Source organism: Pirellulales bacterium, from assembly GCA_035656635.1.
GTDB lineage: Bacteria > Planctomycetota > Planctomycetia > Pirellulales > JADZDJ01 > DATJYL01.
Genome location: DASRSD010000004.1, coordinates 1 through 42506, shown reverse-complemented (window position 1 = coordinate 42506; position 42506 = coordinate 1). Strand labels below are relative to the sequence as shown.

General features: G+C 57.3%; 20 protein-coding genes. 7 read left to right on the top strand and 13 right to left on the bottom strand.

Annotation, left to right across the window (positions count from 1 at the left end; all coding sequences use genetic code 11):
- Positions 1 to 2872, top strand: a 2872-nt coding sequence (locus VFE46_00305) for an Ig-like domain repeat protein (GenBank protein ID HZZ26415.1), incomplete at its 5' end; no start/stop codon positions are given.
- 265 nt (positions 2873 to 3137) lie between these two features.
- The gene (locus VFE46_00300; GenBank protein ID HZZ26414.1) at positions 3138 to 4823 is read left to right on the top strand and encodes a hypothetical protein; all 1686 of its coding nucleotides are present in this window, start codon (positions 3138 to 3140) and stop codon (positions 4821 to 4823) included.
- Between the two features lie 7 nt (positions 4824 to 4830).
- On the opposite strand, the gene VFE46_00295 is transcribed toward VFE46_00300, so the two are convergent.
- The 5 genes from VFE46_00295 to VFE46_00275 all read right to left on the bottom strand — a co-directional run bounded on the left by VFE46_00295 (position 4831) and on the right by VFE46_00275 (position 12043).
- The gene (locus VFE46_00295; GenBank protein ID HZZ26413.1) at positions 4831 to 6012 is read right to left on the bottom strand and encodes a hypothetical protein; all 1182 of its coding nucleotides are present in this window, start codon (positions 6010 to 6012) and stop codon (positions 4831 to 4833) included.
- A gap of 528 nt (positions 6013 to 6540) precedes the next feature.
- Positions 6541 to 8856, bottom strand: a complete 2316-nt coding sequence (locus tag VFE46_00290) for a caspase family protein (GenBank protein HZZ26412.1) — start codon at positions 8854 to 8856, stop codon at positions 6541 to 6543.
- Positions 8857 to 9100: 244 nt separating this feature from the next.
- A complete protein-coding gene (locus tag VFE46_00285; protein ID HZZ26411.1) occupies positions 9101 to 10126 on the bottom strand; it encodes a PEP-CTERM sorting domain-containing protein in 1026 nt (341 codons plus the stop codon).
- A gap of 28 nt (positions 10127 to 10154) precedes the next feature.
- Positions 10155 to 10655 carry a response regulator gene (locus VFE46_00280; protein HZZ26410.1) on the bottom strand — a complete coding sequence of 167 codons (501 nt, stop codon included), beginning with the start codon at positions 10653 to 10655 and terminating at the stop codon, positions 10155 to 10157.
- A gap of 353 nt (positions 10656 to 11008) precedes the next feature.
- A complete protein-coding gene (locus VFE46_00275) occupies positions 11009 to 12043 on the bottom strand; it encodes a sigma-54 dependent transcriptional regulator (protein ID HZZ26409.1) in 1035 nt (344 codons plus the stop codon).
- 483 nt (positions 12044 to 12526) lie between these two features.
- Between VFE46_00275 and VFE46_00270 the strand changes: the two genes are divergently transcribed.
- The 3 genes from VFE46_00270 (at position 12527) to VFE46_00260 (ending at position 18363) form a co-directional block, all read left to right on the top strand.
- Positions 12527 to 14437, top strand: coding sequence for a glucosamine-6-phosphate deaminase (locus VFE46_00270; GenBank protein ID HZZ26408.1), 1911 nt, complete (start codon positions 12527 to 12529; stop codon positions 14435 to 14437).
- 52 nt (positions 14438 to 14489) lie between these two features.
- Positions 14490 to 16289 carry a sodium:solute symporter family protein gene (locus VFE46_00265; GenBank protein ID HZZ26407.1) on the top strand — a complete coding sequence of 600 codons (1800 nt, stop codon included), beginning with the start codon at positions 14490 to 14492 and terminating at the stop codon, positions 16287 to 16289.
- A 289-nt stretch (positions 16290 to 16578) separates the two neighbouring features.
- The gene (locus VFE46_00260) at positions 16579 to 18363 is read left to right on the top strand and encodes a BBP7 family outer membrane beta-barrel protein (protein ID HZZ26406.1); all 1785 of its coding nucleotides are present in this window, start codon (positions 16579 to 16581) and stop codon (positions 18361 to 18363) included.
- 45 nt (positions 18364 to 18408) lie between these two features.
- On the opposite strand, the gene VFE46_00255 is transcribed toward VFE46_00260, so the two are convergent.
- The 5 genes from VFE46_00255 to VFE46_00235 all read right to left on the bottom strand — a co-directional run bounded on the left by VFE46_00255 (position 18409) and on the right by VFE46_00235 (position 36582).
- Positions 18409 to 27189, bottom strand: coding sequence for an Ig-like domain-containing protein (locus VFE46_00255; protein ID HZZ26405.1), 8781 nt, complete (start codon positions 27187 to 27189; stop codon positions 18409 to 18411).
- A gap of 381 nt (positions 27190 to 27570) precedes the next feature.
- Positions 27571 to 29184: a hypothetical protein gene (locus VFE46_00250; protein ID HZZ26404.1), complete on the bottom strand. Its 1614-nt coding sequence runs from the start codon at positions 29182 to 29184 to the stop codon at positions 27571 to 27573.
- A 293-nt stretch (positions 29185 to 29477) separates the two neighbouring features.
- A complete protein-coding gene (locus tag VFE46_00245; GenBank protein HZZ26403.1) occupies positions 29478 to 31364 on the bottom strand; it encodes a S8 family serine peptidase in 1887 nt (628 codons plus the stop codon).
- 229 nt (positions 31365 to 31593) lie between these two features.
- Positions 31594 to 33990, bottom strand: coding sequence for a hypothetical protein (locus tag VFE46_00240; protein HZZ26402.1), 2397 nt, complete (start codon positions 33988 to 33990; stop codon positions 31594 to 31596).
- Between the two features lie 219 nt (positions 33991 to 34209).
- Positions 34210 to 36582 carry an endonuclease gene (locus tag VFE46_00235; protein HZZ26401.1) on the bottom strand — a complete coding sequence of 791 codons (2373 nt, stop codon included), beginning with the start codon at positions 36580 to 36582 and terminating at the stop codon, positions 34210 to 34212.
- A gap of 342 nt (positions 36583 to 36924) precedes the next feature.
- Between VFE46_00235 and VFE46_00230 the strand changes: the two genes are divergently transcribed.
- Positions 36925 to 37986 carry a DUF4432 family protein gene (locus VFE46_00230; GenBank protein HZZ26400.1) on the top strand — a complete coding sequence of 354 codons (1062 nt, stop codon included), beginning with the start codon at positions 36925 to 36927 and terminating at the stop codon, positions 37984 to 37986.
- A gap of 93 nt (positions 37987 to 38079) precedes the next feature.
- On the opposite strand, the gene VFE46_00225 is transcribed toward VFE46_00230, so the two are convergent.
- From VFE46_00225 to VFE46_00215, 3 genes are all read right to left on the bottom strand, one after another.
- Complete coding sequence (locus tag VFE46_00225; protein ID HZZ26399.1) at positions 38080 to 39297, bottom strand: DUF1559 domain-containing protein; 1218 nt, start codon at positions 39295 to 39297, stop codon at positions 38080 to 38082.
- A gap of 390 nt (positions 39298 to 39687) precedes the next feature.
- Positions 39688 to 40902 carry a DUF1559 domain-containing protein gene (locus VFE46_00220; protein HZZ26398.1) on the bottom strand — a complete coding sequence of 405 codons (1215 nt, stop codon included), beginning with the start codon at positions 40900 to 40902 and terminating at the stop codon, positions 39688 to 39690.
- 568 nt (positions 40903 to 41470) lie between these two features.
- Positions 41471 to 41731: a hypothetical protein gene (locus VFE46_00215; GenBank protein HZZ26397.1), complete on the bottom strand. Its 261-nt coding sequence runs from the start codon at positions 41729 to 41731 to the stop codon at positions 41471 to 41473.
- A 119-nt stretch (positions 41732 to 41850) separates the two neighbouring features.
- On the opposite strand from VFE46_00215, the gene VFE46_00210 reads away from it, so the two are divergent.
- Positions 41851 to 42506 (top strand): calcium-binding protein (locus VFE46_00210; GenBank protein HZZ26396.1); only part of this gene is annotated, 656 nt, incomplete at its 3' end.

The following is a 42506-nucleotide window of genomic DNA, read 5'->3' as shown; positions in this document are numbered from 1 at the left end:
CCTGTTCAGTGAAAAATACACCTTGGCCAACGCCGCCCAAGGCCCGACGCCTTTGGTGTATGCCCTGACGATCAACGTCCAGGACCTGCCGGTGCGGGTCGCGCAGTTCTTAACCGAGCTGGCGTTCAAGCCGGAAGTGGTCGAAGGGCAGGAAATCGACGGCAGCGGCGAATTCGCCGACGGCGGCATCTCGTTAATTGGCGATGCCAACGGGCGAATCGCCTTCACCGTGGTCGCCAATCCGCTAGATACTCCAGCGGATCCCAGCTTGCCCAACACCACGCCTGGGGCGGCCACCGGCGAGATTCAATTGCGGTTCAAAGACGCCAATGGCAATCCCATCGCGCTGCCGGACGATCGCTACACGTTGACCATTAACGACACGGCGATTATCGACCCGGCGGGCAATATTTTGGACGGCGAAAGCGATGCGGCCGAGCCGCTCAATAATCCCAACTTCCCCACTGGCAATGGCCTGCCCGGCGGCAGCTTCACGGCCCGCTTCACGGTCGACAGCCGGCCGGAATTGGGGGACTATGCCGCGGCCCGGGTGTACATCGATGCCAACGGCAACTTTGTCTACGACCCGCAGAACACCGATTTCACGAATCGCGATCTAACGTTCACCATGCAGGTGGATCCGAACCTGGCGGGCATTGCCCAGTTGGGCGTACACGATTCGGTGTTTGTCGGCAAGTTTACCTCCAGCGATAATACTGCTCCGCCCACCGGCTACTTCTCCAAGCTAGCGGCCTACGGCATCGATCCGATTGCCGGCGCCGGCTTCCGCTTCTTGGTCGACACCGACGGCGATGGCCTGGCCGATGTATACCAACCGCAGGCCACCGGCTTTACGCTGTTGGATCAATTCGGCAATCCGGTGAAGTTCACCGGCAGCGGCGTGGCCATTGCCGGCGAATTCGACGGCAACGTCGATGATGGGGACGAAGTGGGCATCTTCGACGGCACTCACTTCTGGCTGAATACCAATACCAGCGATCACCAATTCTCGATCGGGCCCGGCGATACGGTCATCACCACCAGCCTCCGCGGCTTCCCGATTGTGGGCGACTTCAACGGCGACGGCACGGTCGATGTGGGAACCTGGCAGACCGACAACTTCCAGTTCAACTTCGGCGATAGCGGCACCGGCCAATTCGGCACGCCGGTGACGTTCACGGGCAATGTCGACAACACGTTTACCTTCGGCTTCCCCGGCGTCGGTGAAATCCCCTTGGCCGCCGATATGGACGGCGACGGCATTACCGATGTCGGATTGTGGGTGCCCGGCCATGCCGGCACGGTGCCGCAAGACACGGCCGAAGAATTCTTCCTGATGTCGCACGACTTTAACCCGGTGACGGGCCTGCCCAACCAGACGGGGCTGAGCGATCCGGATGCCGCCTTCGCGCTGTTGGATCATCCCTTCAGCCCGACTCCGTTGGGGGTTGATTTGTATTCCAACTTGCTGGATGAGTTCGCCACGCCGATTGTGGGCAACTTCGATCCGCCGTTGGCCCCCAATTCCGCGGCCGCAGCCACCGATCAAACGGCGCCCACTAGCGCGGTGAAGGCGCTGACGGCCACGCAATCGTCGACTTCGTTCACGGTCAATTGGTCGGGGCAAGATAACAGCGGCGGCAGCGGCATTGCCAGCTTTGATGTGTACGTCTCGGACAACGGCGGCCAATTTACTCTGTGGCAGTCAGATACCACCAACACCTCGGCCATGTTCAGCGGCGTCAATGGCCATTCCTACCGCTTCTTGAGCGTGGCCAGCGACAATGCCGGCAACACGCAGGCTACGCCGACCGCCGCCCAGGCCAGCACCAAGATCAACGTGCAGGTGACCACGACCACCACCGTGGCCTCCTCGGCCAAGACCATGGTTCCCGGTCAAAGCGTCACCTTCACGGCCACGGTGGGCGCCGTGGGCACCGGCAACCCCACGCCGACGGGCAGCGTGACCTTCAAAGATGGCAAAACCACGCTGGCAACCGTCACGCTGCAAAACGGCGTGGCCAGCTATACGCCGGCCAACTTCGTGGCCTTGGGGAGCCATTCCATTACGGCCAGTTACAACGCCACCGGGCCGAACGTGGCCAGCGTCTCCACCACCTGGGTGGAAAGCGTGGTGGCCGCGGCCTTGGAACCCGATCTGCAGGTGGCCGGCGCTACGGCGCTGTATGTCGGCGGCACCACGGGCAACGACACCATTATCTTCACCCCGACCAACGGCACCGGCGGCGTCAATGTGACGATCAGCAACACGTCGACCAAGAACAAGGCCACCTCGCTGGGCACGTTCACGCCGACCGGCCACCTCGTGGCCTACGGCCTGGCCGGCAACGACACGATTACTTTGACCTCGGCCAAGATCAAGAACGTGACCTACACGATTGGCGCCTCGGCCACGTTGTTCGGCGGCGACGGGAACGATACCCTCACCGGCGGCAACGGCAATGACGTTCTCTCCGGCGGCACGGGCAACGATACCCTCATCGGCGGGTTCGGCAACGACGTGCTGATCGGCGGCACCGGAACCGACAAGCTCTACGGCGGACTGAACGGCAAGACCACCAGCACCAGCGATGGCAACCTGCTGATTGGCGATTCGACCAGTTACGATGCCAGCGAAGCGGCCCTGTGGACCATTTTGCAAGAATGGAACGCGCCGCAAAGTTACGCCAACCGGATTGCCAGCTTGCGCAATGCCGGCGCCAACCCGTTGGGCGTGGCCTTGAACACCCACACGATTGTCAACGACAACGCCGTGGACCAACTCTTCGCCGCCGCCGGCAGCGACTGGTTCTGGAATCTCTCCAACAAAGACAAACTCTCCGGCCTCCGCAGCGGCATCCAAGTCGGATAAGCCACCCCCGCCCCAAAAACCGCACCCAATACCCGGCGAGCCGAGTTACCCCCCGTAATTCCGCTCGCTTGGTTTGCTATATGGGCCACGCTGCGCCATTTTTACCCTATTTCTCGGCGTTTTTAGTCCGTGTTTGGTTTCAGCAAGCCTCGTGATTGTTTGCCACGGGCAGATTAAGCTAAATTAATAGGAAGCCGTTTCGAGTCGGGCTTCATCCGTCTACTGCCGAACTTAATCAGTCAGCACGAAAATCGGAGAATCGATCATGCTGAATTCGCGACCGTTTTATGCTCTTGCCTTGGTTTTAGGTTTGTTCATTAGCACTGCTTTTGGCGCTGGAGGCGGGAGCGGAAGCAGCGGTGGTGGAGGCGACAGTAGCGGCGGTGCAAGCAGCGGGGCGAGCGGGGGCGCAAGCGTTCCCAGCTCTGGCGGCAGTTGGAAAGGCGCCATCGTGATGCCCCTGAATGCGCAAATACAAATCCAAGACGATAATGGCGCGTCGGTAAGCATGTACAACATCGGGTGGCCCGCACGGGTGCAGCGGACCAAGGGCCGATTCTTATGGATTCAGGATGAAGGCGGTTACAGCCGCAACCAAGCCGGTGGCTGGATTTACGCCGATGATGCCGTAAAGCTGGACGATGCACAGGAGTATTACAGCAATCAACTGCAACGCGCAGAAACCGCGTGGTTGTATTGGATGCGTGGCATCAGTTGGGAAGCGAAAAACGAGCCCGGCATTGCGCTGCTGGATTATCGTAATGCACTTGATGTCGCACCGCAAACAAGAATTGACGATATCCATATTCGGCTGGGTCGCTTATACGCTCAGCAACAATTATTGGGCGGGCACGGCAAGTACGAGGCTTCCGCAAAACAGAGCGCCTGGGAAAAGGAATTCAATTCCGCGAAAGCCCTCAATCCGCAGCGGCCACAGTTATATTACGAATGGGGCCTGGCACTGAGCCAAGCCTGTGCTTGCGCCCAAGCAACAACACACACCGCCCAACATGGCGGCGCGCGAGAAAGCAAAGCGGCGTCGCAAGCGTTCTCGGCGCCCGAAAAGGCGTTGCTATTTCGTAAAACAGCCACGGGGGAAGCAATTCCCAAAGGCACGCCGGCCCCGGCAGGCGGCACAGAGGTCGATTTAGCATTACAGCAGCTGGAAAAGGCGGCCGAATACAGCCCTCATTGGTGGCGTGTTCCCTTAGCCCGAGCGGAAGTTCTGTTTAATCAATGCGATGAAGAATCACCCCTGGGTGAACGAGCGGTGATTGATCATACCGATGCGAACTTTTTCACGCAAATGTTGACGCACTGCAAACGGAAAGATGGATCGGCGGACAACATCGCGCTGGCCAACAATTTACCACCGGACATGATTAGTCGCGGTGACGAACCGTCCGCCGAAGATCGTCGCAGCAGCGGCACTGCAAATGCCCCGAGGATCATTCCCGTTTACATGCACGGCGTATTAGCGGAAGCCATGGACGACTACAATCGGGCGATCCGATTGAACCCGAACGCGATTGACGCCTACCGCGATCGGGCCGAAATTTTGCGGCTTGTTCAATCCTTGGATGCCGCGAAAGAATCGGCAACCACGGCCTGCAAGCTGTGCAATTATCGTCAGGCGGGAAGCCTGCGCACGTTGGCCCAAATCAACTTCGATTTGAAGCAATATCAGCCGGCTGCAAGCTATGCCTGGCGCGCCGCGGAATTAGCAGGTGGCGACGACGAACAGCAACGGTATTTCCAGTTGTGGAACAAATGTTGTAAGCAATGCCGCGGAGACGAAAAGACGATTGCCGCGGCGGCTGCGCCCCCGCTTGATGACGTGGCCTCGCGCGGCGATGGAAGCGAGGATGATTCCGAAGCCTCGAAGAAGCCCGTCAGAATTGAGCCGCCGCCAGGATTTTTATCCCGCACCAGCAGCGCATTTCCTGAGTAACTTCCGCTCATTGAGCCGGCACGGCTAGCGGGGGCGGATTCGATAAATTCAACTGCTGCTGAAATTGCAGAATTCCGCCGTAAGGCGATACCGGAGCAGCCCCGGCGGGCCCAAATTGCTCCTTCAGCCCGCCATTTTTTAGCTGCTGATCGAGGAAGTAGAGTTTTTGCCGGGCATCTTCGATTTCGTCATTCAGATTTTTTCGCTTCTCGGAATCCTTGGGATCGACCGTCTCCAGCATGGCGGTGAGACGGCGAATTCGGTCTTGGAGTTGCTGCTCCAGTTCCACTTCCTGGGCCGGTGGAAGATTCAATAAGCCTTCCGGTCGTTCGTTAATGCCAATGGTCGCCTTGATGGTTGCGACTCCGTCTTTTTGCGAAGTGGGCAGTCCCAGTGCATCGACGTAATACGTGACGTCTTTCGTGAGCCGCCCGGGAGGATCGTGGAGTGCATAATCAAGGATCGCCAGCGTCAGCTTGGTGAGCTCGTCGCGTCCTTCGGGACCAACCCACACATACACGTGACAATAATGACCGACGGGAATGCAGCAGCAATCCTTTGGAATTTCTTTTTCGCAACCAACGTGCAACCAGCAGGGCCCCTTCAGGCATTCCGAGGTGATGATGCCGCTGTTGCTTTGGCTGATTTTTCCTTCCGGGTCGCCAGTATAAAACGTGTTAAACCGCGCCTGGCAATCAGGGCAATTCCGCGGTGCAGGACCGTATCCGCAATTGCCGACCGCGGTTTGATAAGCACACCGCATGAGCTCCAATTTCCGTGGATCGTTCACGGGAATCATGGTAAACGAATCTTGGCATTGCCGCTGCGCCGTAGCGGAAAGGCCCAACGTGCTGAGCATAAAACTCAAGAAAAACGGCGGCCGGGTGAAGCGGCCGGTGGCGGCACTGAATTGCAGCCCCTGAGTAATAGGCCGGCCAAAGCTGGGCGTAATTCCACTGCCGGCCTGATCAGTTACGCTTGCTCCGCCCTGTAGCGGGTACGAGAAATACGGCATCGAATTGTAGTCGTACACAAACAGCGCTAGGTTATCGAGCACTTCTTGCTGCTGGATGTCCCCCACGGTCGCGGCTTCATGAACCGAATTCTTCCGCAATTGCACGTGCGTGCATCCCGCGCTTACTGCGAGCAAGCAAACCATGGCGAGGAACCAAGCGCGTTTGGCAAGCATGGGCAATCCGTTCTAGCAAAGCCAAGCTCAAACAGTCTGGTTTCAGTCGCAGACATTCCCAATCGGGCAATCCGCCGACGTCCTAGCGAAGCATCGCAGGGGAAAAGCGACAAGTTCTAAAGAGCATCTACCGGCGCCGTCATATTGGCGCAATGCTGCTCACATCCGTGCGTACTAAAGAACTCGCAAATCCGTTGCGATAATATGGACAATCGGTCCGGGGTGTCCCCACCTGGAGGGTTACTCATCTTGCTCATCCCATTGCTACGACCGACAGCACCCGCACCGCCCCAGCGCCGGGTGCTTATGCCTCGGGACCCCATAAAAGTCTCGCAGCCGCGATCCAATGCACTAGAAAACGCGCTCCAATCATAAAACCTTACTGCATCGCCCTGATGATGAAGAAGCCGCCGTGCCATGGCCTGAAAAACTTGACCGATTATAACGGGACCGCAGTTTTGTTCGGTCAAGCGGTGTTGCTGCGCCTGGCAAATGAAAGGATCGATCGTCATCGCCAGCGGCTTACTGCTATTTTTCGGCTCCCACGCGCCAGGATTGCAGCGACAGTTGGGTGTCAATGATATCGTCTACCGGCGCTCCGCCACGAGTTCCGTTTTCGTACATGGCGTTCTTTAACAATTTGCCCAGGGGAGATTCCAGGCTCGCCGCTTCGGGATCATCAGCGCCGCGCATTAATGGCAACGTGGATTGCTCTAAAAAGCTGAAATCGGGCGCCTGATTCCCGGCCTGCCTGGGAACCGCAATTAAAACGACATGCTCGTTCCCTACCGGATCGGCGGTAATACGCCAAACTTTGGTCTGCTGCGTGCCTTCCTTTTTGGTGAGCAAGTTGTCCGTTCCCGAGCCGGCGCGAGGAAAGATGGCTTTAATGCCAAAGCCAGCGTCAATATATAAAAGCGTCGCTGCCATATCGGACTGACCATGATTCGTCATCCGCCAACGAATGAGATCGTTTGGCAGTAGGGTGAGCGGTTCCTTTGCCAGATCGATTTCCGTCCCAGGATCAGTTTTGCTTTTGCAGCGCAAAATCTTTAATTCCACGTTGGGGTGTGAGGGATCATCATCCTGTCCGGCGCCTCGCAGCTTATCCGTTTGCTGCGCCGCAGTCAGCGTGAGCAGGTTTTGGGCCCTGGCAATTTCTTCTAGCATATGCACAATCTCGGCGGTTGGCTGTCCCTGGATGCTAAACAGGGCTGCTTCCGGCGGCGGCGTTCCACCAATCTCCGCTGCATCTTTCGATAGCAGCACTAACTTTCCGTCGCGCATTTGCACCACCCACTGTGCCAGGTGCATGTCATCAACGAACTCTAATAAACCCTCTTTGGCTAAAGCCGCTTTTAAATCGGCGCTAAGTTGCTGCAGATTTCCCGAGGCAGCGTCAACGCCCAGCTTCAACCGCTGGGAACCGTAATCGGTCCAGACGACTTCAAACCGGCCATGAGCCGGCAATTTAGCTTGGCGCGGTTCCGACATGCCGGAGTATGCTGCCAATTTGACGTCAGATTCTAACAACTCGCAATGTTTGACTTTGGCGTAACCCAGCAGCTCCTTCTCGTTCGACGGAGCCGTTGTTGATTCGATCGACGGATAAAGGGCCACCACGGTCCCCGGGGTTAGGCCTTGAACCGAACCTTCGTTAAGAACGAATCCATCCGTTCCATCTTTTCGCCAACGCATGGCTGAGCGGCCAGGCCAGCGCTGCAGCCCTAATACTTCGCAGTCCTTAGCCAGGCCTTCGACAACCGGCGTGGGGCCAGCCGTCCGGCCCCATTGCGGATAGCGTTGCCGAACCAGTTCCGCGAGCTCGCCGTAGGTAATTTTCCGCGCGGTATGGCTCAAAATATCCACAATGGCATACGTCAATAAGCCTTGGTATTTCGCCTCTTTCGGATCAGCAGCGCGGTAGGGCATGCGCATTTCTAATTCCGACTCGTCGCGCTGGGCCGCATAAATTCCGGCATAATTGGGCGACTGCCGCTCGTCGTGAAGTTGGGGATCGAACGCGAACCCCACATCCACTGCGCCTCCTCCGCGCGTATGGTCGCCATTGCCTGGCATTTTTTCGGCAGCCTGATGGGCGGGCTGACGCGCTAGCGCCGTTTTTGCCGCATCTTGAAGATCGGCTTCAGGAATTCCCAATTCGTCGGTTGAAATGCTGCGCGCAATTTCAGGCGAGTCGCCGCGCATGGTCCAGCCAGAACAGCATGCGTCCAGAATAACCCACAAGCGAGCCTTTTTCTGCAGCGTAATCTGTTTGCCCCAGTCGCGCAGCTCGTAATCGGCAATCGACCGATCGACGCACCATTTTTTGCCATTCCACTTGCCGCAATCGCAGGGAAGGAACATTTGGTCTAAGCCATCCGGCTTCGCATAGATTGGGTCGGGGTTCTTATGCTCCGGTTGCTGGCCACCATGACCTGCCAGCAGAATCACCACCTGGTCGCCTTCTTGGGCGGTTGCAATTAAATTTTGTATTTCGCGCTCAATATTTGTGCGCGTAGGTCGAAAGTCATCTCCCTGCGCGGTTGCGTCCGCTTCAGACAAAACCTTAATCGCGGTGGGTGGCAGTTTGAAATGATCGAGATCGGGCGAGCTGTGGCGCAGTAAATCCGTCAGAAAGTCACGCATCAATTCCACATCGTTCGCCGGACCGCGCAGACTTTTATTCGCAGGCAAGTTGTCATATTTTGTGCATCCCACCAAAAGCGCATGAAAGTGTGCCGGATCAAGCGTGGAGGTTGCCGGCGGCTGCGCTCCTTTTACGAACGAGCAAAATGCGAGCAAGCCTCCCAGCGTTCCTGCGATCATGGATGAATTTTTCATGGAGAATATTCGCCGTCAAAGAATTGCTTCCCATCGCTTGCCGAAACCGATCCCCCCTACAGGTTTTAATATGACACCGATCATACGGCGACACAAGGAACTGGATTCGGCGAATAACTTGCCGTTTCGATAGCACGTGGCAAATGCCGGAATGCATGCATTTCGACAGCCCAGGAAACAAAAAAGCCGCTCTTTCAAAGACTGAAAGAGCGGCCCTTTGCTAACCGTGAATTCTCAGACCGGCTCAAGCGCCCTGCAGCCCGCGGCGGCGGCGTTGCCGCAATTTGACGCCCAAGCCAATTCCACCCAATCCCAACAGTGCAATCGTGCTGGGTTCTGGCACGGTGGTGTACAGTTCGAACGCCAAATCCTCGGAGTTGTTTTCGATGCCGGTCGGGCCATCGTTCGAGGTGGCGCCAGGAACCTGAACATAATTCAGCGGATTGTTCGTGGTTTCGGAATTGATGCCAAACACACCCGCTGTATTCAACCCGTAATCGATTCGGCCGGTGACGGCGTCGTCCTGAAAGTGCCAAACGGGGGTGGGACCGGCGGAGGTTATTACGGTACCTTCAATGTTTTCGCCAGGCGAGGGAACTGTCGAGGCAAAATTGTCCGTAATTCCCCAATCGCGATTGTGCCAGCCCCATTTCAATCCACCTTGGGTTGCCGGATCAACCAAGGCTACGATTTTCAACCAATACACCGTGTCTTTTACTTCGTTAAACGGTAATGCAAGTTCGGCATTGTATTGATAGATGTGCTCGTTCACATTGCCGTTAATGAGCTGTTCGGTAAAGGTGCCGGAAGCTGGCGATAGCGCCCCAGGAGTTACCTCTTCCGTGAGGAGCGGTGTACCGGGTTGACTGAACGGTTGTACCGCAGTGCCACCGGGAACGTCAGATTCGAATGAAATCAAAAATTTCTGCACGCTCTGGGGCGGAGCTGTCAGATTTGAGTTATTAAGATACGAACCCCACCAGCGAATATGGACCACCGACGTGCTGACTTTGTCGGAAAAATCGTCGGCCGCAAAGGGACCCACATAGTCGTTGCTGCCCGGCGCGGTAAGCAAGGCTTCGCTGGGCTCATCATGGCCAGGAAACAGTTGGCCAACCGGTGCTCCGGCATAAGCAGGCGCTCCATTGTTCAATGGCAATTGCTGAAACTTCAAAACTTCGCCCGTCAGCGGGTCGGCAAACGATCGGCCACACAGCACGACGCCTAGCGCCGCCACAACCAATGCAACGCGGGAGTGAAGCAATTTCATGACACGTCTCCTTGAAAAAAGGTGATAACTAGTGCGTTTGTCCGCCCCATGGAATATCCGCGGTGGAACTAACGCGGCGAGGATGTGACAGTGAATCGACACCGGAAGGCAAAACGACGATGGGCTCGGCCGTGACAAGCGGCGCAGGCTGATCGACAAGGAAATCTAAAAATGCGCCGAATTCGACAGTGTGGTTTGGGCCCTTGCACAGATATAGCGCTGCTCCGCAGCAGCAAGCTTGGCGCTCATCGTCGTCATCGTAAGTGTCGGAGACGATGAACACCCTGGCCGTGGGAATCCGGTCGCGAAGCATTTCGAATAAATCAAAGCCCGATATGTCCGGCAGGCGTGTGTTCACCAAGTACAGGTCAACCGGCTTGGAAGGTGTCAGTCGCAGCACGGCCGTGGCACTGGTTAACAAATGCACCTGCCAACCGTGTTTGGTGGCTAACTGCGTCAGCTCTTGATAATCGTGGGGCCTGGCATCGGCCACAACAATTTGCGAATGAAAGCGTAAAGACAAAGTCATAAAATTCTCCCGTTCAAGAAACGTGGCACATGCGCCGGCCCTGAACGATTGCGAGTTGGCTGGCCTAATGCAGTCGGCGTGCCGCAGAGAATTTCGGCGCGTTCCATTCGCGCCAAACGCTAACGCCCTCTAGCACTTAAAAATTTTGCAGCGCAAGCTAAAACGACAGCGCGCGTTGTTTCGGCATATCGAACGCTCGGAACAAATTGCTGCGCACTAGAGCAACTCGCTACGGTGCGCGACATTTTTAATTGCTGCAAAGCGCAGCAATAAAAACTGCAACATTCGCGCGGCGCACGCACGGAGGTCATTCCTTTTTCCCCACAAGAAACTGCTCACAGCGAAAATTGCCCTTAACCGGGCGGAGCAGTGCCTGGCTTGCCAGGGCGGCCGCGGCGGCCAGATGCTAAAACACCGTACCGCTTTAACTTGCGCGCCAGGCTGGCCCGATTGATTTTGAGCATTTTTGCCGCCTGGCTTTGATTGTAAAACACGTGCTGCAGCGTGGCTTCAATGTGTTGGCGCTCAATGTCCGCTAAGCTCGGCCAGTCGGAGGCTGAACCATCGAACGAACCATTCGGCGGTCCATCCTGTTCGCCCGGTTCACACGGCGGCACCGTCAAGAATTTCGCAGAAATATCTTGAGCAACGGCTGCCATGCCGATTTCTTCCCCCGGCGCAAAAATGGCCGCGCGCTCCAGCACATTTTGCAGTTCGCGCACATTGCCGGGCCAGGAATATGCTTGCAATGCCGCCAGCGCTTCCGGCGAAATCCATTTCTTGGGAAAACCGTGCTCGATGCTCAACCGGTTTAGAAAATGCGCCGCCAGGGCGGGAATATCTTCCGGGCGTTCATTCAGACTGATGGTTTCGAACGAAACCACGTTCAATCGGTAATACAAATCGAGCCGAAAGCGGCCCGCATGCACTTCCGATAACAGGTTCCGATTGGTCGCGGCAATAATCCGCACGTCGATGGGAACCGGCTCGTCGCTGCCCAGCGGCACCACCACGCGCTCCTGAATGGTGCGCAGCAGCTTGGCTTGCATTTCGGGGCTGAGCTCGCCAATTTCGTCGAGCAACAGCGTGCCGCCATCGGCCACGCGGAAGCAACCTAGTCGTGGATGGTCTGCGCCAGTGAACGCCCCTTTCACATGGCCAAACAAATGGCTGGCGAACAGCTCGCCGGTGAGTGAGGTGCAATCGACGGGAATGAACGGACCGATAGCGCGGGAGCTCTGCTCATGAATCGCACGTGCAATTAATTCTTTGCCTGTTCCACTTGGACCCGTGATAAGCACGTTTGAAGAGAACGCTGCAACTTGCAGAATCTTTTTTCTCAGCAAACGCGTCCAAGTTGCCTCGCCAATCAGTGGAGGCACACTCACGCTAGGCTCCTCTGAGGATGTCAGAAAAGCCTCTTCCCTTGGCGATGATGCTATCGCAAGTTTATCACGAACGGCCGATCAATCCTAGAAATTAGTTAGATTTTAATGCAGAATTTATTAGTTCGGTGTACGCTCTTTGATACTGCAACAAATCGCGAATGACTTTGAACGCAACCGATAGAACGGATAGTGTACGCATTTACATTGTCCTGTAAAACCTGTCGCCGCGAATGTTTCCATTACGGACGGAATGCGTACATCTCACTTGTTTCAGCTCTGCTTGCCACGAGTGATTACGACCGGCTAGAATGGCGGCACCTAAAATGCCGGTGGTGTCAGGGCCTCTGGCGGTTCCTTTCCGTCCTCCATTCCCATGGCTGTGCCCTGGCCATTTCGAGAGCTGCTGTGAGCTTAGGTTTTGAAAAAGCTAAGACCGTAACGCCGAACGATTCGCGCCCGCTGGGGTCGAACTTCGCCCCCGGAGTGGAGCGTATTCCGGTCGACGTTTATTCTCACTCCGCAGAAGCCAGCCGCGCTGTTGCACAAGAAATTGCCGCTTTAATTCGTGCCCGCGCCGCCGAAGGCAAGCACTGTATGTTAGGGCTGGCAACGGGCAACACTCCGGTCGGTATTTACAACGAGCTGGTGCGCTTGCATCGCGAAGAAGGGTTGTCGCTGTGCAACGTCATCACCTTCAATCTGGACGAATACTATCCCATGCAACCGCACGAGCTGCAAAGCTATGCGCGCTTCATGCGAGAACATTTATTCGACCTGGTCGATATTGATGTGCGCAATTGCCATGTGCCGGATGGCGGCATTCCCATCGAGCAAGTTCCCGATTATTGCCGTTGGTATGAAGAGGAAATCGTGAAAGCAGGGGGAATCGACATTCAGCTTCTCGGCGTCGGGCGGACCGGGCACATCGGCTTTAACGAGCCCGGCTCCGGCGCTAGTAGCCGGAGCAGGTTGATCACGCTGGATCGGGTTACGCGAATCGATGCCGCCAGCGATTTTTTTGGACAAGAACACGTGCCGCGCCGCGCGCTGACGATGGGCGTGGGGACCATTTTAGCTGCGCGCAGCGTGATCATGCTGGCGTTCGGCGAGCATAAATCGCAAATTATCGCGAGGGCTGTTGAGGGAGAAGTGAGCTCGTCCATCGTTGCCAGCTTTTTGCAACAGCACTCCAGCGCTCGCGTAGTGCTTGATGAGGCGGCCGCCGCCGAGCTCACCCGTTGCAAGTCGCCGTGGCGCTTGGGTGTGGTGGAATGGGACGCGGCCCTGGTGCGTAAGGCGACCATTTGGCTGGCGCGTAAGCTCGAAAAGCCAATCCTCAAGTTGACCGACGAAGATTACAACCAGGAAGGCCTGCAGGATTTGCTGGCCGATCGCGGGCCATCGTACAACATCAACGTAAAAGTGTTTCGCGATTTGCAGGCCACCATCACGGGTTGGCCCGGCGGCAAGCCGGCTCATGCCAAACAACCCGGCGATCGTCCGCAATTGCACGACAACATTTTTCCGAAGCGAATTTTGGTGTTTTCTCCGCATCCGGACGACGACGTCATTTCGATGGGGGGCACGCTCATTCGCTTAGTCGAGCAGGGGCACGAGGTGCACGTCGCTTACCAAACCTCCGGCAACATTGCCGTGTTCGACGACGACGCCATCCGTTACGCGGAATTTATGGCCGAATTGAATCGGCATTTTGAGGTTTCGGACCAGCGCACGGCCGAACTGGAAACGCATATCGAAGAATTCTTGCGCCAGAAAAAGCCGGGGCAAATCGACAGCGCGGAAGTGCAAACCATCAAATCGCTCATTCGCCGCAGCGAAGCTCGCGCCGCCGCCCGGTGCTGCGGCCTAGTGCCCGAGCGGCTTTACTTTCTCGACATGCCGTTTTATGAAACGGGCCGCGTGAAGAAGAAACCGCTGGGCGAGCAAGATTTTCAATTGACGGTCGACTTATTACGGCGCGTGCGGCCACACCAAGTGTATGCCGCCGGCGACTTGTCCGATCCGCACGGCACACACCGCATGTGCTTGAACGCCGTGCTTACGGCCTGCCAACGCTGTCAGGCCGACGATTGGTACGCCGACTGCGATGTCTGGCTGTATCGCGGCGCTTGGCATGAATGGGGACCCCACGAAATTGAAATGGCGGTGCCGCTGAGCCCGGCGGAAGTCGATCGTAAGCGAACCGCCATTTTTAAGCATGAATCGCAAAAAGATCGAGCGCTATTTCCAGGCCCAGATATGCGCGAGTTCTGGAAACGGGCGGAAGATCGAAACCGCGATACCGCCCAACTGTACGATCGACTAGGCTTGGCCGAGTACGAGGCGATCGAGGGCTTTGTCCGTTGGTCGGGAAAAAATCAGCTGCTGTGGTAGCCCGGCGTGCGTTTTGGCGTTCACCTTGTAGGGTTTCCAACCCAGCGGAAGCATGAATCTTACTCTGCTCGATTGGACCGTGATTGCAGCGTACTTTGCATTCAACTTGGGCATTGCGCTGTACTACGCCAAACGAGCCAAAGGCAGCACTAGCGAATTCTTTTTGTCGGGCCGCGATGTGCCCTGGTGGCTGGCCGGCACTTCGATGGTGGCCACCACGTTTGCCGCCGATACGCCCCTGGCTGTGACAGGCTTAGTGGCAAAAAACGGCATTGCCGGCAATTGGTTGTGGTGGAATTTTGTCATGAGCGGCATGCTGACCGTGTTCTTTTACGCGCGGCTATGGCGGCGCGCCGGCGTGATGACCGACATCGAGTTTGCCGAGCTGCGCTATTCCGGCAAGCCGGCCGCATTTTTGCGCGGGTTTCGGGCGTTGTACTTGGGATTGCCGATTAATTGCATCGTGTTGGGTTGGGTCAATTTGGCGATGTTGAAAATTCTGCGCGGCACGCTGGAGGTCGATGATAAAACTGCTCTCTATATTCTGATCGGCATGCTGGCGTTCACGGCGTTTTACACGACCATTTCCGGTCTGTGGGGCGTGTTGGTGACCGATCTGTTTCAGTTTGTGTTGAAAATGGGAATGGTCATTTTGCTGGCGGTATTGGCCGTGAAGGCAGTGGGGGGCATGGACGCGCTGAAAACTAAAATTGCTGAGCTGGACGCTCGGCAAGCGCTCACCGGCAGTCGATTGTCGTTTTTGCCGCCGCTCGACTCCCTGTGGATGCCCACCGTTACCCTGGGCGTGTATTTGGCGGTGAATTGGTGGGCCACATGGTATCCAGGCGCGGAACCGGGTGGCGGCGGTTATGTGGCTCAACGAATTTTCTCCGCCAAAAACGAACGGCACGGAGTTCTAGCCACGCTGTGGTTTAATGTGGCCCATTATGCGTTGCGGCCGTGGCCGTGGATTTTGACTGCGCTGGCATCGCTGGTGTTGTACCCCGAATTAAAAGACAAAGAATCGGGCTACATCAAAACGCTCATGGACCCGGTGATTTTTCCGACGTGGCTGCGCGGGTTTATGATTGCCGCTTTTGCCGCCGCCTACATGTCGACCATTGGCACGCAGCTCAATTGGGGCGCCTCGTATGTGATCAACGATTTTTATCGCCGATTCGTCCGTCGCACGGCCGGCGAACGGCATTACGTGGTCGCGTCGCAAATCGTGACGGTGATGCTAATGTTGATTTCTTTGGGCGTGACGTTCAGCCTGGGCTCGATTAGCGGCGCTTGGAAGCTGCTATTGGTTACAGGTGCCGGCACCGGCTTGGTGCTGCTCTTGCGTTGGTTCTGGTGGCGAGTTAACGCCTGGTCGGAAGTTTCTGCAATGGCCGTAGCGGCGGCCGTTTCGTTGTTCCTGCAACTGAGCGGACCGCGGTGGGATAGTGATGATCCACAACAATTCGCATTTTTGATGTTAGCCACCGTGGGCATTACCACCGCGGCATGGTTGCTGGTAACGCTGCTGACGCCGCCGGAGCCGCGCGAAAAATTGATTGCCTTTTATCGTCGTGTGCGGCCAGCCGGACCAGGCTGGAAGACAATTGCCAAGCTCGCCGACGACAGCGCCGAAGGTCCTACAGAAAGTCTCGCCTTGCAATTCGTAAATTGGTTTTTCGGCTGCGTGTTGATTTACGCCAGCCTGTTCGGGCTGGGCGAAATCATTTTCAAAGAGTGGATTGCCGGCGGCGTGTATTTGCTTTTTGCGGTAATTGCCGCGGCCGTCATTTCCCGAAATCTGTCGCGTGCCGATTGGCAGCCAGGCGCCAGCAAAGAGCGCCTATCTTAATCCTTTGAAATCTGGCGTATGAGGTTCGGCACTGTTCGCGATTCCCATGCAGTCGGGCAATTCCTTAAGCGCCAAGCTCATCAACAACGCCTGCTAGCAGCGACGCATCGCGCAAATCTGCTGCCAGCAATCGGTGTCCTCCAGAAAGTTCAATTTTGGGATTATAGGCAATTCAAGCTTTCTATTCCGATTAGAAAAACTTTAGGGCCTGGCAAAGTTTGCCGATAAGTAGCTCGAAAGACCCGGGAGTTCGTGGTTTCGGGCCAGGGCAATGCAGGAGATCCAATCCATGTGGTTTCGTCGGCCAAAATTTGAAATTGATCAGTGTGCTGAAATCAGCCGCTGGGCACTGACGGCTGCCGCAATGCTCGCGGCATCGATCACCGCGCTGCCAAACTCGTGGGCCCAAACGCAATCGAATCCTGTTGGCCCGGCATACCAGCAACTGCCAAACTTCAATCCCAACGGCAACTCGAATTTCGCCGGCAATGCAAACGCCACCACAAATTCCAGCAGCACGCCAAGTACGACAACCCAAAACCGACTGCCAGCCTACCAACAAGTGCCAGGCAGCGCGTCCGGAATGCCGCCGCACCAACAGCAACCGCAGCGTGCGGCTTATCCTGCACAATACTACGCACCCCCGGCTCAAGCAGCCAACCGCGCTGGGCCATACTACAACGCGCCGCCCAATAACCGCTCAACCATCAACAATGGCATTAACCGAGCCAGCTACACGCCGAATTATCGCGTGGCCGCCGCCGAGCAAGTAAACGCCGCGCCGGCTGTCTCTGCGCAATCGATGCCTGCGCCGGGTGCGCGTGTGGAATCGATGCCGGTCCCACACGAAAATGGAAACTTTTATCCGGGCGGTTCGGGCGAGTATTCAAACAGCGGCCTACCGGTGCCGGAAGGATATGGTTCGCCGGCAGATTGGCCCAGCCCAGGTTGCAACGATTGTGATTCCGGTTGTTGCGGCGATTATTGCTGCGGGCAGAATCACGGTTGCAGCTTCGATTTTAGTGGCGGGTATTTGCTGTGGTGGGCCAAAGGAGATCACACGCCGCCGCTGGTCACGACCAGTCCGCCGGGAACAGATCGCACCGCCGCCGGCGTGCTCGGCCAAGATGGCACCAGCATTTTGTTTGGCAACACCAGCTTCAACAACGAAGCGCGGTCGGGTTTCTACGGCACGGCAGATTACTGGCTTTCGTGCGATCGCTGCGTGGGAATTGAAGCTTCGTATTTGTGGCTAAACCAGCATACCGAGGGTTTTCACGCCTCCAGCGATGGCGATCCAATTTTGGCCCGTCCGTTTTTCAATACCACCACGGGCGCGCAAGATTCCGGGCTAATTGCCTTTCCTAACATTCAAACGGGGTCGATCGACGTGACCGACGTTACCGGCTTACAAGGCGGTGAGTTGCTGATGCGCGCCAATTGGCTGCAAAATTGCCAACAGCGAATTGATTTTCTGGTTGGATACCGATTTTTGCAGCTTCGCGATTCACTTCGGGCGGTTGAAGCAGATACGTCGATCGATCCCAACGGCATTGTGCCGGTGGGAACCACACTCGATCTGCTCGATAATTTCGGAACTCTAAACACCTTCAACGGCGCCGATTTGGGAATTGCCGCGCAATGGCAGCACTGCCGCTACTCCTTGAACTTGCTTATGAAGTTGGGGTTGGGCAACACGCAATCGAAAGTGGCCATCAGCGGCTCGACAACCATCACCGAACCGACCCAAACCCCTGTGACCAATTCCGGCGGCTTCCTGGCGCTGGGCTCGAACATTGGACAGTTTGAGCGCAACAGCTTTACGATGGTGCCGGAAATTGGCGCGACGCTGGCCTACGATTTCTCCTGCCACTTGCGATTCACGGCCGGCTATACGTTGCTCTTCTGGAGCGGCGTGGCGCGGCCCGGCGATCAAATCGACACCAACCTGAACTCTGCGCTGTTTCCGGTTCCGACTCCGCCGACGACGATTTCCCCGCCGCCGGAGTTCCGCTTCATCACCGCAGATTACTGGGCGCAAGGCCTCAATTTGGGCGCCGAATATCGGTTTTAATTTCCGCCGCTGCGATTTTGCTATCGCGTAATTTAAGGGCGCAATTTAAGAAGCGAGCCAGTTGTCTTCTGTTTCCAGAGCACTATCAACGAGCGCCCCGCTTTGCTCGCTGGAGGTGCTGCCGCTACCGCCGGTTGACGACGGCGTCACCTGAGATTGCAGCGCTAACGATGGCAATGCCAAGTCCGAGCTCACCGCCGTGCTTGATGCCGGCTGGATGGTTAATGAGGTTGTGGCAACATTGCTGCTGTTGAGCGGATCGGAAACGACGAACGTAATGTTTCTTTCCACCGGGCTTGGCGTCGCGGAGGTGTCGTTATACTTCACTGTCCGCAGCACCGCTTGATAATCGGCTGCCGATGCGGCGCCCGAAAGCGTCAACGTGTTGGTAGCGCTATTGTAGCTGGCGGTAATATCAGGGTTGGAGCCCAAGACCGTCGGGTCGGCCGAAAGGGCTTCGTTGGCGCCGTCTTGCGGGTTCGTGATCGTCACCGTCAACAAATCTAAGCCTGCGCCATCGGAATGCGTGATCGTCGCCGCCGTGGTGTTGGCAATGGGCACCGCGCTGCCCCCGGCCGTGAACGAGGTCGAAAAGTTGGTTCCCGCACTGCCATTCAGGCTGATCGCCGGCGAAGTAAAAAATTGGTTGACAAGCGCGGAGGTAATGGGAGTGGAAGCCAGGAACAGCCGCTTGGAAACATCGCTGATAATTACGCCGCGTTCGCTGAAATTGTATTCCGTGCCATTTTGATCGGCCTGCACGTTGATGCCGGTGATTTTATCGGTGCCGGGAGTGCCCCCCAAGCTGCCGGCGGTTTCCACGCCATCAATAAACTGCGTGGGGGGCGTCTCCAAAATTTGGTAAGTGCCCTCGGCCAAATTGCTGAAGCCATAGGAGCCGTCGGCGCCGGAAAGCGTCGTGCCAACTGTTTGGAACGTGCCGTCAGTTTGCTGCATTTGCAGAGTCAACGTAATATCGCCAATTCCCACGCGGGGAGCGCCGGAAGACAAAATTCGCTGCCCATCGTTTGCCGCATCGAGATAGACGAAGCCAGCGAGTGAGGAGTTTGCCACCGTGATGGTTAAATTCGGTGTTTCAGAACTTGAACTGCTCCCCGGATTGCCGGCATTATCGGTAACCGTAGCGACCACAAAATACGTGCCCACCGGCAACGACGAACCCGGAGGAACCGTTGCCGTCCACGAGGTGGCGGTCGCCGTGCCGGTAATCGTCAACGGCGAGAAGCCAGAACCCGCCGCTCCCGTAATGACCACCGTAACGGAGTTTTGAATTCCGCTGCTGGGCGCAGGATCGCTAATCGTACCGGTCAACGTCGGCGTAGAATCGCCGGTGGTAAGTGGATTAACTGTCACGACAGGCGCTTGGGTGTCGACGGTCAGTCCGCCGGTCGCCGTGGTCTGGCCGGAATTGCCTGCTGCGTCTGTGGCAGTGGCCGTGATGTCGTACTTGCCGTCGGCCACCGTGGCCGGAGTCACAGACCAGGTGGTACCCGTTATCGTGGCGTGCAATGTTTGGCCGGCAACTAAGACCGTCACATCCGTGATGCCGCTGGACGGCGATGCATCGGTCACCGTGCCGGTGATCATCGGCGTGTTGTCGTTGGTGACAATCGGAGTGCCCGTAATTGTCACCGTTGGGTTTGCTGTATCGACGGTCAGGGCCGCAGCGGCGACAGCCTGCCCGTTGTTCCCGGCCTTATCGGTAGCGGTGGCCGTGATGTCGAAAGTGCCATTGGTCAGCGCGGCGGCAGTCACCGACCAGGTGTTGCCGGTGATGGTGGCCTGCAGCGTTTGGCCGCCCACGACGACCGTTACGCCGGCGATGCCGCTAGAGGGGGAAGCGTCATTCACCGTGCCGCTAATCGTTGGCGTGCCGTCGTTCGTGACAATCGGAGTGCCTGTAATTGTCACCGTCGGATTTACCGTATCGACGGTCAAGCCGGCCGTGGCGGTCGTTTGCCCGCTGTTGCCTGCGTTATCGACGGCGGTGGCCACAATATCATAAGTGCCGTCGACGATAGTGGTGAGCGTCGCTGACCAGGTGCTGCCCGTAATGGTAGCCTGCAGCGTTTGGCCGCCAACGACCACCGTTACGCTGGCGATGCCGCTGGAAGGTGAAGCGTCGGTCACCGTGCCCATAATCGTCGGCGTGTTGTCGTTCGTGATGATCGGCACGCCCGTTACCGTGACCGTGGGGTTGACCGTATCGATGATTAAGCCGCCGGTGACGGTCGCTGTGCCGCTGTTCCCGGCATCGTCGGTGGCAGTGGCCGTAACATCATAGGTTCCATCAGCCGGTTTGGGCACGAACGCGGTCCAGGTGCTGCCCACGACATGGGCACTTACCGTCTGGTTATTCACGGTGACGGTTACGCCGCTGATTCCGCTCGAGGGGGAAGCATCGGTCACTGTGCCTGTAATCGTGGCTGTGCTGAGGTTCGTAACAATGGGCGTACCGCTGATGGTGACCGCCGGATTGACTGTGTCGATTTGGACATCTTTCGGACCCAACGAATCGATTCCAGTACCCGGCGTCGACAGCGTGAGCGTGGCGTCGTTATGGGCCGAGTCTTGAATGGTTCCGCCATTGAGGGAAAGCGCGGCCGTGGAATTATAATCGAGGTCGCTGGTATTCTGTCCCGCAGTCACGGTGTAAACGAAAGTCAGCGTGCTGGTGCCGGTGCCGCTGGCGTAATTCACGATCGCGCCGTCATTCAGCGTTAACTGCGGCGTGCCGGTGACATTCACGTTTTCGCTGAATGTGACGGTAATAGTTACTTGTTTTCCCGCATTGAAAGCCGAATTGGTTGCGGCTGTAGTGGCGACCGCAGTGACCGTTGGCAGATTCGTATCGACGGTTAAACCATTGGCGATGACCGCGGTTGAGCCCGTGTTTTCGGCGTTATCGGCAATCGTGGCTTGCAAATCGTAAGTGCCGTCGCCCAGTGCGGTGAGGGTTGCACTCCACGTGGTCCCGGAAACAACGGCGGCAATGGTTTGCAACGGCGTTGAGCTTCCGTGATTAAAAACAAAGAGCGTCACGTTGGCGATGCCGCTGGAAGGCGACGCGTCATTCACGGTTCCCGTGATGATCGGCGTGTTGGTGTTGGACAAAATTGGCGTGCTGTCAATGGTGACTGTCGGATTGACCGTGTCGATATCAATGTCTTTGGGACCCAACAAATCAGTGCCGGTTCCGGGAGTGGCCAGTGCGAGATTGGCGTTGTTATGGGCCGCGTCTTGAACGGCTCCGCCGTTGGGGGAAAGCGCCGTCGTGGAACTGTAGTCGAGGTCGCTTGTATTCTGTCCGGCCGCCACGGTGTAGCTGAAGGTCAGCGTGCTGGTGCCGCTGCCGCTGGTGTAATTCGCTACGGCTCCATCATTTAGGGTCAGCTGCGGCGCGCCAGCGACGGTCACGTTTTCGCTGAATGTGACGGTAATAATCACTTGCTTTCCAGCATTGAAAGCCGAATTGGCCACGGCAGTGGTGGCGACCGACGTAATGGTCGGCGCGGTGGTATCGACCGTTAAAATGCTTTGGCCGGTAAAGGAATCGGTGTTGCCGGCGTTATCCGTGACGGTAGCAACAACTGTATAAGTACCGTCGGCCAGCGTGGTGGCGGTGGCCGACCAGACTCCGCTAATGCTGTGCGCATCGTCCCCGAAAGCAACCGTGCCATTGTTAACCGAGGCAGTAACCGATTCCAAAAAATTTCCAAGCGAATCGAAGATGGCTACCGCCACATCATGAATACTGCTGCTGGGAGCCGCGTCGGAGAAAGTTCCCACGATGATGGGAGTGCTGCTGTTGGTCAATAGCGGCGAATTAGTAATTGCGATTGCAGGATCCACGCTATCGATGGTTAATAAACCAACATCGCTTGTGCCCGTTTTATTGGCGCTATCGGTCGCCGAGGCCGTTACATGGTAAAACCCATCGGCTAGTGAGGTCGGCACCACCACACTCCACGCAGTGCCAGAAATGTTGGCCGTAAGTTGCTGGGTAAATCCGGCATTCGCCGTTCCCGCGCCTGTGATGGTTACTATGACGTTGGGAATGGTCACGCCGCTAACCGGCTCGATTACCGTACCGCTGAGGGTGGGCGTCGTGTCGTTGGTGACCACCGGCGAATCGACAGTCACCTCCGGCACTTTGGTGTCTACCGTCAATGCGGAATTTCCGTTGGTCGATGTGCCTGCATTGTTCGCGTTGTCAGTAACGGTGGCCGTGATGGTGTAAACGCCATCGGGCAAGGTGACGCCGGAAGGAAGTGACGCGGTCCATGATGTGGCCGTGGCTACTCCGGAAATATTCAGCGGCACGAAGCTGGTATCTGACACGCCGGTAATGATCACCGTCATCGCACTCTTGATGCCGCTTGAGGGAGACGGATCGTTGATGGTGCCCGTCAGAGCTGGCGTTGAAATGCCGCTGTTGAGCAGATCGACGCTTACTGTCGGAGCGACCGTATCGACCGTCAGCGAACCGGTGCTTTGCGAACTGTTGTTTCCGGCAGCGTCGGAGGCTGTGGCAGTTACGGTATACGTGCCGTCCGGCAGGCTCGTGGGCACATTCACCGACCACGTGCCGCCGGATACATTGGCCGTAGGTGTTTGGCCTCCCACCACCACGCTGACACTCAAATTGCCACTGGAAGGCGTCGGATCGCTGACCGTGCCGGTGAGTGTCGGCGTGTTGTCGTTGGTGACGACCGGCGAATCGACCGTTGCCGTGGGGTTGACAGTATCGATGTCCACATTCTTTGGACCCAATTGATCGACGCCGGTATCGGGGGCCGAAAGTGCCAAGTTCGCGCTGTTGCCGGCAGCGTCTTGAATGGCGCCCCCATTGAGCGCCAGCGCCGTGATGGAAGCGTAATCCAAATCGGCCGTGTTTTGGCCCGCTGCCACAGTGTACGTGAAAGTTAACGTGCTGGTGCCGCTGCCGCTGGCGTAATTCACCACCGCGCCGTCATTGAGCGTTAATTGGGGCGTGCCGGTCACATTTACCACTTCGCTAAACGTCACGCTGATGGTAACTAACTTGCCGGCATTGAACGCCGAGTTGGACGTGGCGGTGGTATCGACGGATGTTATTGTGGGCGGGGTGGTATCGATGTTCAGGCCGCCAGTGAAGACCTGCGTCGAACCGCTGTTGGTGGCGTTGTCGACAGCGGTTGCCTGCACACTGTAGGCACCATCGGCCAGCGATGGCGGCAAAGTGGCGCTCCACGTGTTCCCCGTCACAGTAGCGTTAAAGGTTTGCGTGCCGACCGTCACGGTCACAGCGCTAATTCCGCTGGAGGGAGCAGCATCGTTCACGGTGCCGGTGAGGGTGCGATTGCTGCCGCCCAACGAAATTTTATCGCCCGGGTTTACCAGTCCGTCCACCGTGACCGTCGGAGCAACGATGTCGACAATCAGAGTGCCGATGGCCTGGTTGCTCGAATTTCCTGCATCGTCCAGCGCCACAACCTGCACCGTGTAAGTGCCATCGGCCAATGCCGCAGTGGGGATGGCCGAATAATTCGGACCGTTGGAAGTTGGCGACAGCACGGCGGTTAATGTTTGGACCGTCACATTGGTGGAGTCGACAATGCTGACCGTTACCAGTCCATTTCCATCGGAGACGATTTGTCCGGGCGCTCGAAAGCCGCTGCTGGTTGTTCCCGGATCGCTCACCGTGCCGGTGATGGTGGGCGTGGAATGATTTGTAATTTGCGGCGTGACGACCGTAACCACCGGCGCTAGGGTGTCGATGACCAATAAAGCGGTCGTGGAAATTTGCGATGGAGACGAAGTGGCCGTCAGCATGTAATAGCCGTCGGCCAACGAGTTTCCCACGGGCACGTCGATCGACCAATTATTCCCCTGCACGTCGGCATTTAGCGTGAAATCGACATTGGTGTCGGTGATTCCGGAAATTTCCACCGACACTTGGCTGGCGCCTTGTTCGTTCACCGTGCCGACAATATGCGGGGTGTGAGAAGAACGATAAATCGTGGACGACGACATAGTATTCACCGCAATGTTGGCGGCAAATAATCCATCAGCAGTCGTTCCTAGCCCGGGCAGTGTTAACGTGGCCGGATTAGCCGACGAATCTTGAATCGTGCCGCCATTAAGCGCCAGCGCCGTGGCGGAGGCATAATCCAAATGCGCGGTGTTCTCTCCCGTGGCCACGGTGTAATTGAAGGTTAGCGTATTGGTGCCGCTGCCGCTGGCGTAATTCACCACCGCCCCGTCGTTGAGCGTCAACTGCGGCGTGCCAGTAACGCTGACCGCCGTGCTAAACGCCACGGTAATGGGAATGACCCGAGTTGCGCCATACAGACCGGCCGGCGCCGACGTTGAAACTTGAGTGACAATTGGACCCACGGTGGCCGCAATCACGATATTTTTTGTCGCCAAGCCGTCCGTGCCGGTGGCCGGAAGCGTGAGCACGGCGTTGTTCGTCGCCGTATCGGTAATGCTGCCGCCGTTGAGGCCCAAAGCGGAAGTCGAAAGGTAATCCAAATCGGCAGTGCTCTGGCCGGCGGCTACAAGGTAAGTAAACGTCAATGTGCTGCCGCCGCTGCCGCTGGTGTAACTGGCAACTGCTCCACTGCCGGCATTCAATGTTAATTGCGGAACACCGGTGACGGTCACTGGCTCGTTAAATGTCACGGTAATTGGAATCGAATCGCCCGCTGGATGCGTTGAAGCAGCTAAGGTGGTCGTCGAGACGCTGGAAACGGTCGGGCTACTCGTGTCGATCACGATACCGACCTGCGCTAAACCATCCGTGCCGGTCGCCGGAAGCGTGAGTGTGGCATTATTCGACGAGGCATCTTTGATCGTGCCGCCGTTCAAGCTTAACGCCGAGGTGGAGTTGTAATCCAAATCGGAAGTGTTCTGGCCGGCTGCTACCGTGTAGTTAAAGGTTAACGTGCTGCCGCCGCTGCCGCTGCTGTAATTCACCACTGCTGCGTCATTCAGCGTCAACTGCGGCGTGCCGGTCACATTCACCGGTTCAGAGAAAGTAATGGTGACGGGAATGCTTGCGCCCACGCCATACTTCCCAGCCACAGCCGTTGTCGATACGCTGGTAATTGCCGGGCTGGTCGTATTGATAACCAGGTGAGTTTGCGCCAGGCCGTCGGTATTGGTTGCAGGAAGCGTGAGCACGGCATTGTTTGCCACGGCATCTTTGATGGAGCCGCTGTTGAGGCTTAAGGCCGATGTGGAAGTGTAATCCAAATCCGCAGTGCTTTGGCCGGCGGCCACAAGGTAAGTAAACGTCAATGTGCTGCCGCCGCTGCCGCTGGTGTAACTGGCCACCGCGCCGCCGCCGGCATTCAGCGCCAATTGCGGCGTGCCAGTCACCAAGACCGGTTCGCTGAACGTTACCGTCACGGGAATACTCGCGCCAACGCCGTAGGTTCCGGCAAGGGCAGTTGTTGATACGCTGGAAATCGAAGGGTTGGTCGTGTCAACAAGAATGCCGTCCAGAGCTAAACCATCCGTCCCGGTCGCCGGAAGTGAGAGGATAGCGCTATTCGCCGCGGAGTCTTTGATCGTGCCTCCGTTGAGGCTCAAGGCGGAGATCGAAGCGTAATCCAAGTCGGTCGTGTTCTGACCCGCGGCGACGGTGTAGTTAAACGTCAACGTGCTGCCACCGCTGCCGCTGGAATAATTGACCACTGCGCCATCGTTCAACGTTAATTGCGGCGTGCCGGTAACGGTGACCGGCTCGTTAAACTTCACCGTGATGGGAATAATTGCCGCCACGCCATAGCTTCCCGCCGCGGCAGTGGTGGCCACGCTGGAAACCGTGGGGCCGGCGGTATCGATTACCAGGTTATCTTGCGCCAAACCGTCCGAGCCGGTCGCCGGCAACGTGAGAATGGCGTTATTCGTCGACGCATCCTTGATGCTGCCGCCGTTCAGGCTCAAGGCCGAAGTGGAGTTGTAATCCAAATCGGAAGCGTTCTGGCCTGCCGCGACCGTGTAGTTAAACGTTAACGTGCTAGTGCCGCTGCCGCTGCTGTAATTCACTACCGCTGTGTCATTCAGCGTTAATTGCGGCGTGCCGGTCACGGTGACCGGGGTTGTGAACGTCACGGTGATGGGAATCGACGCTCCCACGCTATACGTTCCGCTGGCTTTGGTGGAGGAAACCGCCGTCACTTGCGGTCCGGCAGGATTCACGGTAATGCTTCCGCCGGCAAAGCTAATATCGCTTAAGGGCACCGCTACTCCGGCGGAGCCCAGGCCAAACATCGTAAATTGCTTGGTCTGAACAGAAGACAACGTGGGCGTTAGCGTTAGCCCTCCGGAACCGCTGGCATGAATGGGCACGACAAACAACAAATCGCTGGCGGCCGGCTGCGCTGGCGGAACGTCCGTGGTGCTGTCGCCGCCCACATCGGTCAGCGAGCCGGCAGCCGCGGTTCCCGAAGCATTCCCACCGTTAAAATCAGCCCCATGCGTAATCGCCCCGTTCACCGAAATCAAACTGGAATTGAAGCTCAGATCGAGCCAACCCTCTTCCACGCCGGCCGGACTGCTGCGGACATCTTGGACAAAAGCTTTGAGCAAGTAATCCTGCCCCGCCGTCAGCGAGGAAACTTGCTGTGTGCCGCCGCTATTGAAATACTGAAACTGAACGGCAACCGTGGTCAGTAACGCGCGCGATTCCAAATACTCAAACCACGGTCGATGCCAGGCCTTTCGCCGGCGCTGGCCCTGCCGAACTCGTGGGCGGCTGCGGTTCCTCCTGGAAGGCACAAAATACGTTCTGCCCAAGCGGCGCGAAATAGCCATACGCTGGTCCCCGTATTGACTCAGATTGCTGTCTGGTGAAATGGTCTAAGGTGTAACTTCAAGCAGCGCGGGCATTGCCGGCGTCAAGCTTCGTAAAGCTGGAATGACCCATTGGCTGGCCGGATCAAATGCCTCGCAGGTCCGTGGCGCTGGTCGCTAGCGGATATCTTCGTTTTCACTCTTCAAGTGCGCTGGAAGTGAAAACTTGGACAGGCCTGTGGATTAAAACAGGCTGGTCTCGATTTTAACTCACATCCAGCTTAATTGGGAGCAATTTGTTTGAAAAGCAGCCGGCAATAAGAACAGGGCCATACCGCCGCCTTCCGCCTTAGCGGAACGGTTGAAGATTAACCCCAATTGCTCATTAAACGACCGGAATGGCTATGGTCCAATCGCAATCGAGCTGGTGACAAAATCGCCCTGAATCATCAAAGGCACGCCGGCCTGGTTCGACAAAAAGTCGACCCCGCCGATGCCAATAATGCTGGAAATTCCCGTCAACTCGTTCGGCAACACCATGGTTCCAGCCAGGGTCAAGTTATTCGAGCCGTTGCCGAAAATGATGCTGAACGTCTGCTGAATGGTGTCGCTGGTCAGCGTCACGTTGTTGCCCCCCGCGCTGCCTAGCGCGGTCCCAAATATCAACCCGGCCATCGTGGAGTTCGAAATCGTGACGAAATTAACTCCCGGCGTGGGCGTTAAGCCGGCGCCGACGAAATTCACCACTCCGCCCAGCGTCGTGCCAGTCATCGTAAAGTTATTTAGCCCAGCATTTTCACCCAAGACGGTCAATGCATCTCCTAGGGTCGCAAACCCGGGGACCGGATTTGTGCCAAGGCGAGTGCCAATTGTACCACCGGTAATGGTCGTCAAACTCCCGGCGCTGGCTCCCGTAGCAGCACCATCATTGACGAACACTCCCCAGGGAATGTTGGAAGCGCCGCTGATGGTCACTGCCGCAAAGCCGGCCGCGGCGCCTGGTGCGGTATTGTTGTTAATTACTAGCGCCCCGCCCGCAGCTGCGGTATTTGTCAACTGTGCGCCAATGGTACTGCTGGTCACCGATACGGAGGTTGTCCCGCCCAAATCAGTCACTGTCACTCCACCGTAAACCGTTGAGCCAATGAATTTGACGATGTCCTGTGTCGGGGGAATGGTCAGCGGGTGCGCTTGGCCAGTAACTATGACACTGCCATAAATTGTCGCATTGCCCGTGAATACGGTCGAGCTTCCTCTGGTTGTGGCTCCCGCCGTTCCGTTTAATATCTCAAGCACTGGCGGCAAAGCCGGAGCAGGCACCGGTGGGGGAAGGGGGGTGGGAAACAGCGCGGCGCCAATCGATACGCTCCCTGTCGTCATGAAAATATTATTGGCGTTGGGATTTGTCACCAGCAAGCCGCCATCCAAGGCCGTTTTCGAGGCGGTGCCATCGATCGTCGTCATGGTATTGCCGCCGACGCCACCCGTGTTGTTAACGGTGGTCAAGCCGAGAACGTGAGTGCTTAAAACCGACAATACTTGCGTCGCACCAGTTGGCGCCATGTTTGTCGTCAGCGTGTCAAGCAAAACGTTGTTAATGGTATTCGTCTCGGTGCCCGCTGCGTTAAGAATGTTAATGGTCGGCACCTCCCAAAGTGGGCTAGGAGGCGCGGCCGGCGGATTATCGCCAAATTCAAACGATTTGGTTGCGCCTGCGCCGAGACGAACAACAATGCCCCCCGTTGCTCCTGTTTCTGTGAGCGTCGCAGTGCTCGGCGTTCCGCCATCGGTGAGGAGAGTTCCTCCGACGCTGGCGACAAAAAAAGTGCCCGGCGTGCTGCCATAATTCACCTGCACCTGGTTGTTGGCCGTGTCGCCGATCAATACCAACTGGCCGGCGCCATTGACCGCTACCGTCACAATTCCATCCAACACCCGGCGCGGTTCCAGCGATTCAAATCGCAATCTGCGCAAGTTACTATCATTGAATTTTTTTCTTCGGTGTTTGCTGATCATGATGTTGATTCTCCCAGAGCTTGTGTACCATCGAACTTGTGGATGAGAGTCTTAGGCAAACGACCAGCGCGGCTCCGTCAACAGCCGCCAGCGCGTCACCGAGAACAGCTCGTACTTGCCTCTTCCACTGCGCAGAATTGCACCGCCAGACCAAATGTGTCGCTGATTATAATGGGGGGGACGCCGAATGCAAGCAAATTTCGCGATTTTTTGAAATCTCAGTTGCAGCCTCCTCCCTTAGTAGGGCAACCGACGGGCAGGCGAAATCTACGTCTTTGCAAGAGACATCCGCTTCAAACACGCCGACGGTATTTCCCTCGCTGGGCCAAGCAGGCGACGAAGCAGCCGAAAGCCAACAGCAGCGAGCTCGGTTCCGGCACGGGAGAGAATTCGTCCCACGCCAGACCGTAAGTTTCGTCTTGAGGCGTGCCAAAAATCTGATCCAGATACAACACCCGGAGGCCGTACTGGCCGTCGGCAGGCAAGTCGAAGTGCAATTCCTCCGAGGTGTTATAGGCGCTTTCCGAAGAAGCCAGCAAATTGGTGAACGTGCTGTTCCAAATTTGCAAATCCAGGTTGGCCTGGCCGTCGTCGGTTCCCACCTCGTTCACGTCGTCTACGCTCCGGTCGCGGAACCAGGTCAGCGTGACATCTAAATACGTGCCGCCTTGCAGCGGATTGGTAATAGCGTAATCGTTATGGTTGCCCAGCGTCAGGGCACCCAAATCCCAACCCACTTTAGCCACATTGCCGCCGCCGGTGCCGGGCACGTCGTGCGTGCCATTGGGATCGATGTACTGCAAAAAGGCACGCGATAAGTTGATTTGCCCCGCCCCTTGCGCCCAATCGAGCGATTGCGTGGTAATTACGCGGCCCAATTGCGGATCAAAATGCTGGCCGTTGTCCCAGCCGGGCAATTTATCGGCCGAGTTCATCAGCACCGCTTTCATCACCCGCGCATCTTGCGAAGTGGAAGGGAACGAATTGACGATGATTCCGTTGTACGTGTATCCGCCAGCAATCTGGATGGCCAGGCTGTTCATCAGGGCCACGCCGCCACTGACAATGGGCGCGGCGAAGCTGGTGCCGGCCAGCGGATAGTTGTACAAATTGTTCGCCAGATTGGGCGGATCGGGATTGGGAAGCGTCGGCCCGTTGCCCCCGCTTTGTCCGCCGTAATAAGCCGCAAAAATTGAGGTGCCCGGCGCGACAATATCCACCGCCGCCCGCACCCCGGGAATGGTTCCGTGCACCGGGTCGGCATAATCTTCCGGGCCGCGACCGCTGAAATCGGCCACTTGGGTGAAATCGGAAAGCGTTAAATTATTTTGCGTTGCGCCGACCGAAATTGTGTTGTAGCCCGAGGCCGGCCCGGTCACGCTGTTGGCGGGCGTAGGCGGATTGGGAAAATTGCCGGCCGCCACCACGATGGTAGTGTTCGGAAATTTGCGGGCAACCGCGTCAATCAGCTTGGTGATGTCGTCGGTTCCCGTCGGATCTTCAAATCCCCAACTGCTGTTGATGACATTGGCCGTGCCACTAAATCCTACCGATAGCCCCGGCAGGCTTAGGATGGGGGATTGCGCACTAATCGCCGGATTCACCGCCGTATTGGTGTTGGTGAATCGGTTGTACGTGGTGTAGATGGCCGCTTGCGAAGTTTCGAAGCTGGTGGAATAGCTGGGAATGCTGTTGTCCGGATTCGGCGCGGGAGCATCCCACTGCGTGGCAATGGCGCCCGAGGCCAGAAATGTGGCCGGGGCCATGCCAAATTCGCTGATGAAGTTATTTCCCTGCGAAACCCACTCGTTGTAATTCAGCCCCCCCAGCACCGAGCCCACCCACGTGGCATGCCGATCCACTTCACCCAGCGCGCCCTGCCCGGTGTATTCGTACGTGGAAAGGCTCAGGTCTTCATGCCCGTTGGGACCACCCCAAATGGCGCCGGCTTCGATGTTTGCACTGATGGTATATTCGCCAAAAATGCCGGCCATGTAGAAGGCCTGGGCCCCGACAATGTCGTTGACAAAGCCGGGCGTGTTGACGCCATCGAACGTAGCGACGGCATTTTTCGACGGCTGATTGGTTCCGCCCAAATCGTAGATTTCAGCCTGCGCCAATTTCCAATGGCCTGCGCAAAGCGCCCCCAGCGCGCAGGCGAACCGCACGGTTATTTTCATGAGCTGCCGAGTCGAGTTGCTTAATGCTGTGAGGGTGCCTAACGCCTGCGCTCAATCTCTGTTCACAGCCAGCAAACCATGCGCCCATGCATGATGAGTGTTTATCTTACTTAGAATTGCAGAGGGTGCAACCGATCGCCCCAAGAACGGCCCGCGAGCGTGATTTTTCCAACAAAAACGCCCAGGAGCGAAAAACTCCTGGGCGGAAATTAGCTCGTCGGAAATTCTTTTATCGCGGAACAGCCGGCGTCGGAGTGCCGGCCGGCGGAATCGTGTTGGAACCGGCAGGGGCGGTGGGCCGTGCGGCAACGCGCTCGGTCGGTGTTTGGCCGTCGCCGTAGAACAAGGTGGTCTCTTCGGAGGCCAGCTTGGCGCCCATCGATGGGCAATTCACTTCGGCACGGAACACATGGTTGCCCGGCTGATCGGCACGGGCGGTAATTTTCAGCACAACTTCCGATCCCGCGGAAATTGAGGCAATGGGCTGGAACACCACTTGGCCCGACGAAAGTTCGTGCTGCCCGCCTTGCGCCTTGATGGGCTCGATGCCGCTGGAGAAGAAGCCGGCCACGTCGACGTTTTCGGCGGCCTTGCTCCCGCGGTTGCGGATATGCACTTCGTACACCATTTCTTCGCCCACGGCCAACGGACCCGGCGGATCGTTCACTTCCAATTTTAGATCGGCCAAAGCTTCCACGTTGGTGGCCGTGGCGGCGTTGTCATACAAATCGTTGGAGGCGGTGCTCAGCACTTGCATCCGGTTGACGCCAGGGTTCGACAGCAAGCAGGAGAATTGCAATTCCTGCTCGGCGCCGGCGCGCAGGCTGGGCAAGTTCCAAGCCACCTTGTTTTCCGCTTCGATAAACTGCCCGCCCGGGCTCGACAAGTATTTGGCTCCCGGCGGCAAGACGGCCGCCACCATAATGTTTTCGCTGGTGGCGTTGCCGGGGTTAGACACCACGACATTGTAATTCGCAGGCGTGCCGGCGAATTTAACTTCCGGTCCGTTGACAGCGGCTTTTAAGCTGGCGCGGCGAACAAGCACATCCTCCGCCACCTCGGCCCGCAAATTTCCATCGGCAATGGCCGTAGCTTTGACCGACAGCTTGCCCGCCTGCCGCGCGGAAAGTTCCACTTCAACTGGCTTGCTTTCGCCGGCGCGAATTAAACCGATTTCCTGGCGCGTGGGCGCACCGGGGCCGCCATCGACAGGCGCCAATAGCAGCTCCACGTTTTCCGCGTCGCCGGTACCCGGATTGCTCAACGTCAGTTTGTAGAGCTTGGTTTGCCCGTACAGAATTTCGGACGGACCATCCAGCACCATCGCAATTTTGGGCTCCTTCACCTCGACCACGGCCTGTGAGGCGGCGGGAGCGCAGGCCCATTGCACGGCCAGGTCGAAGGCCCGGCTTTCGCGCGGCACCAGGCGAATAATCAATTGTTCCTTGCTGTGCGGCTCTAACCGCGGCAAACGCCAAATTAAGGGCTCGCCGCGATGTTCCGAAGCCGCCAAAGTTTCGCCCGTGGTCGTCTTCGTTCCCAAAATTTCCGACCATTCCGGCGTTTTGACCGAAACCGTCACGCTTTGAGCAATCATTTCACCCGCATTGCTGATGGCCACGCAATAGGTTGCTTCCTTGCCGACCGAAATGCTTTTGGGGCCAATCGTCTCCACGGCCAGAATGGGATTTTGTTGAGAGAACAGCACGTTCTCTTGCGGCATGCTCAGCGGGCGATTCGGCGCGGTAACCCGCGAGGCAATTTCCGGAGCACTGGCCATATCGCTCGGGTTGGTTACGTTGGCCGAATTTGCGCCGAGCGACGGCACGCGTCGTCCTATGATTGTCGGCTCGCTAACAACCGGCCCGGCCGGCGTTACTGCCACCGAGACCAGCGCTTCGCTGCCCTTCGGCGTGGAAACTTCTCCACGGGAAAACTCGTCGATGCTGGTCGATGGCGCAACGGTATGGATATCGGGCAAGTTTGGCGCCGTGGCATTCTCTACAATTCCAGCCGTTTTGGCATGCGGGATGACGTTTGCAGGAGCACCCACGACCGGCGCGGCACTTGGCAATGACGCTTGAGAATACTTAGGAATTTCGACCACCGGCGGATGCATGTCGGCTGCCGGAGCAGCGCCGGGCGCCGGCGATTTGCGGACCGCCGTCAATCGCTGCTGCAGCGATCTGAGCGGGCCGGAGGTGGTGACGTCGTTGGAATCGTTTACGGGATGGTTTTTGGCCGGCCCAGAATTTTGGTTGGCCGACGCATTGGGGAAAATCGATTGCACGCCGGAACGTCCCAGGGGCTGCCTGCCGTCATTCCCCGTGGCGTTGGAATCGGTCTGTCCATTGCTGGTCGCTGGGTTAAATGGCGGCGCGTTATTACTACTGGAAACCGGTGGGGAACCGAAATTGATGTCTTGTGTTTTGCGCGCCACGCTGAAGGGATCGGTGGCCTGGGCAGGCACGACCGATGCGTCGCGGTTGTCGGCGCTGCTCGTTTCCCACGTTGCGTAGCGAGTCGCAGTGGCTTCTGTGGCTTGATTAACCTGCCCGTGAACCACGGTCGTAATGAGCAGGCCCGCAGCCGCCAACAATCCAAGACCAATGAGTGCAGAGCGCATGGCTTTCCATCCTCAAACGAAGTCCGAGTTGAAACTGTCGTAGCGGATTATCGGATGGGCAGAGAGTTCCGGTGGAGTAAATTCTTCCGATTTTCTTGAGTTTTCCATGTAGACAAACTAGGAAATCGCTAGCGAGCAAAATGCGAATGCAGATTTCACTCGGGCGTAGAAGGACCAAAGTGCTAGCCGTGTGGGCCGCCAACAACTGCTAGCGAGTATTCAAGCCACTCGCCGCCGGGCACGGACGCCGAGCATGCACAGGCTGCCCAGAACCAGCAGCCCTAGCGAAGCAGGCTCGGGAACGCTTGCAGTGCTGCCATGGCCGGAAAGCAGCAAGTTTAAGAAGGCCTGCAGGTCCGCGTTGTTGAAAGCGCCGTCGCTGTTCAAATCGCCCAAGTCCAGCATGTCTTGCGGCGTCAAATTATTTTGCGATTCGTAATCACTCAAATCGGTCAAAGCCGACAGCAGAGAGGCAATGTCCGAAGAGTCAACGTGCTGATCAAAATTAAAATCGCCAGCGGTAAGTTTAACGATGCCCGTCAGGGTCAAAGTAAGCGGGGCCGCCTGTGCCGTGGCGCCGGGCAACAGCGCGTTGTCGGAAAGTCCCAAGGAATAACTCGCTGAAAAATTTCCCGTGATGTCCGTATTCAGGTCCGCAAAGTAAGCCGAGCTGCTGCCGGCGGCCAGATTTTGAAATGACGCCAGCGTGGTCGTCAACTCGCTGGTGTCTCCGTTGCCGAGAATGCTGTTCAAATCCAAGCCGGCAGTGAAGCCAACCGTGGTGATCAAATTGAAAAGACTGAATGCCGCTTGATGCATTCCGGTCCCTTTGGCAAACACGCCCAAGTCAATCGTAATCGAATCCGTGTCTTGGGTGCCGCTAAAACTTGCGTTGGCGTGGTCCAACACCGTTGCCGAATAGCCAACACTAATGGCGGAATACGCGCCTTCTCCGGCCAAGCCCGCGCCACCGTTCTCGGCAGTGCTCACCGCCAGCGACAAGGAACCCGTTTTATTGCCGACAGAACTGAGCGTTCCCCCCAGGCTCCGGCTCGATGTGGAAGCTGCGGAGTTGAACAGCGCAGTCGAGCCCGTAATTTGCATCCCGTTGCTGTCGGCCGTGGAGGAGCCGGCCACATTCACCCGCGTGAAGGAGTTGTCATCGCCCGTCGTGGTCAGGTTGAAGTTGTTATTCACCGTCGCTCCCACCACCACGCTGCCGAAGTTGACGTTCGACGCACTCGGCGTAACCACACGCTGGTTCAGCACGGCCCCGGACACGTTAATGGTATCGTTGCCATCGGCCGAGCCATGCCCGCCACCGGAAGTCGTCAGATCGGTATTATGAAGCGTCACCACGCCGTTTTTCAGGCCGCCAGTGCTGGTCGATGCGTTCAAGCCAACGGTAATGGTGCGGCTTTGCGTGCCGAAATCAATTCCTTGCCCAGCGCCGGCAAACAGATTATTTGGGCCGCTGCCGCCAATCGCAGCACTGCCGGCCGTCGTCAAATCAAACGTAGTCGGGTCGTTGCCGGTTTTATTGAAGTTGACATTGCTCGTTCCAAACGTGCCGTTGACCATAATCCGCCCCAAGTCAACGGCGGCACTGGAGGAGCCATCGGCGCCTACCACGCCGGTTCCCAAACTAAGTTGCGAGTTGTTGATGATGTTGCCGCTGCCGTCCTTATCGGTGCCGAACACCGCCCACACGTATTCCGGATGATCGATGTACGGATTGCGGTTGCCTTGGTAGTACTTCGGGTTCAGCGCGTGATCGGTCAAATCGCCGGAGCTGCCGTAAATGTATTGATTCCGGCGCCGCTCGAAATTATCGACGCCGTATTCGTAGTTCCAATGCAAAAACGAATTCAAATCTCCCATGTTGAAAGTTGTGGGCGCGCCGTTAACCAATTCCAGGTTCTGAATATCCGTGCCGCGAAGAGGATTGCTCGGGTTGAAATACCGGGTTGCCATGTAAAACATGGTCCGCGCCACTTCACCGGCGTCCGCAGTGCTGGGATACCAAAAGCCGCTGTTGGCTCCATACGAGCCGGCATAAGGATACAACCCGTAACCGTCGTCATTCCTCGATGAGTTCACGTTCGGATTCGAGGGGCGCAATTCAAACGAATCGGAGGCGGGGCCAATATAGGTGTTAGATACCTGCGCGCTGGTTACGCCGAGCCAATGCTTCGGCCATTCATGCTCGCGATTCCACGTCGCGCCGGCATCCCAAGTGCCCGGAATGGACGCGTTGTTGTAAATTAGAATGATGTTGTTCGGGTTGTTCGGATCTTGGTCGATCGAAGTTTTCTTCGTCACGCCGTCGGAATCCACGGTGGCCATGTTCCAGCGGCTATCGCCATAGGAGCGCCCGACGAAGCCCGTGCTGATGATAGTGTGTAGATTCGACCGGAGCGTAAGGCCGGTTCCCAGGGCCGGGTTGTAATAATTGGTCGGCGGATTATACAACGGGTTCGGAGCTTCATACGCAGCCTGCAACAGGCAAGCACAAGTCAGCCAGCCGACCACAAAAACAATCCCCAGCAAGCCCCGCCGCATTCGGGCAGCGCGTGAACGTACCTCTTCCATCGATTTTCTATCCTGCGGTAAACGGGCAAAGCAATTTCCGCGCTGCAATCTCAAGCGATGCTAACCATCACGGAAGAAACTCTGTTCCTGGTGCAAACGAGCGACAAAGATGCATCATACCACAACCGCTTGCTTCTGGCGATTTGTTTTTCGAGCCGTCCGTCTTCCATTTTTTGCGATTCCCCCTTTCGAGGGTAACCCATTCCAAAGCGCTCCCTGCCAACGGGGTAGCTGGCAATCTGCACCGCGCGAAATATAAAATTTGCATTTGGTTTTGATGAACATCCTATTTGCTTGGCGGCTTTGCTTATGGCTGAAAATAAATCTCGCACCCCGCACTCGATGTCGACGACCGATTTTCAAACCGCGCCCATTATCAACCCGGCCCAACTGGGCGGCATCGAAACTTCGGTTCTCGATAATGGCCCCGGCCGCGGCGTGCGCATTGCCTGGGTGAATACCGGCGGCGGGTTGCGCTACAAAGTGGTGATCGATCGCGGCCTGGATATTGCCGATGCCGAGTTTTTCGGCCAATCGCTCACGTGGCATTCGCTCACCGGCGTCACTGCTCCCACCGCCGCCTATGACCAGCGCGACGATTGGTTGTGGAGCTTTTACGGCGGCCTGCTAGTCAGTTGCGGGCCGCTGAACACCGGCGCGCCCTTCGAGGAAAACGGCAAGCCCTTCGGCCTGCACGGCACGCATTCCAATTCGGCCGCCATTGTGGAATCGATGGTCAATCCCGATCCGCTGCGTGGTCAATTCGAAATGAGCATTACCGCCCTGGTGCGCACAGCCCGGGTGTTTGGACCAAACGTGGAATTACGGCGCACCATTTCCAGCCGCCTGGGCGAAACGGCGATTCACATTGCCGATGAGTTCACCAACCGCGATTATCGCCCGGTTCCGCTGGCGTGGCTGTTGCACATCAACTTCGGCTATCCGCTGTTGGAGCCGCAATCCAGCGTTTACTGTTACCGGGGAGCGGTTACCGGTGTGGAAGGCGCAGAGCGGTTTGCCGCCGGCGTCGATTTCAAAACCGCTCCGCCTCCGATGGATTTGCGCCGCGGCGGCTGCCAGTTTTGCGCCTACGTGGATGCGCCGGCAGATGCTCAGGGAAAAGTTCTCTCCGGCCTGGTGAATCGCGCCCGGGGCTTCGGCGTGAAAATCGAACACGCCCGGCAAGATTATCAGCGGCTGGCCAATTGGCAACACTGGGGACCGCACGGCCAATACATGGGCGCACTGGAGCCCACCAATGCGGGCGTGGAAGGGCGGCCAAAAGACGAACAGCGCGGTTGGCTGCAACGTTTGGAGCCAGGCGAATCTCGCACGCTCCGCTGCACCATTACGGCCATGAACGATCCAGGGGAATTACAAAGCCTGCTCAACTTGAACGATTGAAGAGCAGGAGCGCGGGGCTGTCGCTACATTCTCGTTAAATCAAGCGATGCGACGACGACTGGCCCAATTTGCTATTTGCGTTGCGCTGGTCGGCTACGGCAGTTGGACCGATTCACCGCCGGCAATGGTGGCCATGGCGGCCAGAATGCGAATATCCATGGTGTTAACAAATACTTTAACCGAGCCATCGCACATGGCGAAGTTAATCGCCCCGTTGCCGCCATGAATGCCAGCAAAAGTGCGCTCGCAGGGTTGCGGGAAACCAGGATCTGTACCCGTTGCGCACTTATTGTAATCCGGGTCGAGTTCAACGTTGATTGATGCGGCGCTGCAGGTTAACGGATTCGCCCGGCAGGGATCGGTTGGGCTGGTGGAGGTAGTCGGCAGCGTAACACTGCCCAAGTTCATTCCAAAGACACTGCTGGCCCAGGCGGCGGACCGCGTGACTGGTGGCGTGCCGGCGGGCTGAGTAACAGTTGTGAACTCGCCTATTAATAAGGTTTTGGAAGTGCCATCCGTAATCAGGCTAATTTTTATTGGGTATTTGCTGAGTTGTCCCATGGTGCAACCCGGTGCAGTGCCATAGGACGGCTTTTGTCCTGCTGGCGGCGGCGTGACCACGACAACGGGCAACGGGCCCCGATCAACAAGCCGCATGGTTTCGCCCCCTTTGCCGGCCTGAAAACTGTCCCAATATGCCTCGGCGTTGCCGCCAGCGCCGACTTTCAAGAAATACCCGCGGCCGGCGACGCCTTTGTAGGAACTCGTCATGATGGTGTGGCCGTTTTCATCTGCGACCTGACCGGTTGCAAAAGCGGGAGGATTGGGATCGCTCGGGCAGCTTTGCACATTAATCATCGTTTTGCGCACTGAGTCGTTCGCCCCGTCCAAATTCGGAAGGTCGAAACGATAGCGCTGATACAAGCCGGTTTCTTCCATAAATGGCAAGATTTCCAGCGCCCAATTCGTATACCAGTTGTGAAAGCTGTCCGCGTTGGTAGAGGAGCCACAAGTGCCGGTGGCCGTGGTCGTGCCGTACACTTTTCCCGGCGGCAGCGTTCTTTTCGCGGTTGCGTAATTCAGACAGGCCAACCCCATGTTCTTCAAATTATCGGTGCATTGTGTCCGCCGGGCGGCTTCGCGCGCCGCTTGCACAGCCGGCAGCAAGAGCGCAATTAAAATGCCGATGATGGCGATGACCACGAGGAGTTCCACCAGCGTGAAGCCGGCCGTGATCGGTAGTCGGCGGTCCGTGGCGCGAGGAAGCCAAGAAGCGCGAGAAAAAGTGCGGCAGCGCGAAGATCCAGACATAAATAATTCTCCCCGTGAGTTCAGCTCCCTGCCGCGCCACTCACTCGAAAATCGATTTAGATAAGATTAGAACTATCAACCAACCTCGCCAGTGGAACCCGCTGGCAACCGAGCTTCCCCACCGTATTGGAATCGTCAAGGTGCAGGCTTGCCAACTGGGTCTGATTCCCCACTGTGCCCGATTTATCTCAGCCCACCGCGCACCACAACCGCGACGTTGCAACGCACTCTGAGACCCGAAACAACACCCCCCACCCCAGGGTTTTGGCTTCTGGAGCAATTGTAACCGAAAACCAGCCAAAAATGCAAGCAAACTGCGGCGGAGCTGAGCGGGTGATGGGGTGAGCATTCCCCATTCCCCACTCCGCATTCCGAATTCCCCATTCCGGATTACGGCAGTGTCTGGTTCGCTTCGCCGCCGGCGATGGTGGCCAAATTGGAAATTAGAACAATATCGGCCAATTGGCTAACGGATTTGACCGAGCCGTCACAAAAGACAAAGTTCATCACGCCGCCGCTTAAGCCGCCATGCACGCCGGTGAAAGCGCGGTTGCAGGGCTGATCGGTCCGGGCGCTAACCCCCAAAGTTGAATAAGCAGCGGTGACATCTATTACGCACTTGTCGTAATCAGGATCGAACTGCACCGACATGGGGTTCATATTCTTGCCGGTCCGGTAGCTGGAGACCAAGGTAATCGAGCCCAGGTTCAAGCCGTAATAACTAGCGCCCCAAAACGCGGAGCGCCAAACGATAACTCCGCCGACTGGGGCAGGTTGCGTTACCGTGGTGTATTCGCCGATCAGCAGCGTTTTGGAAGTGCCGTCGGTAATTTGCGATATTTTGACTGCGCTACGCAGAAAACTGTAATTCGGATTGAGCGGGCTGGCCGTGGTTGATTGCACCACCACCGGGAGCGGACCTTTATCGGCCAGCGTCAGCTCATTGCCGCCGATGATCAACTGGCCGCTGTCCCAAAAGTCGTTATTATTGCCGCCGCCGTTGTCGCCGATGCCGCGGCCCGCCACGCCACGGTAGGAGCCCTTGGCATACTGGTGCGTTTGATCAGGCTGCGGCGTGCCGATGGCCGGTGGATTGGGATCGCTGGGACAATCGTACACTTTCACGTCGGTTTGGACGACTTTGTTGTTGAACGTGGTGTCATTGTTTTGCAAATCGAAGTGATACATGCGGTAGAGGGGCGTTTCTTCGATGAACGGCAGAATTTCGATCGCCCAATTGGAGTAAAAGTTAATGCCCGTGGTGTTGTTGGTTTGAATGATCGTTTTTCCCGGCGGAAAAGTTCGCTTGGCGGTGGCATACGTTTGGCAGGCAATGCCCATTTGCTTGAGGTTGTCGGAGCATTGCAACCGGCGGGCGGATTCGCGCGCAGCCTGCACCGCCGGCAACAACAAGGCAATTAAAATGCCGATGATGGCAATGACCACCAGCAGTTCTACCAGGGTGAAAGCCGAAGGGCGTGCGATGAGCAACCCGCGACGAGAACCAGCAACCGGCGACCGAGCTTCGGCGAGATCAGCCGAGCCGTAAGCGGTGATTAGTTTCTGACCATCGAGATCGGTGCGAGGGCTGGACGGCGCAAACATGAGCAAAGTCTCCATGGAGCATGCCCCTGCGACATGCCGATGTGATGGCGTGACCCAATTAGGCCAGCTGAGCGCACCAGAAGCGCTCTTCGCCGCTAAACGGCTGCCCTGAAGCTCCAATTCCCCGCCAAAAGTATTGGAGCGGCAACACGCAGACTTAGCCGGCGGAATCCCCCCACCTGGTCTTCCGACTCAGGTGATTGTAAACGAAATCGTGGGAGCAATGCAAGCAAAAAATGGGCGGCGGCGGGTTGTTGTCCGAAAGGCTGACATGCCGCACAGGAACCTAGGGCGGTTCATACGATTCCGCCCGGCAATGGTGGCGAAGGAGGCCAGGATGCGCATGACCATCGTAAAGCCCCTCTGCGCTACTCACCACACCCGCTACGTGGGTTCAATTAGCGGCGCGTGAAATTTTTCTTTTTTTCGCCGTCATTGATTGACAAGCCGCTTGCGCGCGTTACGATGCCGCAATCACCAATCGCAATTCCATTGGAGGGGTGGGCCGGCGCTGGGTGAAATTGGACTGGCAGCCAATTTTCTAGAGGCATTTCTTTCGGCAGAGTCTTTAACAGCTACCTCGGAGGTGGATCATGCGTTTACCACTGCGCGCTTGGAAATCGACCTGGAGTGCCCTGGGGTTCCAACCGCAAATGCGATCGGCCAAGCCCAAGGGGTGCGCCGAGCGTGGCCGTATCACCGCCATCGAGCCACTGCAAGATCGGGCCATGCTGTCGGTCAGCACCTCTTGGAACGGCACCACCGCCACGCTCACCATCAGCGGCGACGATAGCGGCGACACCATCACCGTGGGCGTCTCATCTGGCAACGTTCAAGTCATGTCCGGAGCCACCGATATCAGCCCTTCGAGCCTGCCGGCCAGCTCCGTCAAATTCATTAACATCACCACCGGCACAAGGCGACGACACCATCGATTGCTCCGCCGTCGTGCGCAGCGATTACGCCTGGATGGAAGGCACCACCATTGTCAGCGGCGCGGGCGACGACACCGTCTACGGCAGCCTGGCTGCGCCTATAAATCCGCTCACGGGCTCCGCCTACTTGCCGGGCGACGTCAACCTGAATGGGAGCCGAGATGCCGCCGACATCGTGACCATGGAAAGCGCACTGGTGAGTCTGTCCGCCTACGAGTCGGCCAATTCACTGTCTGCCGCCGATGCGCTGTACGTGCTGGATCTCAACCGCGATGGCGTGATCAGTAACACCGATTTGGCGGCCCTGCTCAATTCGCTCCTCAACACCGGCACGTTTCCCTTCGACAACGAAATCATCGGCGGCGATGGGAACGACATTATTTATGGCGGCAACGGAGCCAATTACCTGGACGGAGGCGCAGGCAACGACCACCTTTACGGCGGCGATAGTATCGACATCATCTTAGGCGACGCTGGAAATGATTACATCGACGCCGGAGCGGGGGACGATGCGGTCTACGGCGGCGATGGGAACGACACCATCTACGGCGGCGACGGGAACGACATGCTGTTCGGCAGCGATGGAAGCGAATCCGGGACCGACAGCGACATCCTCTACGGCGGCGCTGGCGACGACCTGCTCGTGGGCGCCGGCGGCGATGACCAGCT

Coding starts and splice junctions, on each gene's coding strand:
- VFE46_00300 (HZZ26414.1), top strand. CDS start 3,138: ATGCTGAATTCGCGACCGTTTTATGCTCTTGCCTTGGTTTTAGGTTTG.
- VFE46_00295 (HZZ26413.1), bottom strand. CDS start 6,012: ATGCTTGCCAAACGCGCTTGGTTCCTCGCCATGGTTTGCTTGCTCGCA.
- VFE46_00290 (HZZ26412.1), bottom strand. CDS start 8,856: ATGAAAAATTCATCCATGATCGCAGGAACGCTGGGAGGCTTGCTCGCA.
- VFE46_00285 (HZZ26411.1), bottom strand. CDS start 10,126: ATGAAATTGCTTCACTCCCGCGTTGCATTGGTTGTGGCGGCGCTAGGC.
- VFE46_00280 (HZZ26410.1), bottom strand. CDS start 10,655: ATGACTTTGTCTTTACGCTTTCATTCGCAAATTGTTGTGGCCGATGCC.
- VFE46_00265 (HZZ26407.1), top strand. CDS start 14,490: ATGAATCTTACTCTGCTCGATTGGACCGTGATTGCAGCGTACTTTGCA.
- VFE46_00260 (HZZ26406.1), top strand. CDS start 16,579: ATGTGGTTTCGTCGGCCAAAATTTGAAATTGATCAGTGTGCTGAAATC.
- VFE46_00255 (HZZ26405.1), bottom strand. CDS start 27,189: ATGGCTATTTCGCGCCGCTTGGGCAGAACGTATTTTGTGCCTTCCAGG.
- VFE46_00250 (HZZ26404.1), bottom strand. CDS start 29,184: ATGATCAGCAAACACCGAAGAAAAAAATTCAATGATAGTAACTTGCGC.
- VFE46_00245 (HZZ26403.1), bottom strand. CDS start 31,364: ATGAAAATAACCGTGCGGTTCGCCTGCGCGCTGGGGGCGCTTTGCGCA.
- VFE46_00240 (HZZ26402.1), bottom strand. CDS start 33,990: ATGCGCTCTGCACTCATTGGTCTTGGATTGTTGGCGGCTGCGGGCCTG.
- VFE46_00235 (HZZ26401.1), bottom strand. CDS start 36,582: ATGGAAGAGGTACGTTCACGCGCTGCCCGAATGCGGCGGGGCTTGCTG.
- VFE46_00230 (HZZ26400.1), top strand. CDS start 36,925: ATGTCGACGACCGATTTTCAAACCGCGCCCATTATCAACCCGGCCCAA.
- VFE46_00225 (HZZ26399.1), bottom strand. CDS start 39,297: ATGTCTGGATCTTCGCGCTGCCGCACTTTTTCTCGCGCTTCTTGGCTT.
- VFE46_00220 (HZZ26398.1), bottom strand. CDS start 40,902: ATGTTTGCGCCGTCCAGCCCTCGCACCGATCTCGATGGTCAGAAACTA.